A 51,736-nucleotide genomic window follows, 5' to 3' on the forward strand; every position below is an offset into this window, starting at 1 on the left:
GCGATGGGCTTCGACCCGGCAGACCTGGAGGCCGGCCCGGCGCCGTCGGCCGACCCGTCCGGCGCGGCCGAGCCGAAGACCAGGCGCGGCGAGCGGGCCGAGGAGTGGCGCAACCGGCACCGGGCCCGGGTGCTGTTGCGGCGCGGCACGCTGCACGGCGAGGCCGTGGTGCGCACGAAGGACGGCGGTACGAAGACCGTCGTGGTGCAGCGTGGTGAGGTCACCGCGATCGACGGCGACTCGATGACCGTGAAGTCGACCGACGGCTTCACCCTGACCTGGGCCTTCGGCGAGAAGCTGCGGGTGGTCGAGCGGCGGGCCACGGTGCGGGCGAGCGACGTCAAGGCGGGTACGACGGTGGGCATCGCCGGCGCGAAGGACGGCGACCGCTCCGTCGCCCGGCTCATCCTGGTGAAGTGAAAGGAGGGGCCCCTTCTTAACGCATTCGGTAGAGGAGGGGCCCCTTCTTAACAACCCAGTTGACGCGACAACGTCAGTAGACGCGGGAGCCGATGAAGTCGTCCCGGCCGTAACCGACCGGGTTGGCGTACGACCGGGACTGGAACGACCACTGCTGCCGGGTGCTGGTGGAGCAGGTCGCCAGCCGCAGTCGCGGCGTGCCCAGCAACGGGTTGTCGAAGGCCACACAGAGGTTCGTCGCGCCGGCCGGCTTGAGCTGGTTGCCGGCGAAGACGAACTTCTGGTTGGCGCCGCCGTGGCAGTCGTAGATGTTCACCGCCGTGTTGGCGGTCAACGAGCCGCCCGCCACGTCCAGGCAGCGGTCGTGGGAGAGCTCGGAGTGCAGCGACTGGCGGTTCGGGTCGTACCAGAAGCCCTGGTTACGCCCGCCGTGACAGGTGTACGACTGCTGCACGGTGCCGTTGCGCGAGTCGTACCCCTTGCCGTCCACGCAGGTGCCGGTGGCGGCGTTGCGCAACTGCTTGAACTCCAGCAGGCCCGGGTAGAGCACGCCATTGCCGGTGCTGGCCGGGTCGACGCAGGTCGCCCGGTCGAGGCCGGCGGTCCAGAACTGGGTGATGCACTGGGCGAACATGCCGTGGCCCCGGTAGTTGGGGTGGAACGACTGCCGGGCGGCGTTCTCGTCCCAGATCCCGACCTCGATGAACAGACCGCGCACCGACGTGTTGTCGGTGCACACCTCGTGGCCGTGGAAGAGCCGGCTGGCGTCCAGGTAACGGGTGCCGGTGTTGGTGGCGGCGGCCCGCAGCGCCGACTCGAACAGCGGCACCGCCTTGTTCCGGGCGAACGCGGCGTCGGCCAGGTAGAGCAGGCAGCCGCCGGAGTACCAGCCGGGGAAGTTCGGGTTGTCCTCCACGTCCGGGCTGCCCGGGCTGGGGTACGACATCAGCACCAGCTCGTAGTCGGAGCGCAGGTACCCGGCGCCGGTCATCGTCTGCCGGATCGAGTTGAGCGCCTGCTCGACCGCCTGCCGGCTGCCGTCGGTGCGGATGGTCCACTGGTCGGTGTACGTCGGCCAGCAGGCCCCCTGGAAGAACACCCGACGGACCGCGCAGTCGGTGGCGACCGGGCCGAACTGGATGGTGCCGTCGCCGTTCGCGCCGACCACCACCCAGATCAGCTTGACGTGCGTGTTCCGGGCCTTGATCGCCAGTTGGCCGCCCTGGTTGAGTTCGTTGTGCTGGGTGGGACCGCCCGCGATCAGGTTCCACGGGGTGGCGCCGGAGCAGGCCAGGTTGTACCTGGTGTCCGCCGGGATGCCGGTGCGGAAGACCGCCTGGTCGTACGAGCGGTCGCACCAGTTGCCGGGCTGGTGGGTGCCGGGGACGTAGTTGCCGACCCCTTCCCCGGAGATCTCGCTGTCGCCCATCGTGAGGATCGAGCTGCGGCGCTGCTCGATCGGGCGGATGTCGGGTGAGCCGTAGAGGGCGGTGGCCTCCGCGGCGCGGACGGCCTCCAGGCTGGCGGAGAGCGGTTGGACGGGGGGCCGGTCGGCTGCGGTGGCGGAGGTGGCGGGACCGGCGATCAGCTGCAGGACGAGAGCGGTGGCGAACCCGAGGGCGAGGGCCCGGCGGGTCACCCGTTCGCGCCTGGCAGGGGTACCAGACATCGACGCACTCCTTTCGCCTCGATCGCGGGACGTCGATCGAGTTACCAGACGGTAACGCCGATGTCGAGGTATGTGAATACCTCTCAGGAACCTTCTGATGGGATGCGGAAAGTCGCCCAGGGTGTTAGGCGGGGCCCCTTCCAATCGCTAGGCGATTGGAAGGGGCCCCGCCTAACGGCCGGGCGGCAGGGCGTAACCCGTGTAGCCGCGCCACCGCAGCGACCAGCCCGCCGGGACGACCTTCGCGCACTCGGGCCGGCTGCCGGAGCAGACGATCGCGTCCACCGAGGACGGATCGGCGGGCGGCCGGTCCGGCAGCACCGACTGCAACGCCACCAGCTCCGGTGGCCGCCCGTCGGCGTCGCGCAGCAGCAACCACCAGGGGTACTCCCAGTTGTCGTACTGCTGGGACAGGCCGATCCGGCGGGCGCCGCTGTCCCGTACGCCGGCCGCCGCCCAGCGGAAGTCGGCCGCCCACTGCGGCCGCCGCACGAACCGGGTCTCCCAGTCCGACGAGGTCAGCAGCGACTCCGCCCCCAGCAGCCGGCGTGGATAGCCGTACGCCAGGGTCAGCGCCCCGGCCAGCGCGGAGCCGGCCAGCACGGCCACCGCCACCCCGGCCGCCACCGACCGCCGGCCCGCCGCCGCCCGGCGTTGGAACAGCGCGTCCAGCCAGAGCCCGGCCAGCGGTACGGCCACCACCAGGGCGTAGAGCAGCAGCCGGTTCCCCCAGGTCTGCCACTTGATCATGCTGGCGTGTAGCAGCACGACGGTCACCACCACCACCGCGTACGCGCGCAGCGCGCCGGCCCGCTCCGGGCTGATCCGGCGCGGCCGGGCCAGCGCCAGTACGGCCCCGAGCAGGGCCAGCGAACCGGCCACCGGGAAGGCCGCCCGGTCCTCGTCCGGATACCAGGCCGGCACGGGGAACCGCTCGTTGCCGAAGGTGATCGCCCGGTCCTGCGGGTCCACCCCGACCGCCCGGGCGCCGTCGGCGATCACCGTCGCGCCCGCCCGGCTCAGCGGGAAGAGCGGCGTGTCCAGGGCGGTGTGCCCGATCCGGGCCAGGTTGACCAGGACGGCCGCCGGATCGTGGCGTTCCATCGGGATCGAGTCGCGCAGCCGCGGCGGCCCGAGCGGATGGCCGAACTCGGCCGTCTCCCGGGCCAGGAACGGTCCGACCACGACGGCGGCGACCAGCATGACCAGCAGGGAGCCGCCCAGAGTGGCCACCACCGGACCGGCACGGAACCGGCCACCCCGACCCCACCGGCCGCCGTCTCCCGCCGCACCGCCGCGTCCGGCGCCTGCCGGGCCGACCGCGTCCGCCGGCCCCACCGCGCCGGCCGGGACTGCCGGGTCCAGCCCGCCCACCGGGACCGCCGAAGCCACCGCCTCCGCCGCGCCGGCCGGCGCCAGGGCGCGCGCCTCCGATCGCGGTGCCCGGCGCTGGCGGGGCACCGTCCGGACCGGCGGCCCGGGTGGGGCGGCGCGGCGGGCCAGTCGCAGTTGGGCGACCCCCCAGAGCAGCAGCAGCGGGCCGACCGCGATCAGCCCGCTGGTCTTGGTCAGCGCGGTCAGGCCGGTGGCGGCGCCGAGGGCCAGCAGCGAGCCGAGGCCGGCCCGCCGGCGCAGCCCGTCGAGGGCGAGGGTCGCCGCGCCGGCCGCCCAGGCCGCGACCACCAGGTCGGTCTGGGTGCTGGTCGCCTGGAGCACCACCATCGGGGTGGTGGCCAGCACGAACGCGGTGAGCAACTGGGCCCGCCGGCCGCCGCCGAGCTGGGCGGTGACCCGGGTGACCGCCAGCAGGCAGCCGAGCGCCGCAGCCCACTGCACCAGGTTGTGCAGCCCGTCCCCGCCGGTGAGCAGGCGCAGGTGCAGCAGCAGGTACTCCGCGCCCGGCGGGATGGTCACCTGCCGGTGGATCGCGGTCGGCCAGAATTCCAAGCTCCGCTGGGCCACCCAGTGCTCCACCTTGGGCAGGTGGTAGGTCTGCGAGTCGAAGTTGTTCGGTGCGGCGAGCAGCGCCACGACCAGCTCGACCAGGACCACCGCCAGCACCGCGCCGGCCAGCAGCCGTTCGGCCCGGCCCCCCGTACGCCGGAAGTCCCGGACCGCCGCGGCCCGCTCGCGGGCCAGTCGGGCGGCGCCCCGGCCGGCCCGGCGCCACCACGCCAGGGCCACCGCCGCGCCGAGGAAGAGCAGCCACGCCGCCGCGAACGCCGGCCGGGTGAGCGCGCGCGCCGCGCCGAGCAGCTCCACCACGAGTACGGCGAACGTGGCGACCACCAGCGCCGCGCGCAGCGCGGCCAGCCGTAGCGGGGCCACGGTGTCCGTGCCGTGCGGGCGCAGCGCCGCCGTGAGGGCGCAGAGCGCCAGTACCGGCAGGACGACGAGCAGTGATCCAGCCCACGACATGGGCGAAAGTAAACAGCATTCACCTGTGGACCCGGCGGCCCCGGCAGCGGCGGTGCTGACGGCATCCAGACGGCGTGCCAGGCTACGCTAGGCCCGACTTCCCATCGCCACCGTGGAGATCCCCGTGAAGCTCTCGATCCTCATGCCGGTCTACAACGAGGAAGAACGCATCGCGGATGCCCTCAAGCAGGCCCTCGCGGTGGACTACCCGTGCGAGATCGAGCTGGTCGTGGTCGACGACGGAAGCCGGGACGGCACCGGTGAGATCCTCGGCCGGGTCGACGACACCCGGTTGCGGGTGATCACCCACCAGCGCAACGCGGGCAAGGGTGCGGCGATCAAGACCGCGGTGGACTCCGCCGAGGGTGAGTACATGGTCATCCTCGACGCCGACCTGGAGTACGACCCGCAGGACATCCCGCGGCTGCTCGCCCCGGTCCTCGACGGCCACGCCACGGTGGTATACGGCAATCGGACCTTCGGCAGCCACAGCGCCTACAGCTTCTGGTACGTGATGGGCAACAAGGGCGTCACGATGGCCGCCAACGTGCTCTTCAACTCCTACATCGGTGACCTGGAGACCTGCTTCAAGCTGATGCCGGTCGAGCTGTACCGCTCGCTGAACATCCGCTCGAAGGGCTTCGGCATGGAGGCCGAGGTGACCGGCAAGCTGCTCCGCCAGCGGATCCGCCCGTACGAGGTGCCGATCAGCTACCGCGCCCGGGGCCGCGAGGAGGGCAAGAAGATCACCTGGAAGGACGGCGTCGAGGCGCTCTGGATCCTCGGCCGGGAGCGGGCCCGCCGCCGTCCCACCGCGCGCTGACCGGCGGCGGGCCGCCCCGTCAGGCCAGGAAGGCGTCGAGCGAGCGGCGCAGCCCGGCGGCGTCCAGCCCGTGCCAGCGTTCGTGGTCTTCCGGGTCGCCGTAGCGGCGCAGCTCGGTGTCGCCCACGCCGAGGGCCAGCAGCCGGTGCGGCCGGTCGGCCAGCGCGCGGCCGATGACCGCCGCCGACGTGCCCGCCAGGTACGGCTCGACGAGCACCACCTCCGTCCCGGCCAGCGCCCGCAGCCCGGCCGTGTCGAACGGCCGTGGTGTGTGGGTGTACGCCACCGTCACGTCCCGCCCCCGCGTCGCCGCCAGTGTCGCGTCCAGCGTCGGGCCGACCGCCACCACCAGGGGCGCCTGCTCGCCGCCCCGGCGCAGCACCCGCAGCCGGTCGGCGTCCGGGTAGCCGGCGCCGTTGCGCCGCTCGGTGAGCCGCAGGTAGACCCGGTCGTCGTCGCGGGCCGCGGCGCGCAGCAACGGCGGCACCTCGTCGGGGTGGCCCGGCGCGTGCACCCGCCAACCCTCGCCGAGCGAGTCGAAGAGCGCCACGTCGCCCGGGGACATGTGGGTCCGTCCCTCCCGGGAGCCGTCGTACGACCCGCCGATGCTGACCAGCACCGCGCCGACGCCCTGGTGGCCGAGGTCGAGCTTGATCTGCTCGTACGCCCGGTCCACCAGGAAGGTGGCGTACGAGTGCACGATCGGGCGCAGCCCGGTCAGCGCCAGCCCGCCGGCCACCCCGATCATCAACTGTTCCCGGATGCCGACGTTGAGCACCCGGTCCGGGTGCCGCCGGGCGGCCGGGGCGAACGCGCTGGCCGAGATGTCCGCCAGCACCAGCGCGGTACGCGGGTCGTCGTCCAGCAGGGCGGCGGTGGTGTCCACGAACGTCGTCCGCATCGCCGTCACCCCTTGCTCTCGACGCGGGCCACCACGACGTGCGGCCGGCCCGGGTGGTGGTTGGTCAGCGCGGCGTACAGGGCGGCGTGGTCGCGGCCGTCGACGGTGTCGGCGGTCCAGCCGTTGACGGTGAACCGGGCGGCGATGCCGCCGGGCCAGCCGTGGCTGGCGGAGTCGTTGTCCACCACGACGGCGGTGAGCGTGTCCAGGCCGGTGGCGCCGGCGTACGCGATCGCCTCGTGATTCGAGCCCTCGTCGAGTTCGGCGTCGCCGGTGAGGACGTACACCCGGGGGTCGGTGAGGCCCTGGGCCCGCAGCCCGAGCGCGGTGCCCACGCCGAGGCCCAGGCCGTGGCCGAGCGAGCCGGTGCCGATCTCGACGCCCGGGACCAGCATCCGGTCCGGGTGGTGGCCGAGCCGGCTGCCCGGTCCGGCCAGGTCGTCCAGCCAGCCCTCGGGGATGAAGCCCTTCGCCGCCAGCACGGCGTAGTAGGCGGCCGGGCCGTGTCCCTTGGAGAGCAGGAAGCGGTCCCGGTCCGGGGCGTCCACGGTCTGCGGGGTGACCCGCAGCACCCGGTCGTAGAGCACCCAGAGCACGTCGATGGTGGAGTGGGCGCTGGGCCCGTGCTTCTCGTCGCCGGTGATCCGGCGCAGCAGCGGCGCGAGCACCTGGGCGCCGCCGGTGGAGGTGATGGTGGCCATGCGGATAGCGTGTGAGTTGAAGTGCGCTTCAACTCAAGGACCGGGTGATGCACGACTCACTGACCATCGGCGAACTCTCCGCGCGTTCCGGGGTGGCGCCGTCCGCGCTGCGCTACTACGAGCGGCTCGGGCTGGTCCGCGCCGACCGCACCGGCGGCAACCAGCGCCGGTACGCCCGCTCCGAGCTGCGCCGGGTGGCGTTCATCCGGATCGCCCAGCAGGTCGGGGTGTCGCTGGACGAGATCCGGGCGGCGCTGGAGTCGCTGCCCGCCTCCCGCACCCCGACCGCCGCCGACTGGGCCCGCCTCTCCGCCTCCTGGCGTGGCCGGCTGGACGAGCGGATCCGGCTGCTCACCAAGCTGCGCGACGACCTGACCGGCTGCATCGGGTGCGGCTGCCTGTCGTTGCAGCGCTGCACCCTCTACAACCCGAAGGACAGCCTGGCCGCCGAGGGCGCCGGGGCCCGGCTGATGCAGCCCCGGCCGGCGGAGGACGGCGTCACCCCGTCGTGAGCAGCACCTTGCCGATATGGTCGCTGCTCTCCACCAGCCGGTGCGCCGCCGCCGCGTCGGCCATCGGCAGTCGCCGGTCCACCACCGGCCGGATCGTGCCGGCCGCCACCAGCGGCCAGACCTGCTCGCGTACGCCGTCGACGATCGCCGCCTTGTCGTCGAGCGGCCGGGACCGCAGCGCGGTGGCCGCCACCGAGGCCCGCTTGGCGAGCAGCGCGCCCAGATCCAGCTCGGCCTTGCGGCCACCCTGCATGCCGATCACCACCAGCCGGCCGCCGTCGGCCAGCGCGGCCACGTTCCGGCCCAGGTAGGACGCGCCCATGATGTCGAGGATCACGTCCGCGCCGTGCCCGTCGGTGACCCGGCGGACCTCCTCGACGAAGTCCTGCTCCCGGTAGTCGATGGTGTGCGCCGCGCCCAGCGCGCGCAGCCGCTCGTGCTTGGCCGAGCGGGCGGTGACCAGCACCGTCGCGCCGAGCGCGGTGCCGAGCTGGATCGCGAACGTGCCGATCCCGCTGCCCCCGCCGTGCACCAGCAGCGTCTCACCCCTGCCGAGCCCCGCCAGCCGCACCACGTTCGACCAGACCGTGCAGGCCGCCTCGGGCAGCGCGGCCGCGTCGACCAGGTCGACGCCGGCCGGCACCGGCAGCAGCTGCCCGGCCGGCACCGCGACCCGCTCGGCGTAGCCGCCGCCGGCCAGCAGCGCGCAGACCTGCTGGCCGACCGCCCACCCGGTGACGTCGCGGCCGGTCGCGCTGACCACCCCCGAGCACTCCAACCCGGGGTACGCGGGCGCGCCCGGCGGCGGCGGGTAGTGCCCCTGCCGTTGCAGCAGGTCGGCCCGGTTGACCGCGCTGGCCCGCACGTCGACGATCACCTCGCCGGGGCCGGGCTCGGGATCGGGCACCTCGGCCCAGACGAGTGCCTCGGGTCCACCTGGCTTCGGGATGGTGATGGCGCGCATGGCTCGTTCTTACCCGCCACCTCCGGCGGCGGGTAAGGAGGGTGCCCTTGTTAACGCTTTCGGTAGAGGAAGGGGCCCCGCTTAACACCCCGGCCGGCTCGCGCGGGACGGTCAGCCGTGCGGGCGGGGGCCATGGCAGACTAGGCACCGCCGCCGCGCTCTGCGCAGCGCGGTGCCAGGAGGGTTCGCCTAGTGGCCGATGGCGCTGGTCTTGAAAACCGGTAAGGCAGCGATGTCTTCGTGGGTTCGAATCCCACACCCTCCGCCGTGATCAGTGGCTGCCGGCCAGCCAGGGCCACGCCAGGCAGGCCACGCCGGCCAGGGTCGCCGCCAGCGAAGCTGCCGGGCTTTGGTCGGCCGGCGGGGCTCGATCAGCGACCCTCCCTCGCCCGGCCCGGCTGTCGAGTGGTCCTGCCGTGGCGGCCCGGGCGTGCGATCGCCAGGGCGGTGCGGGGTGCGGTCCGTGCCCTACCAACTTGATGTCGTGAACGAATCATTCGGTGGCTCGGTCACACCAGTTTGCGGCAAGGGCCGCGGTCGGTGATTCGTTTGTGAGGTCAAGTTGGTAGCGCACGGAGGGGACCTGCCCGGCTCTTGGCCGGCGCGTTCGTGGTGAGGTCACGTTGGTGGCGCACGGAGGGGACCTGCCCGGCTCTTGGCCGACGTGTTCGTGGTGAGGTCACGTTGGTGGCGCACGGAGGGGACCTGCCCGGCTCTTGGCCGGCGCGTTCGTGGTGAGGTCACGTTGGTGGGGCACGGCGGGGAGCCGGCCGGCTCTTGGCCGACGCGTCCGTCGACGGTGTCGGCCGGTCGGGCCGACCCGGGCCTGGTCCGCGAAGGCGCCGGGCCGACACGAGGATGATCCCGGCGGTTGCGTTCGGTGGGCGGCGTGGGCGGGGTATGAAGGTGCGCAGGATTCCCGTGCAACCGGAAGGACCCGTCCCGATGACCCTGGAACGACCGATCGCCCCGGACCCGTACGAACTCCTGCCGACCGTCCCGGCGTTCACCCTGACCAGCGACGACGTGGTCAACGGCGAGCCGATGGACGCCCGGCACGCGCACGGCAGCGCCGGCGGTGAGAACGTCTCCCCGCACCTGGCCTGGTCGGACTTCCCGGCCGAGACGCAGGGGTTCGTGGTGACGTGTTTCGACCCGGACGCCCCGACCGGCAGCGGGTTCTGGCACTGGGTGCTGGTGAACCTGCCGGCCTCGGTGACCGAGCTGCCCCGCGCCGTGCGGGAGGGCGACCTGGGGGGCGCGTTCACCGTCCGCAACGACTACGGCGAGCAGGGCTTCGGGGGTGCCGCGCCGCCGCCCGGTGACCGCCCGCACCGGTACGTCTTCGCGGTGCACGCCCTGGACGTGGAGCGGCTGGACGTCGGCCCGCAGGCCAGCCCGGCCTTCGTCGGCTTCAACCTGGCCTTCCACACCCTGGCCCGGGCGGTGATCCGCCCGACGTACCAGGTCAAGGAGTGACCGGACCCCTGCGGTCCCGGGCCACCCGGGGCCGCGGGGCCGGTCGGTCAGCCCGGGACCCGGGCGACCGCGAAGACGGACTGGCCGAACGGCGGGCGGACCTTCTGCTCGGCGGCCTTGGTGACCGGCAGCACCACGGTGTCGTAGACCTTGACCATCGGGCCCTCCTTCGGCATGAGCCGGAAGACCTTGGTCGCCATGAAGTAGCCGATCAGGCCGAGCGCGTTGGCGTAGCGCAGCTCCTCGACCTGGAGGCCCGCCTCGGTGAGCGCGGCGCCCAGCGTCTTCTTGGTGTAGCGGCGCACGTGCCCGGTGGCGACGTCGGCCGGGCTCATCGCGAACTGGAACGCCGGCACGATGAGCACCACCTTGCCGCCGGGCCGGACCAGGTCGCGCATGCTGCGCAGCGCGCCCACGTGGTCCTCGATGTGCTCCAGGACGTTGTACGACACGGCGGCGCTGTAGTCGCCGCCCTCCGGGTGCGGCAGCAGCATCTGCCGGACCTCGATGTTGGGCCGGTCGGCCAGCCGCTCCTTCAGCGCCACCAGCCGGTCGGGGTCGGCCTCGGTGGCGGTGAACCTGGGCAGCAGCTCCGACCACTCCAGGGCGTAGTCGCCGAGGCCGCTGCCGATCTCGATCGGGTCGTCACCGAGGTGGGGCACGGCGAGCTCCACGAACCAGCGGCGGTGGTTGACCGCCATCGCGAGGCCCTCGAGCACCTCGGACTGGACGCGCTGATCCCCAGTGATATCTGCCATGCGTCGATTCCTCACGATATGACTCGACCCGCGCCTGGACCGAATGAGTCAATCAGCTACCGGCACGGCAGCAAAATCGGGGGCGGTGGAGGACCGGATTGCGGTCCGGAGGGTGGCGCGGAATCGGCGGTCGGCGAACCCGGCACATAATACCCAGAACCCTGAAATCTGTCACGACCAGGTATTCGTCAACTACTCTACGAATTGTTGTGACTACTCCGGAAACCGGTCGGTCGGGCGGTGGTTCGCGCTCGATCCCCGCCTGCGCCGCGCGGAGTGCTAAGCAGCGGAGAACTGATCGCGCAGCGTGTCGGGATTATCACGCAAATGGCTTGAGGGCATCGCCGCAGGTCGGGAGCAATGCGCCGGACGGGGCCAATTCGAGGGCGAATAGCCCGGGAGTGTCCATTTCGCGGACAATGACGTCGATCACCCTTTCGTGTGCCCGCGCTTAACGGTGCCCCGAATCGGGGGACGTCACGCCGGGCGGAGGCAGCAGCCCTGGCAGATCTTCGGCTTGGGCAGGGTGAAGGCCAGGCAGCAGGTGCGACGCTGCACGGTCGGCGTGCCGTCCGGCCCCGGCACCAGGTCGACCAGGTCGGCCAGGTCCAGCGCGGTGAGCAGGGTGCCGATGCTCTCGGTGGACGGGCCGGGCAGCGCGTCGGCGGCCCGCAGCACGCCGTGCGCGATGCCGGAGGCCACCGAGCCGAGCAGCGTACGGGCGCCGACCCGGACCTCGGCCTGGATCGCCGTGATCAGCGGGACGAGGTGCGCGTCGAGCAGCGAGGCGCGCAGCGCGGCCAGCAGCTCGGCCTCGTCGGCGACGACCCGCACCTCGGGCGGGCCGGCCAGGGCCAGCGGGTCGGTGGGGAGCACCGCGACGGTGGTCGAGCGGCGCAGGCCCATGGTGAGCAGCGGCCGGTGATCCGCGAAGTGGATCAGCACGTCGGTGGGATCGAGCAGCGGCACCCGGCGCGCGGAGGCCCAGCCGAGCACCGCCGGCAGCGCCGCCCAGTAGCTGTACGCCTTCCAGGCGAGCGCGGCGCAGGCGTGCGGGGTGCCGCCCCAGCGTCGGGTCGCCGCGGACAGGAACTCCGGCAGTCGGGTGCCGTCGACCAGGGTGGTCGCCGGCGACCAGCCGAACTCGTCGTCGACCAGCAGGCCGGGGGCGAGTCCGGGCACGTCGTCGGTGCCGAACATGGCGCGCAGGGTGTCGGTCACCGGGGCGAGCGGAGCGGCGGTCGCGCGTCCAGGCATCACCGCTGTCACCAGAACCGTCCCCTTGTCCGAAGTGCGTCCACCGAGCTAAGGCTAGCCTAACCACACTCGTCGGACCGGGGGAAGCCGTGGTCGGGGTGGAACCGAGAGGTCCCCGTCACTCCGGGGTGGGCTGCGAGCTCGTACTACCCGTCGTCGCGGGGCGAAAACCGACGGTGGCGAGGTGGGCAACCAGGAAGAAGTGAGGGAAGCATCGACAGATCTACCTGAATTGTCAAGACTCCTGTCGACATGCCGCCAGTCCGGTACCCGTCCGGCCACGGAACGTGAAACTAATACTTCCCGGCCACGAGGAAGCTGATGACGACCTCCCCCATCGAGCGAGCGGCCGACTCGTTCGCGGCGGAACTCGCCCGGCACCGCACCGGTCGCGGCCTGACCAAGAAGCAACTGGCCACCCTGATGGGCTTCGACCCGTCCTACGTCAGCCACGTCGAGGGGCGCCGGCACCGCCCCACCGAGGACTTCGCCCGGCGGGCCGAGGCCGTCCTGGAGGCCAGCGGCGCGATCTGGCAGCGCTTCCGGGAGTACGACGAACTCCGGCACGCCCGGTCCGCCCTGCCGCACCGGGAGCCCCCGGCACCCGGGCAGTGGATGCCCCCCGGGACCGGCCTCATCGTCGAGCGGGAACAGGCGTCGCTGCGCTACGCCGACGAGGCATACCACTGCGTCATCCGGCGGGAGCTCTACAACGCCGGCACCGAGCCGGTCACCCGCTACCTGGTCCGGGTCGCCGTCGACCGCTACCCCAACGACCCGGGCCGCTCCAACCGGCACCACCGGGAGCACCCGCTCACCTTCGCCGAGCTGCAATTGCGCGCATACCGGGAGGACGGCGGCGAGCGGGAGCCGATGCACTGGCGGGCCAAGCACGACCGGGACGCGTTCAAGGAGATCTGGCTCCTGTTCGAGAACGCCGACGAGCGCTTCCCGCTCTATCCCGGCGACCGCGCCACCATCGAATACGCGTACCAGGTCGGCCGGGAGAAGTGGGGACCCTGGTTCCAGCGCGCCGTACGGGTGCCGACCCGGCGGCTGGAGGTCTGGCTGGACCTGCCCGTGGAGGCGGACCCGCAGGTGTGGGGGGTGGAGACCTCGCTGTCGGCGGAGGAGGGACCACTGCGTACCCCGCTGGTGCGGCGGGTGGAGGGCGACCGCGCGGTCTTCGAATGGGCCACCGACGACCCGCCGCTGAACGCCCGCTACCGGATGCAGTGGCGGTTCCGGGGCCGGCGGGTCGACGCCGACCCGGCCCGGCGGCCCGCCGTCGCCCGGCCCAGCGACCGGATGCGCGCCCTCGGCGTCGTCCAGCGCGGCGCCGACCTGCTGCGCCAGCCGGCCCGGCAGTTCGACCTGCCCCGCGACGAGCGGACCGCCCGGGAGGTGGTCGATCGGCTGGCCGCCACGCTGGACCGGCTGGACGAACTGCACCCGTTCAGCAAGGGCGTCGGCATCGCCGCGCCACAGCTCGGCCTGGGCTGGTCCGCCGCGGTGGTCCGGCCGCCGGACCGCACGGTCGAGCCGGTGGTGCTGCTCAACCCGCGGGTGGTCGACGCCGCCGGGGACACCGACGAGCAGTACGAGGGCTGCCTCTCCTTCTTCGACCACCGTGGCCTGGTGCCCCGGCCGCTGCGGATCGACGTGGAGCACGCCCAGTGGGACGGCAGCCGGGTGATCACCGCCTTCGAGTACGCGATGGCGCGCCTGGTGGCCCACGAGATCGACCACCTGGAGGGGCGGCTGTACACCGAGCGGATGGCGCCCGGCGTGCCACTGGTCCCCGTCGAGGAATACCGGGAGACCGGCAACCCCTGGCGGTACTGACCGCCGAGGGGACCGGGCCGCGTGCCCCAGGGGGCGGGGGCACGCGGCCCGGCTGGGGGGAGGAAAGTCGTCAGACGACACCGAACGTGTCGTAGCGGATGTGCTGCGGGGGGACCTGGTCCTCGGCGAGCGCCCGCAGGGTGGCCCGGACCATCCGGGTGGAGCCCGACACGTAGCAGTCGTGCGCGGTCCACGGCCCGTACCGGGTGACCACCTCGGAGATGTCCCCCTGCTCACCCTCGAAGTCCGGGTCCTCGCTGCACGCCGGGGTGACCGACAGCCACGGGTGGGTCTCCACCAGCTCCTGGAGGCCGGGGAGCGCGTACAGGTCCGCCGGGCGGCGGGCGCCGTAGAAGATGTGCACCCAGCGGGTGCGGTTGACCTTGGTCAGCTCCTCGACGAGCGCCTTGATCGGGGCGAGCCCGACGCCGCCGGCCACGCAGAGGATGTCCCGGGTGGACGTGGTGTCCAGGGTCATCGACCCCATCGGCGCGGCCAGCCGCAGCAGGTCCCCCGGCCGGGTCCGGCGGACCAGCGCGCCGGACACCCAACCGGCCCCCTCCGGCGTACGGACGTGGAACTCCAGCACGTTGTCGTCGTTCGGGGCGTTCGCCACCGAGTAGGTGCGCCACACCCGGGGGTGGTACCGGGGCACCTCCAGGCTGACGTACTGGCCGGCCCGGAAGGGCAGCGGGTGCTGGAGGGCGCGGACGGTCAGCACGGCGGTGTCCGGGCCGCGCCGCTCGTGGGTGAGCACCTCGGCGTGCCAGAACGGCGGGTTGTCGTCGGCCTCCGCGCCGGCCAGCATCTTCGCCGTGATCGCCTGGTACGCCTCCCGCCACGCCTGGTCGTACTCCAGGTTCCAGCCGTCGCGGGCGGTGTCGCGCAGCGCGTCCAGCAGGGCCAGGCCCATGGTCTCGTAGTGCGCCGCGTCGACGTGGTACTTCCGGTGGTCGCGGCCGAGCGCGCGCAGGTACTCGTCGAAGCTCTCCGGGTCGTCCACCGTCTGGGTGGCGGTGACGATCGCCTCCAGGATGCGATCCCCCTGGCCGGCCATCTGCACCGGGAAGAGCTGCCGCAGGCTCGGGTCGAGGAGGAACATCCGGGCGTAGAAGTGCTCGCTCAGCCGGTCCCGGTGCTCCTCCACCAGGGCCCAGCTCTCCTTCAGCAGCCGTGCGAAGTTCTCCACCGGGGTTCGCTCCTTCGGGGACTGCGGATCGGACGCCCATAGAATGTCCACGGAGCGTGCGCACCGGTCGCACAGAGTGTGCGACCGCCTCACATCGCCGCTCCGGTCGTGCCGGCGGGCCGTCCGGTCGGGCAGAGTGGTGCCGTGACCGTTGAGCTCACCCGCCCGGTGTCCCGCCGGACCCTGGGCACCGAGACGCTGCTGGTGCTCGGGTTGTCGCTCGGGCAGTCCGCGGTCTACGCGACCGTGTCGATCATCGCCAAGCTGACCGCCGAGGGGCCGCTGTCCAAGCAGACCGCCTCGCTGAACACCTCCCAGTCGGCCCGGCCGTACCTGGACCTGACGTACCAGCTGCTCGGCATCTGCTTCGCGCTGCTGCCGGTGCTGCTCGCCGTACACCTGCTGGCCCGGGATCCCGGCGACCCGGCGCGGACGCTCGGCGTCGACAGGCGGCGGCCCGGGTCCGACCTGGCCCGCGGCGCCGGGCTGGCCGCGCTGATCGGCCTGCCCGGCCTGGCGCTGTTCTGGGCGGCGGCGCAGCTCGGCGTCAACGCCACCCTGGTCCCGGCCGCCCTGCCGGACCTCTGGTGGGCGGTGCCGGTGCTCCTGCTGGCCGCCGTGCAGAACGCCGTCCTGGAGGAGGTGATCGTGGTCGGCTACCTGGTCACCCGGCTGCGCCAGCTCCAGTGGCGGCTCGCCGCGGTCATCGCGGCCAGCGCCCTGCTACGCGGCTCCTACCACCTCTACCAGGGCTTCGGCGCGTTCGTCGGCAACGCCGTGATGGGCGTGATCTTCAGCCTCTTCTATCTGCGGACCCGCCGGGTGGCCCCGCTGATCGTCGCGCACACCCTGCTCGACGTGGTCGCCTTCGTCGGCTACTCGCTGCTGCCCAAGGAATGGTTCAGCTGGCTCTGACCGGACCCCGCGCCCGGTGCTGAGCAGCCCGGCGCCGGCCGGTAGGCCCAGATCGCCCGCGCCGCCAGCCGTTCGGCGGCCGCCGCGTCCCCGGCCGCCGCGGCGAGCACCGCGGCCCCCGGCAGCAGCCGGGACGCCAGCCGCAACGCCAGCCAACCGGCCGCCTGCGCGCTCAGCGGCAGGGCCAGCCGCCACGCCGCCTCCGTCGGCGTCCGCGGCCCGTCGGCGGCCCGGGCCGCCGCCAACGCCGCCCGGGCGCTCGGCGCGTCCGGATGCACCCGGGTCAGCACCAGCAACTCCACCGCCCGCTCCGGATCGGCCGGGTCCCGGCCGTACGCCGCCGCCAGCCGCAGCACCAAATTCGCCTGGGTCCAGAGCACCGTCGCCAGCTCGGCCACCGGCGCGAACAGCCCGGCCACCGCCGCGCCCGCCCCACCCATCCCGGCCAGCCGCACGTACCGCCGGCTGGCCAGCCGGGCCAGCGCGTCCGGGGCCGCCGCCGGGTACGCCGCCCGCCGCCGCTCGGCCCAGTCGCGGGCGCGCGGCCCGAGCGCCTCGACCGCCGCCAGCGCGAGCAGCTCCGGCGCGAGGCCGGGCTGCTCGCGCAGCCGCGCGGTCAGCGCCGCCAGATCCAGTTCCCGGGTACGCCCCGACGCGGGCTCCGGTTGGCGCGTCCCGGTTGCTGCTTCCGAACCGGCGAGGGCCGGCTCACCCGCCGGGCTGGCTGCCTTTCCCGGGGTGCTCGGTTCGGTCGGGGTGGCTGCTTCCGCCCGAGTGGCCGTCTGCGCCGGGGTGGTCAGTTCCTCCGGGGTGCCGGGCCCGGCCGGTGCGGTCCTCGTCGCGGAGGTGGCCTTCCGGACCGGTGCGGCCTTCTTCGGCGCGACCGCCTTGCGGGCCCGGGGCACCCGCTTGGCGGGGGTGGGCCGCTCCGTGGCTTGCGGGTCGGGGACGGCAGCGGCGTCAGCGGGAAGGGTGGCTGGTTCGGTGTCCGGCCGGGCCGGGACGACAGCGGCCGGCGGGACATCGGATCCGGGTCGGTCCGTCGCCGGCGGCGCTTCTTCCGTCGAACCGTGTCCAGGGTCACCGGCTCCGGTGCTCGACTCGCTCGCCGGTGCGGTAAGCCGTTCGGCGGCCGACTTCCGGGGCCGGGTAGCCCGCTCTGCCGGTGCCCGCCGGGTCGCCGCCTTCGGCGCCTGCTCCGTCGCGTCCGGCCGCGTCTGCTCCGCTGCCTGCGCTCGCGTCTGGGTGCTGTTATCGGCGGACTGCTCCGGCCGCTGGGCGTCCGGGGCCGGTGCCGGCTGCTGCCGCACGGCCTGGGGACCGGGGACGCCTGCGGCGGCCGGATCCGGCGGCTGGAAGAGGACGTTCGGCGCCGCATTGGCCCGTGGTGTCCGCTTCGTCGGGCTCGCCCCCTGGGCGGTCGACGCCCCGTCGACCGTCTCCGGTCCGGCGGGCGTCGGCGGGGTGAAGGTCGCCTTCGGCAGCCGGCCGCGCCGGGAACGCGGGGCGGGCTCGGGGCGCGGCGGGTTGCTGGGCGGCTGCTCCTGCATATCGACGAAGCCTAGTCTTGAACCCGCCGCGGCACAGCGTGGGAAACGCGGGGTCCCGACCTCGGCGGGGCATCCTCCGTGCCGGGTCGATAGTCGTTTTGCTCCCGACCGGGCCGTACCTGTATCCTCGGGCGCGGTGGCCTCACGGGTCGCCAGGGAGACTTCGCCTAGTCTGGTCTATGGCGCCGCACTGCTAATGCGGTTGGGGTTTTAAAGCCCCTCCCGGGTTCGAATCCCGGAGTCTCCGCGCGAAAGCCGGGTGTGTAGACTGGCCGAGCACGAGCGCCCGTAGCTCAATGGATAGAGCATCTGACTACGGATCAGAAGGTTAGGGGTTCGAGTCCCTTCGGGCGCACAGAGCACGAGAGAGCCCCCGACCAGCCGGAACGGCAGGGTCGGGGGTTCTTTCGTATTCGCTGTGATGTGTGCGTGGACGTCCGTGGGAGCCACGCTGGGAGCCACGTGCCCTCACTGCCCGAACAGCGCACGGGACATGGCCTCCGCAGCCGAACGCCGGTCGCCTTCCATCAGGTGCCCGTACACATCCTTGGTGATCGCAATTGAGGTGTGCCCCAGCACTTCCGAAACGACGTGCAGCGGGGTGCCCTGAGCCAGCATCAGCGAGGCCCCGGAATGACGGAGCTCCAGCCGGCGTACCTGGAGCCCAGCGAGCACGACACGGTGGCGAAGTTCTTGGCCGGCGAGCCGGAGCCCCCGACGGAGGTTCCCGGTCTTGCCGCCTGGTTCGAGCAGATCACGGCGTTGAAGCAGCAGGGCAAGCGGATCGAACGCGTGCGGGTACACGACGACCCGCCGACCGATTACCAGCGGTGGGAGCGCTGGATCGGCCGGTGGAACGTGGAAGCCGGCGAGGAGATCCACTACCTGACGCGGGCGAGAGCGCATGAGATCGGCTTGCTGCCCGCAGCCGGCGACGTCGACTGGTGGTTGCTGGATTCCAGCCGACTGATCATGATGCGGTTCGACCAGGTCGGCCACCGGATCAGCAACGAACTGGTGACGGACCCGGCGACCGTGGTGCAGGCGTGTGCGTGGCGGGACCTGGCAGTCCACTACGCCGCTCCGACCAACGCGCGGAGCGCAGCCGCCTAGCACGAGGAAGTCAAGCGATGAACCCGATCGAAGAGTGGCTGACCCAGCCCGAAGGACTGGCCGATCGCCTGCGTGCCCTGCGCACGCAGACCGGCCTGTCCGGCAAGCAGCTCGCCGACGCGAACGGCTGGGCACCGTCGAAGGTCTCCCGACTGGAGAACGGCCGGCAGATGCCGGCGCCCGCCGACCTGTACGCGTGGGCACGCGCCTGCGGTGCCGACGACACCGCCGCTCAAGACCTGTTGCGGATGCTCGGCGAGGTCCAGGCCGCGCACCGCAGCTTCCGCCGCCGGATGCGTCAAGGCCAAGCCGCCGTTCAGGACAGCTACAACCAGCTTGTCGCCGAATCGCGCCTGATCCGGCACTTCGAAACCGTGTACGTACCCGGGCTACTTCAGACCGCCGACTACGCCCGCCGCGTCCTCACCGAGATGGTCGAGCTACACAACCTCGACATCGTCGACGTGGACGCCGCGGTAGCCACCCGGATGCAGCGCCAGCACCTGCTGTACGACACCAGCAAGCGTTTCGAGTTCCTACTAGCCGAGCCCGTACTGCGGTGGCTGCTGTGCTCGCCCGAGGTCATGCGCGGCCAACTCGACCGGCTGCAAACTGTGGTTGGCGTACCGAACATCCGCTTCGGCATCCTGCCGCTCGGCGTCCCGCTCGCCACCACCCCGCAAAACTCCTTCTAGATGTACGACGACGTCGCCATCGTGGAGACCTTCGTCGGCGAGACCACCCACCGCGACGACGAAGCTGCCGCGTACGCCAAGGCCATCGAACGACTCTGGAACGAAGCCATCACCGGAGAAGACGCCCGCAGACTCATCGTCCGCGCGGCCCATGACCTCCAGGACTAGGAGGACATCGTGAATTCTGCCGTCACTTCCGGACCTTCCCACGTGACGTCAGTTCTCGCCAGGGTAGTTCTCGCTGAGGCTTTTTTACCGTGCCCGACCACAGCGAATTCGATGTTCAAGGCCAGTTCATCGAACTGCTCAAACTCAGGCGGACAATTCAGTTCTCTGCTGTCGAAGTCGAGATGCAGTCGACCAGGGCCGGTGCAATAGATGCCATCATGGCGGAACTCGATTCCACGCGATCCTTTTAGCTCGCGCGATTTGTAGGGAAGGTTCACTTCCGTGATTGCGTGAACTTGGCGGTTCTCGCCGAGCACCGCAATTGACGCCTGATGTATAGGCAGAAATGCCAAGTCAGGACCAAGGTGCTCAAAGAACAGGTCTACGTTCCCTGTCAGACTTGCTCGTCCCGAGCGGAAGTAAGAAAGGTTGGCGTCGAGAATCGTGATCGTCGGGAGGCCAACTGTGGGCAGGAGAAGGCGCAACAGTTCGTGGCGTTTCGCACTCCTAGTCCTAGTGCCTTCCCGCCATGGAACTTCCAACTCTGAATTACCACCGGTTGTCTTGACCAAATACGGTGACCGGTCGGTCTCGAAATGCAACCCGAGCACTCTGCCGTAACCCGTCTCGACGTAGGTGCTCGTCATTTCCGGGACAACTGCGTCATTGAATCGGCTAACCATCTGCGCCCACCAATCGGCGAGGTCCAGAGAAGTGTCGAGAGGCTGAATCGCTCTAGAGTCCTCGTTCAGGCCAATAATCCAGATTATCTCCTCTCCCATGGCGCTATTCGCTGCCCCGGCTAGTTGGCGCGCCTTGTCAGGACCGGGCAGCTTGCCTTTGCACTCAATCCGCTCGTCCTCGACCGAACGCCCACTCATAACGTCAGCAACGGCACTGACCACGATTGCCTCAATTAGTGCGCGCTTCGCCACCTCTACCCCCCCGCCGTCCAGAAGGTCCCCGTCTAGCTCTGCTCAGCTTAGGTTGCCGAATTCTTCTCTACTAGATCAAGGCGGCCCGCAAGCGGGCCGCGCCGGCCGCGCTCGGCCTGCTGGCGGCGCAAGCGCCGGCATCGGCCGGCGCGCCGGCCAGTTAGGGGCATGCCTCCGGCGGGGGCCAGACGACTCCGAGATGGAGTTGCCGAACGGTTCCGGGTTCGTGGGTGGTGGGATGCATCCCGCCAGCCACCGACCCAGGCAGAGCCGAGCAGGCCATGGCCAGGGCGACAAGGTCGTTCGTCCGGTAGGGCGCTCCACCTTGTCGCTTTGGCCCTGGCCCGCTCCACGGTGTGTGGGTCGGCGGCAGACGGGATGGCGGCAGAGGCAGTTAGCGCGTCTAACGGCGTCGGAGGATCTACAGCCAGCGAGGCTTAGCCGCTTCAGCAATCATGGGCGTCGAAGGGCGCGCAGTTACTGGCACGGGTTCCTCATGCTCTAGCCGCGACCAGCGGAGGCCGACAGAGTCTGTGTACTGGATCTCAAGCAACGTGTTCACTGCAAGCGGATCATGGGCTTCGGTGTGCACGAACGCCTCCCGCGACTCAGCGGCCGGGATGTACCGGAGATCGGTGTGCCTTGTCCTGAAGCCTTGCTGTCCGTCATCCACGATCCGCGATGCTGGCCGAAGTTCTAGCCGGCGAGGAGCCTTACCGTCATTGGCGTGAGCAACGAAGTTGACGTCGCGAATCGGACCAGGGCTGTCGTTACGAACCGTGAGCGTCACCGTCTCACCTCGGACGCGTTCGACATCGAAGCTCACAAGCCTTGCTTGCGCCGCTTCACGGTTCCGTTGATCCGCCGCTGATTGCTTATCGTCTAGACGCCTTCGGTGCACCTCCCACCACAGCCCTGCTCCAACGGCTACGACGCTGAGGAACGCGCAGCAACTGGCAAGTAGTGACCCCACCGCGCCCAGGATCGACCCGACTGCGGCGACCCAGTCAGCGACCGACCCAGGATCCACCCCAGGTTTATCCACGTCCACTATTGTCTGACTCGACGCAAGTGAGGGCCTAACGAGTGCCGGGCAAGGTCCACTGCCAGCCAGTACCGACCCTTGGACGCAGTCGTAGAGGCTGTGGCTGTACAGCCAGCCATACAGCCAAGAGCACCCGCTGAGGCCGACGCCACCCGACAACGGAAGACGCGCTGACCAAGGCGCGGCTACCTGACCAGCCGCCCGTGATCTTCTTCTAGTCCCAGGCCGCTACGGGCCACCGGCGCCAAGCTTGACAGCCGCCATTGAGACTTGTCCGGTAGGGCATTATTTCCGTCTGGGGGATCTTGGACGGTTGGAGACTGCCCGAGGAGGAGACCTGCGCGCGACGTCTAATGCAGGAACGTCTCGTCTACCGGGTGGCAGCGTTTCGGTGCCCTCACGATAAGTGGGCGGCCTACACCGCTTTGAATCTGGCCTTCAACCAGAACGGGCCGAGCGTCTCTGTGCCAGGAGACGGCCTCAGCGTAGTGTTCGGAAGGCAAGCGGACAGCAATCTCGCTGTACCTGTTGTTTCGGATGGTCGAAACTTTAATCCAACCCCACGCGTCGCCGGTGCTATGCCTAAGCTCGACGATCTTTCCCGAGAATATTTGTTGTGGTTCCACCTTGTTTACGCGAAGCTTTTCTGCAGTCTTTTCAACCAGATCGTGTGCGTCGGAATCGATCGAGACGGACTGCGGCAGGGCCTGCGAATGCTTCACGGCTTCCGCCCAGCTAAATTGCGTCTCAAACTCGCCTACTGCATCCTCAGAAAGAACGCGGCTTAAGGCAGAACAGAATTCACGACTCACTCCCCGCTCTACGATGGCTATGAGTGTGTCGATGTCTGGTTCACGTGCAGGTTCAACAATCAGCCTTTGTATGGCCTCGATCGACTGGGCGAACGTGCGCATCACTCGACGTTCGAAGGGCTCTGGGGCGCTGCGTTCGATGGTGACCATCGGCTCTTGCTGGCCCTCAGGTTCCTCTACCTCGGGTAGCTCAACCAGTACGGGGATGATGAAGGAGCCGTTTTCGGTGTGCCCCATCCGCGCATTCTCAACTACCTTGTCGCCTCGACGAGAGTAGTTATTTCCAATCTCTCCACGTTCCCGAAGTGAAGTGGTGCCAGATGAGCGGAGCATTACCCTAGCCGAGGAGGTGATGGTTGCCGCGGCCTCTAGGGGAATAGAGTCCGTGATCTTAAAATCGTTGGCGGCGCGCAGCCTAGTAATGTCGAAGCGAAAGTAGCGGATACGATCCAGCATCTTTCGTGTGGCCAACTCTTCTGACATTGCCAGCCGCTCGACCACGCCCAGCACGATTTCTGGCTGATCACTTCGGTTTGGCACACCGATTTGGAAGTCGTCTTTAGCCCACAGGCTTCCCGCTACGCCAGGCGGGTACTCGTGCCACCCCTTGTGCCGCATGTATAGCTGCACGTCCCGAAGGTCGGGAACGGGTGCCTTGATAGCCATGTCACCGCACCCCCTCGACTGGCGCGAAACACCCGAAGACATCCTTGGCCCACAAATCCAAAGTCTCGGACGTAAGCCGCTGAGTCTTCGGGACATTGATGTTCCCCGGCCCTGCTTGCTGATCAACTCTAGTCCAGAAGCCGGCCGCGCGGTGCATCGTTCCAGTCTCGTCGTGATATAGCCAATCGGCACGATCGTCCACATCAAGGACAACTAGGACGAAGTAGACGGGCAGCAACGACTCCTGCCACTTCTCGCGCCACTCGACCTCGGCCGGCCAGGTCGCAGAGCGGCCAGCGATCTTGAACTGTGAGGAGCACTTGATCTGGACTGATACCGGCGCGACCGGCAGCGACACGAGCCCGTCAACGGCGAGGTAGTCCTCGTCCGGCGATGTCTCCGAGAAGCCGACCCCGGCCTGGCTGCAGACGGTCCGGACGTATGCCACGCCATATCGTGCCTTACAGGCGTTTAGTGGAAGGCGCCCGACACTCCGGGCGGGGACGACCGCTTCACCTGGGGCGCCTTCGGCGACGGACATCGATCCATCATGCGATACATCGATCGCTGACGGTAGACCCTTGGCTACTGTGCGGATGCCCCGGTCGTGCATGCGCTCGATCCTAGTTGGAGTGTGCCAACCGTGCCGCCCGTAAAGTCGCAGCTCAGACATGGCAGACGGCGAGAGCGTACGGGCCGCCCACGGGCCACAAGCCGGTGTAACTCCAGGCCGGGTGTGGCAAACCGAGACTGGCTTGGCCTGGTGATGCCAGCCCGATGAACTGATCTTGTGAGATTCCCAAGCTGACAGTCTGGGAGCCACGCGTGGGAGCCACCGGGGCGGACTGGACCGGACGGGACGGGACCTATCAAGTTGCCGAGCACTTAAGGACCAGGACCAGGCGGACAGCACCGCACGGCCTGGACATGGTCTTGGGAATCTACGGATCAGAAGGTTAGGGGTTCGAGTCCCTTCGGGCGCACAGGACGATCAAGGCCGCGACCGGCGTTTTCGCTGGTCGCGGCCTTGGTTTTTCCCAGAATGTACCGCGATCTTCCACCATGAGGTTGGTGCTCCGTTGCCACAGTGCTGTCCGGATGGATTCGTGTCGGCCGGTGCCGGCCAGTGCCGTTCCGAGCCGCCCGGTCTGGATCATGGCCGGCTGCCGGTCGGTGGCCGCTCACAACAGCGGCCGGCCCGACCGGGGTGATGCTTCCGACCGGGCCGGCATGAGTTCCGTGCTCAGGCGATGAGGAACTGCATGTTCGTCTGGTGGCGGTACTTGCAGTCATAGAGCCTTACCGTCACGCCTGACTTCTTGCTCTGCCCCGGGATGTTGAGACACTTGCCGTTCAGGGCGGACCGGGTCTGGATCCAGCACCGGTCTGCCGGCGCGCCGCACTGGATGATGAAAATCTGGTCGTAGTCGTAGTCGCACTTTCGCTGGACGATCTTGACGTTGTTCTTCTCGCCGCCGTTGGTCTGCCAGCACCAGCCGGCCTGCCACTTCGGCCGGATCGCGTACGTCAGTGGGTGGCCCTCGTCCTGCAGCGGCACGATCTCGAACTTCTGGGTCTTCTTGGCCGGGTCGCAGGCCCGTTGCTGAATGCCGGCCCCGTTGGCGCCCTTCTTGCTGGTGTTCGCCACCGTGAGGCAGAGCCCGCTGTTGCCCGCGCGGATCTGACGGGTGCCGGTCTTCGGGCCGGCCGCAGCGGTGGCGGCCGAGCGCTTCGCCGCGTCGGCGCGCGAGTCCGGGCCGATGCTGGCGACCGTGAGATAGCCGACCAGCAGCAGGGCCGCCAGGCCCAGGAGTTGAACCGATCGGCGTACCCGCGAAGTTCCGCGGGGCATTGCGAATGGCCGGTTCATGCTGCCACCTCCGTATTGCAGAATCGGGTTTCGTCCTTGCCCTGATAGAGGCAGAGCAGGACGCGGATGTCTCGGGCGTTCTTGTAGAACTGGGTCAGGGCCACGTTGCGCATCTCCGAGGTAGTCTTGATCTTGGTTTTCTTGACCTTTTTGGTCTTGCAGTCCACGTAGCTCACCACGAGAACGGCGCCGTGCCGATCACTGTCGTTGCGGTCGCTGAGGCCCGCGTGAACCTTGCCCCTGTAGCACTTGCCGCTCTTCTTGTAGGTCACGGTGCCAGCGGCCCAGCCGCCCTTGCCGGAGTCGGTCGTGACCAAGTCAAATTTCCACTTCTTGGTCGGCGCGGCGGCGCTCGCCACGACCGCGGTGCCCAGCAGGCCCGCGATGATGAGTACGACCGCACCCATCAGCGCCATCAGGCCTCTGGTGCGTGGAGGATTTTCCATCGTTCTCCCGTTCGTTATCCCGTGATTTGGAATCGCGCCGGCGGATTATCGAGATCCGGGCGTCAGGAATAGGCAAGCAGGAGTGACTTGGCATTTTCAACATGACAGATGTATGGGACAGTCCCAGACCGTTCCAATTCGGATATCCGCCCGCTCGGAACACCCATCGCCGATGGTCGGCCCGATCGTGGCGCCGTTGCCGAGCAGTGGGTCGTTGTATGCCGAACGTCTGTCGAAGAGGTGCGCCAGGCTGGTCCGGACAAGGACGCGGGAACGTGACCGTCCGCCTTGGTCCGGACAGCTGGCGGGACGCCTGTCCCAAACAGTCCCGGGCCGCGTTGACCGCTTCTGTCCGTCGCTGAGGATCCACAGCGTGGCGGGGACACAGGCCTGCGGCCCGAACAGGTGCGGTTAGCCCACCACTCACCTTCGCCTTGGGCGCTTCCTTCCGGATGGCGCTACACGCCGCGCTTCACCACCTTGTGACCATGCGCCCTGCCGAGTTCCCGGACGCACACTTAGTGCGGTGCTCGCGGTAGGTCAGGCAGCACGGCTGGGCGACGTTACGTACATCGCTACCGTGACAGTTGCGCCGGTGATGCTCGGCGACGGTAGACGGGTCAGGAAGCGTCGACCGCCAGCATCACGGACCATGAACACCCAACGGTCGTCGCTCGTTTGCTGGGCCTCGTATCGGACCAGTTCAAAATTTGGCACTTCGGCGCCGCTGGCAATGCAATGATCATGGATGGCGATGCAGGCCAGGGTGAATGCCTCTTGTTCATTGCGCAGCGTCCGTTGTTCCTCGCGTACAGCTCGGACGCTATCGTCGACGCCCGCGACTGAATCCACCGGAGGGCGGTGTTCAAGCCGGCGACGCTCCCAGACCCTTTTTAGCGCTGCGGAAAGGCCGGCATGGGCAACGTTACCTAGCACACCACTACTGACTGCCAGCACAACCCATTCGACAGCGTCGATGTAGCTGCCAATGGCATGCCCCTGAATTCCTCTGGGCCGCCTTACGAGGGCGTGTAGGTCGTTGACGCGACGTTGTTTGAACAGCCTGTTTATCCTACGTCGGCCAGCCCGATCGGCATGCCGGTCTCCGAGCGTCTTAAGCACTACGAGCGGTTGCCGCCCATGCCTCGTTGATCTCTGGACGGATTGAGCGACCCCGGCTGGCCCCGAGCCCACGGTCGCCTGCCGTAATGGTGCGTGCGCCGGCGGGCACTGGTCAGAGCGCTCGGCCAGTTCGATGAACGCGGCGGCCACAGCGGCGCGGGCGGGACGTCGGCGTCTCCGTGGCCGGCTCGCTGGTCGCCGCGGGTGTCAACTGCCCACACCCGACGCGCTGCAGGGCCGCGTCAACACCGCCGAACGCGTGCCGGCCTGGGGTGGTCGCGGCCGACCAGCCGGTCTTTTCCGGAAAGTTTCCGGAAAATCATTGACGTGTTCGAAATGCCGCTGCAATACTCCGAACACCTCTGACATCCACCTCTGTCGATTGAAGTCATGCGTCGTCAGGTGTCAACCGTCCCAAGGAGGACCTGCGCATGTACGCCAGCATCGGCGGCTCCCGCCGCCCGTCCGCCCCCCGAACATCGCGTCTCACCGTCCGGTTGGCCGTGCTCGCCTCCACCATGGCGCTGAGTGCAGCCGGCCTCGCGGTCGCCGCCACTCCGTCCAGCGCCGCCGCCTGCAACGGGTACGTCGGCCTCACCTTCGATGACGGGCCGACCGGCAGCACCAGCGCGCTGCTGTCCGTGCTGCGCGCGAACAGCGCACGGGCGACCATGTTCAACGTCGGGCAGAACGTGCAGAGCAACCAGTCCGCCGCGCGGGCCCAGGTCGACGCCGGCATGTGGGTGGCCAACCACAGTTGGAACCACGCGCACATGACCTCGATGAGCCAGAGCCAGATGCAGTCGGACCTCTCCCAGACCAACTCAACGATCCAGTCGGTGACCGGCGTCCGGCCGCAGTTGTTCCGCCCGCCCTACGGGGAGACCAACTCGACCCTCCAGTCGGTCGCCACGTCGCTTGGCCTGCGCCAGGTGATCTGGGACGTCGACTCCCAGGACTGGAACGGCGCCAGCGTCAGCCAGATCGTCGCCAACGCCAGCCGCCTCCAGGCCGGCCAGGTGATCCTGATGCACGACGGCATTCAGAACACCCGCGACGCGATTCCGCAGATCATGGCCAACCTGAGCAGCCGCAACCTCTGTCCGGGCATGATTTCACCGAGCACCGGCCGAGCGGTGGCCCCGGACGGCACTCAGCCGCCGACCACTCCGCCGCCGACCGGCACGCCGACCACTCCACCGCCCACCGGCGGGTGCACAGCGACGGCGACGACCCCCAACGTCTGGAGTGACCGGTACAACACCTCGGTGACGGTTCAGGGGGCCAACAACTGGACCGTGGTCGTGGCGGTGACCGCGCCGCAGCGGATCGTCACTACCTGGAACGGCTCCCCCAGTTGGGATAGCACCGGTTACGTGATGACGATGCGGTCCAACGGCAGCGGCAACACCTTCGGCTTCACCACGATGATGAACGGCAACAGCAGCGCCAGAGCCCAGATCCGTTCCTGCACCGCGGGCTGATCCCGGTGACCCGCCCAGGCCACCGAAAAAGATCAGAAGGTTAGGGGTTCGAGTCCCTTCGGGCGCACCACGCAATCAAGGCCGTGACCAGCGAGAACGCCGGTCACGGCCTTGATTCGTTCCCGGCATGCGCCGTGGTCTTCCGCCATGCGGGGTTACCGGTCGGTGAGCTGGCTGAGCGGGTCGGCGTGGCTGGACTGGCTGATGAGCCGGCAGACGACCGCAGGATCCAGCCAAACCGGATGGGAAAACACATGGTGGGTTCGAATGCCACGCCCTCCGTCTTCGGCGGGAAGCGAAACCGCCGCTGACCTCAATGGACGAAGGTCAGCGGCGGTCACCGCAGCGGCCGATCCCGCCGGCCGCGACCGGTTCACGACCGGTTCACGACCGCGGATGGTCAGCGTTCGCGCTGATCACCGGCCATGTTCAACGGGCTGGCTTACGGGTTGCTACGAGCCGGAGCCGCCGAGCCCAACCCTGACGTACTGGCGCGCATGAGCGATCGAGGCAATAACAATCACCCAGCCTTGAACCACGGTCAGGTTGTAAGTAGAGCTTCCCCCGAGGCTTCTTCCGAGCATCCACGAGGAGAGTGCGGACCATGCATTGGTCAGTGCGACGTTCTGCAGGCCCAGTCTCGGAAAGTTGCTGCCACTTCGCATCCCGGATCGATACAGGCCCTCGATGTCGTTGAACCGGGCGGCTTCCGGGACGGCCGTGATCAGCTGATGCAGCGAGTTGGCGACCGTCTGCTGATTGCCGCCGTTCCAGGTAGTCGGATTGGTGTTTCGGGAGAGGCTCAGAGTGGCGCCCCGGAAATCGGCCCATTGGGTCGTGGTGCCCTCCGGCGCGCTCACCCCGGCCGCCGGCCTGAGGCTGGTGTAGTTCCCCGAGAAGTAGAGCTGGTTCACGTGCGTGTTGATGCCGTCGAGATCACGGCGGTTGATCGTGCGGTTGAGCTGATTCTGCAGGTCAGTCACGTGATTGCTGAAGGCCCACGTCGTTCCGGCTCCGTTGGAGAATCCCCAGACGTACAGGTCTCGGGCGTTGATCCAAAGGTCGGCCCGCTCTCCCCAGTCGATCTGCAGCGTGACCCGGATCAGCGCCGCCTCTCGCTGCGTCCGCAACCCCCCGGTGCCGTCATGCCAGTTCGACGTGGCGTACCGTAGGTTGTTGATGAAGCTCGAATACTCATTCATTGTCTGGTCGCTCGGCTGGCCGCGCAGATTGAAGTGAATGTGCGCGACCCAGTCCGTCGGCATGGATGCTGCGGCTGGCTGAGCGCCTGCGTTTACGCCGGCGACAAGCGCAAGCAATGACAAGGCGGATGCCAGTGCCGCGCGTACGGCGCTTCGTACTCTCTTCATTCTTCCTGCTCCGTCTCGGCGGGTCCCGGCCTTTGTGATTCCGGGGGTGCGAATCCGCACCCGCTGAGCGTAGGCGCAGTCCACTTTCTTTCTTGTTGAAGTCTTGTGGAACAGGTTCGCGAGGATGACACCGCCGCCCGCCCGGTCGTGAGAGTCATCACCCCCGGACGAGCGGGTGACGCGCGCGGCTGACAAGGGTCGGACCAGAATCAGGGCCGACGGTTCGCGTCCGGTCGGCTGCATCACGAGGGAAGGCCCCCAGGTCCGGGGCTCTTTCCCCCGAGATCGGCACCCCTTCGGGGCTCATTTTCCCGGTCGCGTACAACCGTTTCCGGCGCGCTGCCGTCTGGAACGGTGAACCCAGGGAGGTGGCCGGATGCCGGACGCATCGGACCAGGAATACATCGAGTACGTGACGGCGCGCCTGCCGGCGCTGCGGCGGCTCGCGTACGGGCTCTGCGGTGACCGCCACCTGGCCGACGACCTGGTGCAGGAGACCGTCACCCGGCTCTATCTGCGCTGGGCGCGGATCGCCGAGGTCGAGCAGCTCGACGCGTACGTCCGTACGGTGCTGGTCCGGCATTTCGTGGACACCCGGCGGCGCGGCTGGTGGCGGGTGCACCTGTTCGGCGGGCCACCCGACGTGCGATCCACCGAGGACCGGGGCGTCGAGGAGCAGGCTGTGCTGCGCGACGCCCTGGCCAAGGTGCCGCCCCGCCAGCGGGCGGTGCTGGTGCTGCGTTTCCTGCACGACCTGCCGGTGGAGGAGGTGGCCCGGACGCTGGGCTGCTCGCCCGGCACGGTGAAGAGCCAGACCTCGCACGGCCTGGCGGCGATGCGACGGCTGCTCGGGGACCGCGAGCTGGCCGGCTGGACGGGAGGGGAGCGGTGAGCATGAGGACCGATGACGAACACGTCGCCGACCGGCTGCGGTGGCTGGACGACGAGCCGGCCGGCCCGTCCCGGGTCGACCTGTCGGGGGCGATCCGGGAGGCCCGCCGGCGGCGGCGCAACCGGCGGGTGGCGGCGGCCGGGGCGGCGGCGCTGGGGGTGCTGGCGATGGCGGCGCTGCCGGCGGTGCTGGGCGGCGACGGCCGGGCGGCGCCCGCGCCGGCCGCGAACCCCAGCCCGTCGAGGCCGGTGCCGACCGGTCCGTGGCAGGGGGTGTGCACGGTCACCCTGCTGCCCTTGCCGGACGACCCGCGGGGCGCGGTCACCGGCGGCGACCCGGACGGCCGGTGGCTGGTCGGCCGCCGGGCCCCGCAGGAGCCGAACCGGACGGAGTACGGCCTGCTGATCTGGGCAGGGGACCAGGTCCGGGAGGTCGAGCTGCCGGGCTCGATGCAGAAGTTGGCCGACGTGAACCGGGCGGGCCTGGCGGTGGGCTCGTCGGTGGCGGGCGGCGGAAAGGTGCGGGCGTGGGCGGTGCGTGACGGTGAGGTCATCGGCCTGCCCGGGGAGACGTCCGTGGCGGCGTTGGGCGTCAACGACGCCGGCCGGATCGTCGGCTATCGCGCGCTGGGGGCCGTCTGGGAGCCGGGGGCCCGGCAACTGCCGGTGGTCTGGGACTCGTACCGGAGCCAGCCGGTCGACCTGCCACTGCCCGGCCCGCGGTGGGAGGGCACGGCCGTCGGCATCGACGAGGACGGCACCATCCTGGGCGCGATGTCCGAGGGGCCGGGGGATCAGCCCCTCCGGGCGGTGGTGTGGCGTCCCGGCGCCACCCGACCCGAGGTGCTGCCGTTGCCGCAGGTGCCCGGCGGGACGGCGTCCCGGTTCCTGTCCCTGTCGTTGGCCGGTGGCTGGGTGACCGGCATCGCCGAACGCGACACCGAGGTGGTCCCCCGCGACGGCCTGCACCGGTATCCGGTGCGGATCGACCTGCGGACCGGGCGGGCGGACGTACTGAAGGGTGACTTCTGGTCCGGGACCGGCAACGGTTGGGGCTGGCTGGCCGGTTGGATCGCCGAGGACGTCCCCGGCGTGATCACCGACACGGGGTCGGTGAAGCTGCCCGTGCCGGACGGCTGGCGCGGCGAGCGGCAGGGCGGGGTGACCAGTTTCAGCGACGACGGCCGGGTGATCGGCGGGTATCTCGAATCCGACGACCAGGTCCGGCCGGTGCGCTGGACCTGCCGGTGACCGGTGCGGGGGCGGTCCAGGACCGCCCCCGCACCGGAGGCCGTTCGGCGTGACCGGCGGAGGTCACCTCCGGCCCCGGACCGCCGCCGGTCACGGCTGACCGGGGATCAGCTGGCGGGCTTGCCGAACCAGCGGGCGAGCTGGCCGTCCAGGTCCTGCTGATCGTCGCCGATCCAGGCGACGTGGCCGTCGGGGCGGAGCAGGACGCCCGGAACATCCAGTACCGCGGTGGGATCCGCGAGGTGGTCGACCCGGTCCGACCAGCCGCCCACCGTCAGCCGTTCGGTGCGGTCCAGCAGCAGGCCACGGCCGCGATGCAGCAGACCGTAGAGGCGGCCCTGGTGCACGTCGAGGTCGGGCAGGCGGCGGCCGAGCAGGTCGGGGCCCGCGCCGAAGTCGTAGCGGACGCCGATCGCGGTGATCTTCTCGAACAGGTGGCGGTTCACCTCGTCGAAGTCCATCAGCTCGGTGAGCAGCCTGCGCACGGCCTGCGGGCCCGCGCCGGTGGAGAGCAGTTCCGTCTGGGCGCGGGTGTTCTCCAGCACGTCCTGGGCCACCGGGTGACGTTCGGCCTGGTAGGTGTCCAGCAGCGGGTCCGGTGCCCAGCCACGGATCTGGGCGGCCAGCTTCCAGCCGAGGTTGACCGCGTCCTGAACGCCGAGGTTGAGGCCCTGCCCGCCGATGGGTGGATGGATGTGCGCGGCGTCGCCGGCCAGCAGCACCCGCCCGACCCGGTACCGTTCGGCCAGCCGGGTGGCATCGCCGAAGCGGGACAGCCAGCGCGGGGAGTGCACGCCGAAATCGGTGCCGGCGATGGCCCGTAACTGCTGCCGGAAATCCTCCAGCGTGGGCGGCTCCGCGCGGTCACTCACTCCGGCGGCGGGGACCACCACGCTGTAGGCCCCGTCCGCGAAGGGCCGGAGCCAGAATCGCTGCTGGGTCTGCCGGATCTCGGCCACCCTGGCGGCGAGTTCCTCCGGTGGCACCCCCACTTTCATCTCGCCCATCAGCGTCTCGGTCCGCGCCGGCTCGCCGGGGAAGCCGACGCCGAGCAGCTTGCGCACCGTACTGCGCGCGCCGTCGCAGCCGACGAGATAGCGCGCCCGCAGCCGTTCCCCGTCGGCCAGCTCGACGGTCACCCCGTCGTCGTCCTGCGCGAGACCGGCCACCGAACTACCGCGCCGGACCCGCGCACCCAACGCGATCGCATGCTCTTCGAGCAGCCGGACGACGACCGGCTGCGGGATGCCGAGCAGATAGCCGTACGCGGGATCCAGGCCCTCGGGCGCGGGTTTGGCGATGGCGGCGAAGAGGCCGGCGGCCGGACGCCGCCGTCCGCGTTCGAGCAGGCGGTCCAGCAGCCCGCGCATGGCCATCAGCTCGATGCTGCGCACGTGCAGACTGACAATGCGAATGTACGACTCGGGCTCGGTCTCCTTCTCCAGGACGAGTACCCGTACATCGTGCAGCCGCAACTCGGCGGCGAGCATCGCGCCGGTCGGCCCGCACCCGGCAATGATCACATCAAACGAAGAGTCCATCGGTGTTGCCCTTCGGGAGTGCCTTGATGGCGAGACGCTCCCGGCGACACCTACGTCGATCGCCCTACCGTGACGGGAAGGGGGAGCACCCACATCGATATCAGTTTCATGGGTCTCACCTCCTCGGGCCGGGTCACGGGCAGCAGCCGGAAGCTACTGGTCCGCGCCTCATCGCGTCCAGCGATTTATCCGCCACCTGCGCCCAGCGCCGCGACGGGGACGCGCCTGCCGTCCCGGCTGCGCGGCCCGTCGCGGGGCCCGGACTAGCGGTAGCTGATGTCCGACGACGCGTACCGGCAGTACGTGCCGTCGGCGCCGCTGCCGGTCTTGGTGGGTTCCTTGCCGGTGTTGTTGCCCGTGTACCGGTCGCAGATGGAGATCTTCCTGCTGCTGTCGCCGTAGATGGTGATGCCCGAGAACGTCGCGGTGTCGCCGTAGTTGGTGTTGATGCCGGCCAGCGCCGAACCGGGTGCGGTAACGGTGACGTTCTGGATGGCGACGGTCCGCTTGTACTGGGTCTTGCAGTTGCCGCACGACCGGTACAGCTTGCCGAAGTTGCTGACGTCGAAGTTCTTGATGGTCAGCTTGCCGCCGCCGTTGTGCTGGAACACCTTGTCGGAGGCGGCCCGGGCGCCGCCGCCGTCCACCGTGTAGGTGGCCGAGGAGCCGCCCTTGAAGGTGGCGGCGTCCTCGCCGACGTCTTCCCACCACACGTTGACAAGCGTGCAGCTGCCCTTGCAGTGGATGCCGTCGGCGGCCGGCGAGCCGATGATCAGGTTCCTGACCGTCGCGCCGTCGGCCAGCTCGAAGAGCGGCTTCTGGCTCTCGCTCTGGCCGCCGTCGCCCATGGCGCCACCGGCCTTGTATCGCGCCAGGCCGAAGTCCCGGGTGCCGCTGATCGACTGGGTGCTGGTCACGGTCGTGGTGCTCGTGGCGGTCGGCCAGCTGGCGGCCTGGGCGCCGGTCTGGGTGACGACCAGGCCGGTGGCGACGAGTCCCACGGTGGCGAGCGGCAGCAGGGCGCGCCGCCACCACCGCCGGCGGGGTGGCGGGGTGTCGTTCTCACGCTTGGTCACGGGTCCTCCAGGTGCGGTCGAGGGGACGGGCGCCGGCCGGGTGGCCGGGCGGTGGGATCAGGTGGTGCGGTGGCCGGTCCGGTGGGCGGCGGGCTCAGGCCGGCAGCCGGTCGGCGCCGGCGAGCAGCCGGACCACGGGCGGCACCAGCGGGGCCGGCAGGACCGGGCCGGCGCGCAGCACCGGCGTCCAGCCGGCGTCGGCGCCGAGATCCGGGTCGTGCTCCGCGTTGTACGCCCCGACCAGGTCGACCGGGCGGGCCGGCCGGGCGCCGGTACGCACCCAGTTGCCGGTGGTGGTGATCGCCGTACCGCCCCAGTCGTGGATCAGGTCGGCCGGGGATATCCCGGCGCCGAGGTCGAAGAAGTTGTGCTCGGCGTGGATTGCCGACTGCACGCCGACGCCGAGGGCGTACTCGAAGTCGGGCCCGGCGAGCCGGTAGTGGTTGTTGTAGACGTCGACCTGGCCGAACCGCACCCGGGGCAGCCGTTGCAGGACACCGTCGAAGACGTTGTGGTGCACGGTCACCCTGAGCCGGCCCACGTCCGGCCCGACGGTGTTGGACGAGCCGATGAGCATCAGCTTGTCCCGACCGACGAACCGGTTGAACGAGGCGGTCACCAGGCTGGCGGTGTGCGTGATGTCCAGCGACCCGTCGTGCACCTGGTACGGCCGGCCGAAGTAGAGCGGCTGGTCACGGTCCGGGTTGGCGCCGTCGGTGAACGTGTTGTGGTCCACCCAGACGTGCTCGCTGCGGCGGACCGAGATGTGGTCGTACTGGGAGTTCCAGTTGCCGGTGTCGCCGTCGGTGGGCGACCAGGCCGGGAAGCAGTCGTGCGCGTCGTCGAAGGTGAGATTGCGGATGATCACGTTGGGTGCGGTGTCGACCATCAGGGTCAGCCCGGTCAGCCGGGCGCCGGCGCGGCCGATGATCGTGGTGTTGGGGCCGACGTTGATCTGGGTCTGCCGGGTCTGGTTGGCCACCGACCGGACCCGGGCCTCCTCCAGCGGGCCGGTGGGGTTGCTCCGCCCCCAGACCGCCGGGTCGTCGGTGGCCAGGTAGGCGTCCAGCGAGTAGCCGGGGTCGGCCAGGTCGGCGCAGCCCAGCAGGGTGCCGTCGGCGGCGGAGAAGCCGTTCACCTCGCCGTCCACCACGATCAGTTTGGGGGTGGCGTTGCCGCGGTTGGTGGCGTTGTCACCGCCCAGCGCCCGGACCAGCCCGGCCCGGTCGGACACCACGTACACCTGGTCGGCGGTCGCGGCCGCGCCACCGGTGGTGCCGCCGGCCGCGGCGGCCCAGCCGTCGTTCGGCGGCAGCACCTGCCGGGCCAGGGACCAGGTGGTGGCCGGCGCTCGATCGGTGGCGGCGCTCGCGCCGCCCGCGCTCGCGGTCACCAGTGCGACCGCGAGCACCGCCGTGGCCGTTGTGCCACATCGCATTCTGCACACTCCGGAAGGCGTCGTCCGACATCGGTATCGCCACGGAAAAGAAATGTTTTCCGCTCTTCGAACGTAGGCAATCAATGTGACGACGGTCAATGCAATGAATGTGCAGGTATTTTGCAGTCGTTTTGGGCGAGGTGGAATTTCCGGACCGGCTCCAGGGGCTATTCAGCCCTTCGGTCCGAATTGGTCGCGCCGCTTCCGGCGGTCGTTTGCATCGTCGTGCGCAGCCGGCCGGGTCAGCGCGGGCACCTCCCTTCCGCCGGATGACTCATGCCGCCCTCGCCAGGGTCCCCAGCACGCCGTACCGGTCCAGTTCGGTGAGCCAGCCGGTGACCGCCGAGCGCACCCCGTCGTCACCGGACAGCTCGGGCGGAAACACCTCCGCCAGCCCGAAGAGCGCGTCCGCGACCCCGGTCGGGGTGTCGGGGGCCGCGCGCAGCCGGGCCCGGATCCGGCCGGCCAGCGGATCGTCCAGCGGCAACTGAGCGCCGTCGTCGGCCCGGCCCCGGGCGAACCGCATCCACGCCGCCACCACCAGCGCCGACCAGTGCGCCGGCCGGCCCCCGGCCCGCAGGTCGGCGACGGTGTGCAGGATCCGCTGCGGCAGCTTCTGCGACCCGTCCATCGCCACCTGGAGGGCCCGGTACCGGATGGCCGGGTTGGCGAACCGGGCCAGCGCCTCGGCGCCGTAGTCGACCACCGAGATGCCCGCCGGCGGCCGGAAGCTGGCCGCCACGTCCTGCGCCACCAGCCGGTGCAGCACGGTCGCCAGGTGCGGCACCGCCAGCGCGTCGGCGATGGTCTCCCGGCCGGCGAGCGCGCCCAGGTAGGCGATGGCCGAGTGCACGCCGTTGAGGGTGCGCAACTTCAGCCGTTCCCACGGGCCCGCGTCCGTGGTCAACACCGCGCCGGCCCGCTCCCACCGGGGGCGACCGGCCGGGAAGCGGTCCTCGATGACCCACTGCCGGTACGGCTCGGCGGTCACCGCCGCCAGATCGGCCACCCCCAGCGCCCGGCCGGCGACGGCGAGGGTGTCCGGCGTACTGGCCGGCACGATCCGGTCCACCATGGTGCCGGGGAACGTCACCCGGTCGGCGACCCACCCGGCCAGCCGGTCCGGCGTCCGTGCCGCCCTGATCACCGCATCGACCAGGCCGGCCAGCCGGCGCCCGTTCGCCGGCAGGTTGTCGCAGCTGACCAGCGCGATCGGGCCCGCGTCGGCGACGGCCCGGGCGAGCAGCCCGCGCAGCAGCAGCCCCGGCACGGTCACCGGAGGTCGGTCGGTGGCCAGGTCGGCGGCCAGCTCCCGGTCCGGGCGCAGCCGGCCGGTGACCGAATCGAGCTGGTACGCCTTCTCCGTCACGGTGAGCGTGACCACCCGGATCGCCGGATCGGCGAGCAGGGCCACCACCGCGGCCGGATCGCTCGCGGCGTGTCGTACCGCCCTGAGCGCGCCCACCACCTGGGTGTGGCTGCCGGCGGCGGACGTGGTGGTCACGCTGAACAGGCCGTCCTGGGCGGCCAGCGCGTCCAGCACGGCACGGCTGCGCGGCGCGACCCCGACGACGCCCCAGTCGCCGCCCGCGGCGGCCACCGCCGCCTCGGTGTAGACCGCCTGGTGGGCCCGGTGGAACGCGCTGAGCCCCAGGTGGACGATCCCGGCCGGCACGTCACCCGGGCGCAGCAGCGGCCGGCTCGACTCGGGCACCCGGGACAGGGTGGCCAGCCCCAACCGGGGTGCGCCGGGGCCCTCCGCCGGCCGGCCGGCGCCGACGGTCACCGCCATGCCGGACCGTCCGGGAAGGCGTAACGGGCGATGGCTTCCGGTGTCATCGTGCTGCTGTAGCCGGGGCGGTCCGGCAGCAGGTAACGGCCGTCGCGGGTGCGTACCGGATCGACGAAGTGCTCGTGCAGGTGATCGACGTACTCGATCATGCGGCCGGGCAGCGCGGTGCCCACCCGCAGGTAGTCGAAGACGGCCAGGTGCTGGACGTACTCGCACAGCCCGACCCCGCCGGCGTGCGGGCAGACCGGCACCCCGAACTTCGCCGCCAGCAGCAGCTCGGCCAGCACCTCGTTGACCCCGCCGACCCGGCAGGCGTCGATCTGCATCACCCCGATCGCCCGGGCCTGCAGGAGCTGCTTGAAGATGACCCGGTTCGCGGCCACCTCGCCGGTGGCCACCCGGATCGGCGCCACCGCCTCGGCGATCCGGGCGTGTCCCAGGATGTCGTCGGCGTGGGTGGGTTCCTCGATCCAGTACGGCCGCACCTCGGCCAGGACCGCCATCTTCTCGATCGCCTCGTCGACGTCCCACACCTGGTTGGCGTCCATCATCAGCAGCGCGTCGGGACCGATCTCCGCCCGGATGATCCGGGCCCGCCGCAGGTCGTCCGCCAGGGGGCCGCCGACCTTCATCTTCATCGCCCGCCACCCCTGTCGGTACGCGGTGCGGGTGAGCGAGCGGACCTTCGCGTCGGGGTAGCCCAACCAGCCCACCGAGGTGGTGTACGACGGGAAGCCGTCCCGGTCCAGTTCGGCCCGCCGGTCGGCCAGCCCGACCAGTCCCCGGTCGAGGATCGCGCCGGCCTCGTCCGGGGTGATCGCGTCGGTGATGTGGTGGAAGTCGACGCTGGCCACCAGGTCGGCGGTGGGCAGCTCGGCCAGCAACCGCCACAGCGGCACCCCGGCCAGCTTGGCCCGCAGGTCCCACACCGCGTTCACCAGCGCCCCGGTGGCCATGTGGATGACCCCCTTCTCCGGGCCCAGCCAGCGCAGTTGCGCGTCGGCGGTGAGCGAACGCCAGAACGCCACCGGCTCCGCGACGATCTCCGCCACCGTCCGGCCCGCCACGTGGTGCGCGAGGGCCCGGACGGCGGCGCAGGTGATCTCGTTGCCCCGCCCGTTGGTGAAGGTGAAACCGGCACCGGTCGGACCGGCGTCGGTGCGCAACTCGACGTAGCTGGCGGAGTAGTCGCCGCGGTTGATCGCGTCCGAACCGTCGCCGTGCCGGGCCGTGGGGAACCGTACGTCGTGCACCTCGACCCCGGTGATGGTGACGCTCATCGGCCCGTCCCCCCGTCCAGCCGGAAGACCCGGCGGGGCAGGTGGTACGCGAGGTCGACGATGGTCTCGGCGGCCTCGTCCAGCGGCAGCCGTTCCTCGGCGACCAGCCGGGCCAGGAAGCCCGCGTCGACCCGTCGGGCCACCTCGTGGCGGACCGGGATCGAGCAGAACGCCCGGGTGTCGTCCACGAACCCGGCGGTGTTGTAGAAGCCGGCGCTCTCGGTGACCGACTCCCGGAACCGGCGCAGCACCTCGGGGGAGTCCAGGAACCACCACGGCGCGCCCAGGTAGAGCGCCGGATAGCCGCCGGCCAGCGGGCCGAGTTCCCGGGTGAAGGTGGACTCGTCGAGGGTGTAGACGACCACCCGCAGCCGGGGGTCGTTGCCGTACGCCGACAGCAGCGGGGCCAGCGCGTGCACGTACTCGGTGGCCTCCGGTACGTCGCCGCCGGTGTCCCGGCCGTGCCGGGCGTGCAGCCAGCGGTTGTGGTTGCGCACCGCGCCCGGGTGCAGTTGCAGCACCAGGCCGTCGTCCAGCGACATCCGGGCGAACTCCATCAGCATGTGCGCCCGGAACGTCTCGGCGTCGGCGGCGTCGACCGCGCCCCGCAGCCCCCGGTCGTACAGGTGGGCCGCCTCGCGTGCGGTGAGCGCGAGCGTACGGGCGGTCGGGTGACCGTGGTCCGAGCTGGTGGCGCCCGCGGCGATGAACGCCGCCCGCCGCTGCCGCAGCGCGTCCAGGAAACCGTGGTACGTCCCGGTGTCCGCGCCGGTCAGCTCGCCGAGCCGGGCGATGTTGGCCGGCCAGTCGTCGAACTCCATGTCCACCACGTTGTCCGGCCGGAACGTGGTGATCACCCGGCCACCGGGGCCGCCCCACCCGTCGGCGGCCAGCTTGGCGTGCCGGCCGAGGTCGTCCAGCGGGGACTCGGTGGTGGCCAGCACCTCGATGCGGAACCGGTCGAACAGCGCCCGGGGCCGGAACTCCGGCTCGGCCAGCCGGGCGGCGATCTCGTCGTACACCTGGTCGGCGGTCTCCGGTGACAGCCGGGTCGTCACCCCGAACACGGTGTCGAAGGTCCGTTCCAGCCACAGCCGGGACGGGGTGCCGCGGAACAGGTGCCAGTGTTCGGCGAACCGTCGCCAGATCCGCCGGCCGTCGGTCTGCACCGGGCTGCCGTCGCGGCTCGGCACGCCCAGTTCGGCCGGGGGTACGCCCTGGCTGAGCAGCATCCGGGTCAGGTAGTGGTCGGGCACGACGAGCAGCCGGGCCGGGTCGGGGAAGGGCGCGTCGTCCGCCAGCACGGCCGGGTCCACGTGGCCGTGCGGCGAGATGAGCGGACGGTCCGCCACCAGCGCGTGGAGATCCCGGGCGATCGCCCGCTGGCGGGGCTCGGCGGGAAGGAGCAGGTCGGGGGCGGCGGGCACAGGCGGGTCTCCTCGCGGGTCAGTCGACGGTGAGCAGGTCGGCAACCCGGACCGCGTGACCGGTCTCGATGGACCGGTTCGCGGCCAGGCCGGTGAGCAGGGCCAGGGCGCCGTCGCGGGCGGTGGCGGAGCGGTCGAGCGGGTCCGGCTCGGCGCCGAAGAGCACCCGGGTCATCCGGGCGTCGGCTCCGCCGTGCCCGGCCCGGGTGTGCCCGGCGACCGGTATCTCGCGGGGCGGGGCCCAGAACGGGCGCAGCGTCAGCGTCGCCCGGCCCTCCTCGGTGGCCGCCTCCGCGCCGTGCAGCGCGGCGCCCTTGAGCGCGCCGGCCGCCGCCGGGCTGACGAAGGAGCTCTCCACCACCTCCAGCTCCAGCCGGCCCCGGCTGCCGTTGACCATCACCCGGTAGCCCTCCCACGGGGCGTACGCGGTGAGGTGGTAGCTCATGGTGGCGCCGCCGGCGTACCGGACGACCAGCGCCATGTCGTCCTCGATGGTCACCCCGGGGGCGAAGACGTTCTGGTCGCGGTGGTAGCCGTCCTCGCCCTCGGCCGCCAGGTAGAGCTCCCGCAGCCGGGGATGGTCGGCGAGCCGGAGCGCGAACGGATCCCCGTCGGCGGCGGCGGAGCCGTGTGCCCGCCGGTAGTCCCGGGCGTACCCGTGCCGGCGGCCCGTGGGGCCGTAGAAGAAGAGCCGGCCGGCGGCGTACACCTCCACCGGGGTGCTGCCCAGCCACCAGTTCACCAGGTCGAAGTGGTGGCTCGCCTTGTGCACCAGCAGGCCGCCCGAGTTCGCCCGGTCCCGGTGCCAGCGACGGAAGTAGTCGGCCCCGTGCCGGACGTCCAGCAGCCACTCGAAGTGCACCGAACCGATCTCGCCGATCTCGCCGCCGGCCAGCACGGTCCGCACGGCCTCGTGCAGCGGGTGGTAGCGGTAGTTGAAGGCGACCGACACCTGCCGGCCGGTCTCGGCCACCGCGTCGAGGATCCGGCGGCAGCGCGCGGCGTCCACCGTCATCGGTTTCTCGGTGACGACGTCCCGGCCGGCCCGCAGGGCGGCCACGATGTAGTCGTCGTGGGTGCGGTCCACCGTGGTCACCAGCACGGCGTCGACCCGCTGCTCGGTCAGCATGGTGCTGAAGTCGTCGGCCCGGTACGTCGGCACGGCCGGCCGGCCCAGCTCGGTGAGCCAGCGGTTGTGCGCGTCCATCCGGGCCTGGTTGACGTCGGCGAAGGCGACCAGCTCGGCGGTGTCGGGATGGTCGAGCACCAGCGCCCGGACGAACATCTCGGCGCGGGCGCCGGTGCCGACCACGGCGTAGCGCCGCTGCCCGGTGCTGGCTGGCATGCGCGACCTCCCGGCTACAAACGTTTGCAATCGAAGTAATCACGATCGATGGCTTGTCGTCAACGGCGCCCCCGCGTCTCGCCCCATACATCCGGATAGATCCGATCCTGAACGCTTCCCGAGCGGTTGCCCGCAACGAACAAGCAATCGATGACCGTTGACATGAGAGCAATCGTTTGCATTAATTGCTGCACCTTGCCGGAACGACCCCTCCCGCCGTCGAAGGGATCAGGTGTGCCAGCCACGATTCGGGACGTCGCGCGGGCCTCCGGGGTGCACATCTCCACGGTCTCCCGGACGTTCTCCGCGCCGCACCTGGTCAATCCCGAGACCCGCAGCCGGGTGCTGGCGTGCGCCGAGAGCCTGGGCTACCGGCCGAACCGAGCGGCCCGGGCGCTGATCACCGGCCGCACCCACAACATCGGCCTGATCGTCGCCGACATCGCCAACCCGTTCTTCCCGCCGCTGATCAAGGCGGCCGAAAGCCAGGCCCGGGGGCGCGATTACCACATCTTCGTGGCCGACACCAATGAGGACCCGGCCGTCGAGGAGGAACTGGTGCACGCCCTGGCCAAGCAGGTCGACGGCGTACTGCTCTGCAGCCCCCGGATGAGCAACAGCCTGATCGAGCAACTCAGCCGCGAGGTGCCACTGGTGGTGATCAACCGTCAGGTCGCCGGCCTGCCCTCGGTGGTCACCGACAACGGCCAGGGCGCGCGGCTGGCCGTGGAGCACCTGCTGGCCCTGGGCCACCGACAGCTCGCCCTGCTGGGCGGGCCGCGTGGCTCGTGGACCAACCGGGAGATCCGCCGCGCCGTGGGCGCGGTCGCCCGGTCCGGCGGGGCCACCCTGACGGTGCTCGGCCCCAACGCGCCCACCGAGACCGGCGGCAGCGCGCTGGCCGAACAGGTCCGCCGCTGCGGCGCCACCGCCGTGCTGGCCTACAACGACCTGATGGCGATCGGCCTGATCGAGGGCCTGCACGCCATCGGGATGGAGGTGCCGCGGGACGTCAGCGTGGTCGGCATCGACGACATCGCGCTGAGCCGCCTCACCCGACCCAAGTTGACGACCGTGGCCACCCCGGCCGCGGCCGCCGGCCGGACGGCCGTCGACATGCTCCTGCAACACGACGCGCCCGCCGGCACCCGCGGCGGCGCTCGGGGCACGTTCGGCGACGACCGGCGTACCACCGCACAGGTAACGCTCCAGACGGAGCTGGTCATCCGCGAGTCGACCGGGCCCGGCCCGGCCGCCGAAGTCGACCGCGCCGGCACTCCCGAAGCCGAAGGCCCGGGTCCGCATCCCACTGCGGACCCGGGCGAGGTGGCGGTGACCCCCGGCGAGGTCGTTCCCTCCTAATGCCCGAGGAGTGAGCGCACATGTACGCCGCAACGCCCGTACCGGCGGGTCCACCCGCCGCCGATCACCACCGTACCGCCCGGCCGGGACGCCGCCTGGCGAACCTTCTCGCCGCGACGCTCGTGGCCGTGCCGCTGCTGTTCGGCGCCGCCGCCTGCGGTGGCGAGGACGCCTCCGACGACCCGAACGCCCCCGTGAAGATCTCGATCTTCTGGTGGGGCGGTGACGCCCGGGCGAAGCTGACCGAGGACGCCCTCGCGCTCTACACGAAGAAGCATCCCAACGTCACCTTCGAGAAGACCTGGCAGGCCAACCAGGGCTACTTCGACAAGCTGGCCACCCTGACCGCCGGTGGCAACCCGCCGGACATCTTCCAGATCGACGACAACTTCCTCGCCGAGTACGCGGCCCGCAACGCCACCCTCGACCTGACCAGCTACCAGCAGAGCGGGAAGGTCGACACCAGCAGGTTCCCGGAGAGCCTCTGGAAGTACGGCGTGGTCGACGGCAAGCTGGCCGGGCTGGCCGCCGGGGAGAACACCCAGGGCCTGGTCTACAACAAGACCCTGCTGACGAAGCACGGCCTGCCCGAACCGACCACCGGGATGAGCTGGGAGCAGCACATCGCCTGGGCCGCGCAGGTCAGCGCCAAGGCCGGCATGCCCGGCACCCAGGACCCGAGCGCCGACTACAAGGCGTTCTGGGTCTGGCTGCGCCAGCAGGGCAAGGACCTCTACCGGGACAAGGCGCTCGGGTTCGCCGCCGAGGACGTCACGGCCTGGTTCGAGCTGTGGAAGGGGGCCCGGGACAGGAAGGCCACCCCCACCCCCGACGTGATCCACGAGGGCAACGTCACCGACGTCACCAAGCAACTCGTGGTCACCGGAAAGGCCGCCACCTCCTGGGTCTGGGCCAACCAGCTCCCCGAGCTGAAGAAGAACACCAAGGACGAACTCGGTGTGGTCGCGTACCCCGGCGACCCGAGCGCGCAGTGGGCCCGGGCGTCCATGTACTACTCGGTGTTCAAGGGCAGCAAGCACCGGGACGCCGCGGTCGACGTGATCAACTTCCTGGTCAACGATCCCGAGGCGGCGCAGGTGCTGGGCACCGACCGCGGTCTGCCGTCCAACCTCGACCTGCGCAAGCAGGTCGCCGAATCGGCCACCGACCCCGCCATGAAGCTGTCCATGCAGGTCGAGGAGGACCTCGCCAGCACGTTCGGTGCCGCGCCGCAGGTGCCCCTCAAGGGACACAGCACGCTCAAGTCCGAGCTGACCAAGGCCGCCGAGGCCGTCCAGTTCGGCCGGGCCACCCCGGCCGAGGCGGCGCGGCAACTCGTGGCCGCCTGCACGGCCGCCATCGCCTGAGCGGCGTCATGTCACCGCGGAGAGGAGCACGCTCGTGGCGTTGACCACGACGCCCGAGCAGACTCGACGCCCGCCGCGTCCGGTCCGGGCCACCCGCCGGGGGTCCGGACCGGGTGCCGGCCGCGAGGGTCTCGCCGGGTACGTCTTCCTGTCGCCCTGGCTCGTCGGGCTGCTGGGCATCACGGCCATCCCGATGCTGCTGTCGCTCTATCTGAGCTTCACCAACTACGACGTGCTGACCCCCTGGCCGGAGGTCGAGTGGGTCGGGCTGGCCAACTACCGCCGCATGTTCACCGCCGACCCGGCGTACTGGCACGCGGTGCGGGTGACCGTGACGTTCGCCCTGGTGGCCGTGCCGCTCAAGCTGGCCACCGCGCTCGGGGTGGCGCTGCTGCTCAACCGGACGTGGCGCGGGGTGGGGCTGTTCCGGGGCCTGTTCTACCTGCCGTCGCTGCTCGGCGGCAGCGTGGCGCTGGCCATCGTGTGGCGCAGCATGTTCAACGCCGACGGCGCGGTGAACTCGTTCCTCGCGTTCTTCGGCATCCAGGGCCAGCCCTGGGTGAACGACCCGGACTGGGCGCTGGAGACGCTGATGGTGCTGGCCATCTGGCAGTTCGGCGCCCCCATGGTGATCTTCCTGGCCGGCCTGAAGCAGGTGCCGACCGAGCTGTACGAGGCCGCCGCCGTGGACGGCGCCGGGCCGTTCCGGCAGTTCCTCAGCGTGACGCTGCCGATGCTGTCCCCGGTCATCTTCTTCAACCTGGTGCTGGAGACGATCCACGGCTTCCAGGGCTTCACGGCCGCCTTCGTGCTGAGCAACGGCACCGGCGGGCCGGTGGACTCCACCCTCATGTACACCCTCAAGCTCTACATCTCCGGCTTCACCGACCTGGAGATGGGCTACGCCTCGGCGATGGCCTGGGTCTTCCTGGTGGCGATCGGTCTGATCACCGCCGTCTTCTTCAGCACCGGACGGTTCTGGGTGCACTACTCCGACGGGTCGGACTCGTGACCGCGGTGCGGGCCGCCGGCCCGCGGCCCCGTACCGGCCCGGCCCGGCGGCAGGTGGTCCGGCTGGTCCTGCTGCTCGCCATCCTGGCCGTGGTGCTCTACCCGCTGCTGTGGATGCTCGGCGCCTCGGTCAAGTCGCAGGAAGAGATCGTGAACAACATCGGCCTGCTGCCGGAGCGGTTCACCCCGGCCAACTACTCGGACGGGTGGGCCAACTTCGACGTCGGCTTCGGCCGGTTCTTCCTCAACAGCGCGTTGATCAGTCTGCTCGCCGTGCTGGGCAACGCGGTCTCCTGCCTGCTGGCCGCGTACGCCTTCGCCCGGCTGCGGTTCCGACTGCGCCGGGTGTGGTTCGCCATCATGATCGGCACCCTGCTGCTGCCCGGGCACGTGCTGATCGTGCCGCAGTACATCCTGTTCCGCAGCCTCGGCCTGGTCGGCGCGCAGTGGCCGTACCTGCCGCTGCTGATCCCGCACCTGCTGGCCACCGACGCGTTCTTCGTGTTCCTCATCGTGCAGTTCATGCGGGGCATCCCGAACGAGCTGGACGAGGCGGCGAAGATCGACGGCGCCAGCGAGTACGGCATCTTCCGGCATGTCATCCTGCCGCTGAGCCGGCCGGCGCTGGTCACCACCGCGATCTTCACGTTCATCTGGACCTGGAACGACTTCTTCCGGCAACTGGTCTACCTGTCCCAGTTGCCGGACTACACCGTTCCGGTGGCGTTGACCCTGTTCATCGACTCGACCAGCCAGAGCGAGGTGGGACCGATGTTCGCCATGTCGGTGCTGTCGCTGCTGCCGGTGTTCCTGTTCTTCGTCGCCTTCCAGCGGATGCTCGTCGAGGGCATCAACACCAGCGGGCTCAAGGGCTGAGCCGGTGATCACGGACGTCACCACCGCCCGCCGGGACTGGCGGGACGTCGCCCGGGACGCCACCGATCTCGCGCTGCTGGGCATCCTGCTCACCGTGGCCGCGCTCCCGCTGCTGACCGCGGCCGCCGCCGTCGGGGTGGCCAGCGCCGCCGTACGGGACTGGCTGGACAGCGGCAGCTGGCCGCCGGCCGGCGAGACGGTGCACCGGTTCCGCCGGGCGCTGCTGCCGGGCGCCGTCGCCGGCCTGGTCACGCTGGCCGGCGCGGCACTGCTGGCGGTGGACATCGCCGGGGTGGCGACCGGCGCCGTGCCCGGCGGCCGGCTGGTGCTCGTGCTGACCTGCGTGGTGGCGGCGTCGCTGGCCGGCTTCGGCGGGCTCGCGGTGGTCGAGGTGGGCCGGACCGGCGGCCGGGGCTGGCGGGCGGCGGCCCGCGCCGCCGCCCGCGGCTGCGCCGACCGGCCGGCCCGCTGGGCGGCCACCACCGGGGTGAGCTGCCTGGTGCTGGTGCTCGGCCTGCTGGTCGCGCCGGTCACCGTCCCCATCCTGCTGGGGTACGCGCTGGCGGCGCTGCACGCGGTGAGCCGGCGGCTGACCGGGCGGGCGGCGGCCGAATGAGCCGTACCCGGGTGGCGCTGATCGGTGCGAACGGGCACGGCCTGTCGCACCGGCGCAACCTGGACCGGCTGGCGGCGGCCGGCGTGCTGGAGCCGGTGGCGCTCTGCGACCGGGCACCCGTGCCGGAACCCGGCGCGGTGCCGGTTTTCACCGACCACCGGACCATGCTGGCGAGCGCCGAGCCGGACGTGGTGGTGATCTGCACCCCGCCACCCACCCACCTGCGGATCGCGCTGGACGCCGTCGCGGCCGGGGCCGACCTGCTGCTGGAGAAGCCGCCGGTCTCCTCGCTGGCCGAACACGCCGAGCTGCTGGCCCGGCTGCGCCGGACCGGGCGGGCCTGTCAGGTCGGCTTCCAGGCGCTCGGCTCGGCGGCGCTGCCCGACCTGATCGCCGCGGCGCGACCGCCGGCGGCGCAGACGTCGACCGCGCGGCCCGCCGGGGTGTTAAGCGGGGCCCCCTCCGCTACCGAATGCGTTAACAAGGGGCCCTTCCTTGCCTCGGCGGTGGGGGCGTGGTGGCGGCCGGATGCCTACTGGAGCCGTTCACCGTGGGCGGGCCGGCGACGCCTGCACGGCCGGTTCGTCGCCGACGGGGCGCTGGCCAACCCGTTCGCGCACGCGGTGATGCAGTCGCTCGCGGTCGCCGCCGAGGCCACCGGCTGGCCGCGCGGGCCGGTCACCGGCGAGCTGGAGTGGTACCGGACCCGGGACATCGAGGTCGAGGACACCGCGTGCCTGCGCCTGACCGACGGCGCCGGGGCTGCCGTCGAGGTGGCCGTGACGCTCGCCTCCGACACCTTCGTGGCCGGCGAGGTGCACGCCGGGGGTGCCGCGCTGGAGTACCCCACGGACCGGCTGCGGCTGCCCGGCGACGCCGGCTGGCGCCCGCCGGCCGGCCGGGTCGACCTGCTGGAGAACCTGCTGGCGCACCGCACCGGTGGCGTGCCGCTGGTGGCGCCGCTGGAGCGCACCTGGGGGTTCACCGTGGTCCTGGCGATGATCGCGGCTGCGCCGCCGCCGACACCGGTGCCCGACCGGTACCTCCGACCGCACCCCGACGGTGCCGGCCGGGTCATCGACGGGGTGGCGGACCTGCTGCGGGCCGCCGCCGACGCCGGGGCGTTGCCGTCGGAGTTGGACGTGCCGTGGGCGGTGCCGCCGCACCGGACGGCCCTGGATTTCCGACCGAAGGAGGCATCCGATGCGCAAAGTGACCCTCGCTGACGTGGTGGGCACCGCGATACCCGCCGGCCGGCTCATCGACCGTGGCGGGTTCCGCCGGTACGACGAGCCCGGCTTCCGCACCCACGACGAACCCGGCACGCACACCCACTCCGTGCCCGAACTCTTCTGCGTCTTCCAGGGCAGCGGCACCATAGAGATCAACGGCGCACCGGCGGACCGGTTCACCGCCGGCGACGTCCTGGTCATCGAGCCGGGCGAGGATCACCATCTGATCAGCGAGGGTGCCGTGCCGCTGGTCTTCGCCTGGATGCACCTGCTGCCCTGATCGCGGACGTGCCGGCGCTGACGGCCCGGGACGTGGTCGACCTGCGCAGTCGCGGACTGCCGTGATCGGCCGGCGGCCTCGTACCATGGCGCCAGACATCGGGGACGGCGCCGGGGAGGGGCCATGGGTAAGGGAATCTTCGTGCAGGAACTGCCGGGGATCGGCAAGCGGTACGACGTGGACCTGGGTGGCCACACCCAGCGGATCTCGATCGTGGCGCGCCGGGACGGCACCCGGGATCTGTACGTCTTCGCCGCCGGGGCGGACGATCCGGTCGCGGTGATCGAGATGTCGGAGGAGCAGGCCCGGAAAGTGGGCGCCCTGCTGGCCGGCATCTACTTCTCCGACTAGCCGCCCCGCCCAGCTCCCGCCCAGCCCATCCCAGGAGTCCTCACCGTGCACGCTGACCTCGTGGGCTTCGGAGCCCTCGTCCTCATCGCCGGCCTGCTGGCCCGCGCCGGCCGCCGGATCAACCTGCCCACGGTGCCGTTCTTCATGCTCGCCGGCATCCTGCTCGGGCCGGGCACCCCCGGTCCGGTGCTGGTCGCCCACCCCGAAGACCTGAGCCTGCTCGCCTCGCTCGGCCTGGTGCTGCTGCTGTTCCACCTGGGGGTGGAGTTCCCGGTCGAGCAGGTGCTGGGCAGCGGCCGGCGGCTGTTCATCGCGGCCGGCTGCTACATCCTGCTCAACGTCGGGGCCGGGATGCTGTTCGGGTTCGCGCTCGGCTGGGGCGCCTACGAGGCGTTCGTGATCGCCGGCGCGCTGGGCATCTCCTCGTCGGCGATCGTGACCAAGCTGCTCATCGAGTTCCGCCGGCTGGCCAACGCGGAGACCCCGGTCATCCTCGGCATCATCGTGATCGAGGACCTGTTCCTCGCGCTGTACCTGGCCCTGCTGTCACCGATCCTGTCCGGCGCCGGCTCCGCCGGGGAGCTGGCGCTGCGCATCGGCATGAGCTTCGGCTACCTGGTCGTCCTGTTCGCCGTCGCCCGCTACGGCGCCCGGCTGGTCAGCAAGGTGATCGACAGCAACGAGGACGAGCTGCTGGCCGTACTCATGATCGGGTTGGTGGTCCTGGTCGCCGGCGTCTCGGCCGAGATCGGCGTCTCCGACGCCATCGGCGCCCTGATGATCGGCCTGGTGGTCGCCCGCACCGCCATCCGGGAGCGGGTGGAACGGCTGGTGCTGCCGCTGCGGGACGTGTTCGCGGCGGTCTTCTTCGTGGTGTTCGGGCTGAGCATCAACGTCAGCGCGATCGGCTCGGTGGCGCTGCCGGTGCTGCTGGCGGTCGCGGTCACCATCGTGACCAACGTGTTGGCCGGGCTGATCGCCGGCCGGTTGTTCGGGCTCAACCAGCGCGGTGCGGCCAACGTCGGGCTGACGGTCCTGGGCCGCGGCGAGTTCTCCCTGATCCTCGCCACGCTCGCCCTCACCGCCGGCCTGGACGCCCGCCTCGGCCCGTTCATCGCCCTGTACGTGCTGGTGCTCGCCGTGGTCAGCCCGCTGCTCGCGGCGAACTCGCGCTACCTCGCCCGGATCATCCCGGACCGCCTGCTGCACTCGAGCTGGCGGTACGTGCGGGAGGAGACGATCAGCACGGCCTGCACCCACCTGGACCGGATCCAGATCACCGAGTCCGACGCCGAGGCGTGCCCGCAGTGTCTGGAGAGCGGCGACGACTGGGTGCAGCTGCGGTTGTGCCTGACCTGCGGTGCGGTCGGTTGCTGCAGCGACTCGGTGAACAACCACGCCGAGGAGCACTACCGGCTGTCCGGCCACCCGTTGATCCGGTCGCTGGAGCCGGGCGAGGACTGGCGGTACTGCTACGTCGACGGCGCCCTGGTCCGCGAGCCGTTGGGCGCGAGCCGCCAGTAGACCGTCCGCCGGGCTGTCCGCCGGGTCGGACAGCGGGCCGGACACCGGGCGGCGTGCGGCCGACCGTTTTATGCGCAAACGTCGATGTTAGCGCCATCATTGTGCCGTCCCGTGGGCACCCGCCCGGTCCGCCGGGCCGGGCGGGGTGCTGCCCAGCGGGAAGATGGCGAGGGTTGCTGCCGCCCGGGCGGGCCGCGATACATGAACTTGCATGTTACGACTTGACGAACGACATGTTATCGCCCACATTCGATGGTCAAGGCCGACGGCACCCGTGGCTCACCGGGCGAGCCCGCTTCGTCGGATCTCGAGTCAAGCGTGCGCCAAGGGCACGCGGGCATCGTTGTTAGCGCTAACAGCCGCCCGTGCTCCCTCGGCCACGCGGAGCGGTGTGCCCGTCCCGGGTGGACCGTTCGCCCTGGTCATCGGAGGAGGATCATGTCTGCCCTTGGTACGTCTCCATCGCTCGCCCCGCCGTCGCGGCGCGGGCGCCTGCTGCGGGTCGTCGCCACCGCCGCGGCGGCGCTGCTGGCCGGTGGCGCCGCCGTGGCGGTGGTGTCGACGCCCGCCGCCGCCGCGACCGTCGACACGAACGCCTGGTACGTGCTGGTCAACCGGAACAGCGGCAAGGCCCTGGACGTCTACAACCTGGCCACGAACGACGGCGCCCGGATCACGCAGTGGACGCGCAACAACGGCAACCAGCAGCAGTGGCAGTTCGTGGACTCCGGCGGCGGCTACTACCGGCTGAAGTCGCGGCTGTCCAGCAAGGTGCTGGACGTCTACAACTTCTCGACCGCCAACGGCGCCAGCATCGTGCAGTGGTCGGACCACAACGGGACCAACCAGCAGTTCCGGCTGGCCGACTCCGACAGCGGCTACGTCCGGTTGATCAACCGGAACAGCAACAAGGTGATGGAGGTGCAGGGCGCCTCCACCGCCGACGGCGGGAACATCGTCCAGTACGACGACTGGAACGGCGCCAACCAGCAGTGGCAGCTCGTCCGCGTGGACGGCGGGAGCAACCCCACCACGCCGCCGCCGACGACGCCGCCGCCGGGTGGCACGTGCGACCTGCCGTCGACGTACCGCTGGTCGTCGACCGGTGCGCTGGCCACCCCGAGGTCGGGGTGGGTGTCGCTGAAGGACTTCACGCACGCGCCGTACAACGGCCGGCAGCTGGTCTACGCGACGACGCACGACACGGGTACGTCGTGGGGCTCGATGAACTTCGGCCTCTTCACGAACTGGTCGGACATGGCCTCGGCCAGCCAGAACGCGATGCCGTTCTCGGCGGTCGCCCCGTCGCTGTTCTACTTCGCGCCGAAGAACATCTGGGTGCTCGCCTACCAGTGGGGTGGGCCGGCGTTCTCCTACCGGACGTCGACCGACCCCACCAACGTGAACAGCTGGTCGGCGCACCAGACCCTGTTCACCGGGAGCATCTCCAACTCCGGCACCGGCCCGATCGACCACGCGCTCATCGGTGACGACCAGAACATGTACCTGTTCTTCGCCGGGGACAACGGCCGGATCTACCGGGCCAGCATGCCGATCGGGAACTTCCCCGGCAGCTTCGGCTCGAACTACACCACCATCATGACCGACACCACGAACAACCTGTTCGAGGCACCGCAGGTCTACAAGCTCCAGGGCCAGAACAAGTACCTCATGATCGTCGAGGCGATCGGTTCGCAGGGCCGCTACTTCCGCTCGTTCACCGCCACCAGCCTCGGCGGCACCTGGACCCCGCAGGCCGCCACCGAGAGCAACCCGTTCGCGGGCAAGGCCAACAGCGGCGCCACCTGGACCAACGACATCAGCCACGGCGAGCTGATCCGCACCAACGCCGACCAGACCATGACGGTCAACCCCTGCAACCTGCAACTGCTCTACCAGGGGCGGTCCCCCAACTCGGGCGGCGACTACGGCCTGCTGCCCTACCGGCC

At 70.6% G+C, this 51,736-nt stretch carries 47 protein-coding genes and 3 tRNA genes (1 of these 50 cut by a window edge); 26 read left to right on the forward strand and 24 right to left on the reverse strand.

The window, feature by feature from the left end; translation table 11 throughout:
- Nucleotides 1–420, forward strand: the 3' portion of a protein-coding gene (locus K7640_RS17910; protein WP_222955989.1) for a hypothetical protein. It extends 141 nt beyond the left edge of the window; 420 of the gene's 561 nt are visible here — the last part of the coding sequence; its start codon lies off the left edge, out of view; it ends in the stop codon at nucleotides 418–420.
- Between the two features lie 73 nt (nucleotides 421–493).
- On the opposite strand, the gene K7640_RS17915 is transcribed toward K7640_RS17910, so the two are convergent.
- Both K7640_RS17915 and K7640_RS17920 read right to left on the reverse strand, forming a co-directional pair.
- Nucleotides 494–2,089: a ricin-type beta-trefoil lectin domain protein gene (locus K7640_RS17915; RefSeq protein ID WP_222955990.1), complete on the reverse strand. Its 1,596-nt coding sequence runs from the start codon at nucleotides 2,087–2,089 to the stop codon at nucleotides 494–496.
- Nucleotides 2,090–2,260: 171 nt separating this feature from the next.
- Nucleotides 2,261–4,507: a hypothetical protein gene (locus tag K7640_RS17920; protein WP_222955991.1), complete on the reverse strand. Its 2,247-nt coding sequence runs from the start codon at nucleotides 4,505–4,507 to the stop codon at nucleotides 2,261–2,263.
- Between the two features lie 124 nt (nucleotides 4,508–4,631).
- Between K7640_RS17920 and K7640_RS17925 the strand changes: the two genes are divergently transcribed.
- Nucleotides 4,632–5,330 carry a glycosyltransferase family 2 protein gene (locus K7640_RS17925; RefSeq protein ID WP_222956054.1) on the forward strand — a complete coding sequence of 233 codons (699 nt, stop codon included), beginning with the start codon at nucleotides 4,632–4,634 and terminating at the stop codon, nucleotides 5,328–5,330.
- A gap of 19 nt (nucleotides 5,331–5,349) precedes the next feature.
- On the opposite strand, the gene K7640_RS17930 is transcribed toward K7640_RS17925, so the two are convergent.
- Together K7640_RS17930 and K7640_RS17935 are read right to left on the reverse strand one after the other, a co-directional pair.
- Nucleotides 5,350–6,231 (reverse strand): transketolase family protein, encoded by an 882-nt coding sequence (locus K7640_RS17930; RefSeq protein WP_222955992.1) that lies wholly within the window; start codon nucleotides 6,229–6,231, stop codon nucleotides 5,350–5,352.
- 5 nt (nucleotides 6,232–6,236) lie between these two features.
- Entirely contained in the window at nucleotides 6,237–6,932 is a 696-nt protein-coding gene (locus K7640_RS17935; protein WP_222955993.1) for a transketolase, read from the reverse strand.
- Nucleotides 6,933–6,979: 47 nt separating this feature from the next.
- On the opposite strand from K7640_RS17935, the gene soxR reads away from it, so the two are divergent.
- Nucleotides 6,980–7,444 (forward strand): redox-sensitive transcriptional activator SoxR, encoded by a 465-nt coding sequence (gene soxR / locus K7640_RS17940; RefSeq protein ID WP_222955994.1) that lies wholly within the window; start codon nucleotides 6,980–6,982, stop codon nucleotides 7,442–7,444.
- On the opposite strand, the gene K7640_RS17945 is transcribed toward soxR, so the two are convergent.
- Nucleotides 7,431–8,408 carry an NAD(P)H-quinone oxidoreductase gene (locus tag K7640_RS17945; protein WP_222955995.1) on the reverse strand — a complete coding sequence of 326 codons (978 nt, stop codon included), beginning with the start codon at nucleotides 8,406–8,408 and terminating at the stop codon, nucleotides 7,431–7,433. The genes soxR and K7640_RS17945 overlap by 14 nt on opposite strands.
- Before the next feature lie 178 nt (nucleotides 8,409–8,586).
- On the opposite strand from K7640_RS17945, the gene K7640_RS17950 reads away from it, so the two are divergent.
- Both K7640_RS17950 and K7640_RS17955 read left to right on the forward strand, forming a co-directional pair.
- Nucleotides 8,587–8,673, forward strand: a tRNA-Ser gene (locus K7640_RS17950).
- A gap of 680 nt (nucleotides 8,674–9,353) precedes the next feature.
- Nucleotides 9,354–9,887, forward strand: coding sequence for a YbhB/YbcL family Raf kinase inhibitor-like protein (locus K7640_RS17955; RefSeq protein ID WP_222955996.1), 534 nt, complete (start codon nucleotides 9,354–9,356; stop codon nucleotides 9,885–9,887).
- A gap of 47 nt (nucleotides 9,888–9,934) precedes the next feature.
- On the opposite strand, the gene K7640_RS17960 is transcribed toward K7640_RS17955, so the two are convergent.
- Together K7640_RS17960 and K7640_RS17965 are read right to left on the reverse strand one after the other, a co-directional pair.
- Nucleotides 9,935–10,645, reverse strand: a complete 711-nt coding sequence (locus K7640_RS17960) for a class I SAM-dependent methyltransferase (protein WP_222955997.1) — start codon at nucleotides 10,643–10,645, stop codon at nucleotides 9,935–9,937.
- 477 nt (nucleotides 10,646–11,122) lie between these two features.
- Nucleotides 11,123–11,902 carry an IucA/IucC family C-terminal-domain containing protein gene (locus K7640_RS17965; protein WP_222956055.1) on the reverse strand — a complete coding sequence of 260 codons (780 nt, stop codon included), beginning with the start codon at nucleotides 11,900–11,902 and terminating at the stop codon, nucleotides 11,123–11,125.
- A gap of 321 nt (nucleotides 11,903–12,223) precedes the next feature.
- On the opposite strand from K7640_RS17965, the gene K7640_RS17970 reads away from it, so the two are divergent.
- Nucleotides 12,224–13,747 (forward strand): peptide deformylase, encoded by a 1,524-nt coding sequence (locus K7640_RS17970; RefSeq protein WP_222955998.1) that lies wholly within the window; start codon nucleotides 12,224–12,226, stop codon nucleotides 13,745–13,747.
- 70 nt (nucleotides 13,748–13,817) lie between these two features.
- Here K7640_RS17970 and K7640_RS17975 read toward each other — a convergent pair whose 3' ends face one another.
- Nucleotides 13,818–14,936 carry a globin domain-containing protein gene (locus tag K7640_RS17975; protein WP_222955999.1) on the reverse strand — a complete coding sequence of 373 codons (1,119 nt, stop codon included), beginning with the start codon at nucleotides 14,934–14,936 and terminating at the stop codon, nucleotides 13,818–13,820.
- Between the two features lie 144 nt (nucleotides 14,937–15,080).
- On the opposite strand from K7640_RS17975, the gene K7640_RS17980 reads away from it, so the two are divergent.
- Nucleotides 15,081–15,851: a CPBP family intramembrane glutamic endopeptidase gene (locus K7640_RS17980; protein ID WP_222956000.1), complete on the forward strand. Its 771-nt coding sequence runs from the start codon at nucleotides 15,081–15,083 to the stop codon at nucleotides 15,849–15,851.
- On the opposite strand, the gene K7640_RS17985 is transcribed toward K7640_RS17980, so the two are convergent.
- Nucleotides 15,812–16,756: a hypothetical protein gene (locus K7640_RS17985; RefSeq protein ID WP_255609309.1), complete on the reverse strand. Its 945-nt coding sequence runs from the start codon at nucleotides 16,754–16,756 to the stop codon at nucleotides 15,812–15,814. The two genes, K7640_RS17980 and K7640_RS17985, sit on opposite strands and share 40 nt — an antisense overlap.
- Nucleotides 16,757–17,557: 801 nt before the next feature.
- On the opposite strand from K7640_RS17985, the gene K7640_RS17990 reads away from it, so the two are divergent.
- Together K7640_RS17990 and K7640_RS17995 are read left to right on the forward strand one after the other, a co-directional pair.
- Nucleotides 17,558–17,648: transfer RNA gene (locus K7640_RS17990), tRNA-Ser, on the forward strand.
- Between the two features lie 35 nt (nucleotides 17,649–17,683).
- A tRNA-Arg gene (locus K7640_RS17995) sits at nucleotides 17,684–17,756 on the forward strand.
- A 113-nt stretch (nucleotides 17,757–17,869) separates the two neighbouring features.
- Here K7640_RS17995 and K7640_RS30845 read toward each other — a convergent pair.
- On the reverse strand, nucleotides 17,870–18,076 hold the full coding sequence (locus K7640_RS30845) for a tyrosine-type recombinase/integrase (RefSeq protein WP_222956001.1): 207 nt from the start codon (nucleotides 18,074–18,076) through the stop codon (nucleotides 17,870–17,872).
- A 6-nt stretch (nucleotides 18,077–18,082) separates the two neighbouring features.
- Here K7640_RS30845 and K7640_RS30850 point away from each other — a divergent pair, with 6 nt between their 5' ends.
- From K7640_RS30850 to K7640_RS18015, 3 genes are read left to right on the forward strand one after another with little or no spacing between them, the layout of a single operon-like run.
- Nucleotides 18,083–18,514 (forward strand): DUF6879 family protein, encoded by a 432-nt coding sequence (locus K7640_RS30850; protein ID WP_222956002.1) that lies wholly within the window; start codon nucleotides 18,083–18,085, stop codon nucleotides 18,512–18,514.
- A gap of 17 nt (nucleotides 18,515–18,531) precedes the next feature.
- Nucleotides 18,532–19,209 (forward strand): helix-turn-helix transcriptional regulator, encoded by a 678-nt coding sequence (locus K7640_RS18010; protein ID WP_222956003.1) that lies wholly within the window; start codon nucleotides 18,532–18,534, stop codon nucleotides 19,207–19,209.
- The gene (locus tag K7640_RS18015; protein ID WP_222956004.1) at nucleotides 19,210–19,377 is read left to right on the forward strand and encodes a hypothetical protein; all 168 of its coding nucleotides are present in this window, start codon (nucleotides 19,210–19,212) and stop codon (nucleotides 19,375–19,377) included.
- Here K7640_RS18015 and K7640_RS18020 read toward each other — a convergent pair.
- The 6 genes from K7640_RS18020 to K7640_RS18045 all read right to left on the reverse strand — a co-directional run bounded on the left by K7640_RS18020 (nucleotide 19,374) and on the right by K7640_RS18045 (nucleotide 26,003).
- The gene (locus tag K7640_RS18020; RefSeq protein WP_222956005.1) at nucleotides 19,374–20,312 is read right to left on the reverse strand and encodes a hypothetical protein; all 939 of its coding nucleotides are present in this window, start codon (nucleotides 20,310–20,312) and stop codon (nucleotides 19,374–19,376) included. The genes K7640_RS18015 and K7640_RS18020 overlap by 4 nt on opposite strands.
- A gap of 1,395 nt (nucleotides 20,313–21,707) precedes the next feature.
- A complete protein-coding gene (locus K7640_RS18025; RefSeq protein WP_222956006.1) occupies nucleotides 21,708–22,835 on the reverse strand; it encodes a hypothetical protein in 1,128 nt (375 codons plus the stop codon).
- A 1-nt stretch (nucleotide 22,836) separates the two neighbouring features.
- Nucleotides 22,837–23,376: a DUF4365 domain-containing protein gene (locus K7640_RS18030; protein WP_222956007.1), complete on the reverse strand. Its 540-nt coding sequence runs from the start codon at nucleotides 23,374–23,376 to the stop codon at nucleotides 22,837–22,839.
- A 702-nt stretch (nucleotides 23,377–24,078) separates the two neighbouring features.
- Nucleotides 24,079–24,705 carry an RICIN domain-containing protein gene (locus K7640_RS18035; protein ID WP_222956008.1) on the reverse strand — a complete coding sequence of 209 codons (627 nt, stop codon included), beginning with the start codon at nucleotides 24,703–24,705 and terminating at the stop codon, nucleotides 24,079–24,081.
- On the reverse strand, nucleotides 24,702–25,121 hold the full coding sequence (locus tag K7640_RS18040; RefSeq protein WP_222956009.1) for a hypothetical protein: 420 nt from the start codon (nucleotides 25,119–25,121) through the stop codon (nucleotides 24,702–24,704). The genes K7640_RS18035 and K7640_RS18040 overlap by 4 nt, the downstream gene beginning before the upstream one ends.
- A 570-nt stretch (nucleotides 25,122–25,691) precedes the next feature.
- A complete protein-coding gene (locus K7640_RS18045; protein ID WP_222956010.1) occupies nucleotides 25,692–26,003 on the reverse strand; it encodes a hypothetical protein in 312 nt (103 codons plus the stop codon).
- Between the two features lie 701 nt (nucleotides 26,004–26,704).
- Between K7640_RS18045 and K7640_RS18050 the strand changes: the two genes are divergently transcribed.
- Both K7640_RS18050 and K7640_RS18055 read left to right on the forward strand, forming a co-directional pair.
- Nucleotides 26,705–27,757, forward strand: a complete 1,053-nt coding sequence (locus K7640_RS18050) for a polysaccharide deacetylase family protein (RefSeq protein WP_222956011.1) — start codon at nucleotides 26,705–26,707, stop codon at nucleotides 27,755–27,757.
- Between the two features lie 83 nt (nucleotides 27,758–27,840).
- Nucleotides 27,841–28,068 carry a hypothetical protein gene (locus K7640_RS18055; RefSeq protein WP_222956012.1) on the forward strand — a complete coding sequence of 76 codons (228 nt, stop codon included), beginning with the start codon at nucleotides 27,841–27,843 and terminating at the stop codon, nucleotides 28,066–28,068.
- A gap of 141 nt (nucleotides 28,069–28,209) precedes the next feature.
- Here the strand turns inward: K7640_RS18055 and K7640_RS18060 are convergent, their stop codons facing one another.
- Nucleotides 28,210–29,370: a ribosome-inactivating family protein gene (locus K7640_RS18060; protein WP_255609385.1), complete on the reverse strand. Its 1,161-nt coding sequence runs from the start codon at nucleotides 29,368–29,370 to the stop codon at nucleotides 28,210–28,212.
- A 133-nt stretch (nucleotides 29,371–29,503) separates the two neighbouring features.
- Here K7640_RS18060 and K7640_RS18065 point away from each other — a divergent pair, with 133 nt between their 5' ends.
- Together K7640_RS18065 and K7640_RS18070 are read left to right on the forward strand one after the other, a co-directional pair.
- On the forward strand, nucleotides 29,504–30,019 hold the full coding sequence (locus tag K7640_RS18065; protein WP_222956014.1) for a SigE family RNA polymerase sigma factor: 516 nt from the start codon (nucleotides 29,504–29,506) through the stop codon (nucleotides 30,017–30,019).
- Nucleotides 30,020–30,021: 2 nt separating this feature from the next.
- Entirely contained in the window at nucleotides 30,022–31,269 is a 1,248-nt protein-coding gene (locus tag K7640_RS18070) for a hypothetical protein (RefSeq protein ID WP_222956015.1), read from the forward strand.
- A gap of 107 nt (nucleotides 31,270–31,376) precedes the next feature.
- Here K7640_RS18070 and rox read toward each other — a convergent pair whose 3' ends face one another.
- From rox to K7640_RS18105, 7 genes are all read right to left on the reverse strand, one after another.
- A complete protein-coding gene (gene rox, locus K7640_RS18075) occupies nucleotides 31,377–32,810 on the reverse strand; it encodes a rifampin monooxygenase (RefSeq protein WP_222956016.1) in 1,434 nt (477 codons plus the stop codon).
- 263 nt (nucleotides 32,811–33,073) lie between these two features.
- Nucleotides 33,074–33,886: a pectate lyase gene (locus K7640_RS18080; protein ID WP_222956017.1), complete on the reverse strand. Its 813-nt coding sequence runs from the start codon at nucleotides 33,884–33,886 to the stop codon at nucleotides 33,074–33,076.
- A gap of 94 nt (nucleotides 33,887–33,980) precedes the next feature.
- The gene (locus K7640_RS18085; protein ID WP_222956018.1) at nucleotides 33,981–35,324 is read right to left on the reverse strand and encodes a polysaccharide lyase family 1 protein; all 1,344 of its coding nucleotides are present in this window, start codon (nucleotides 35,322–35,324) and stop codon (nucleotides 33,981–33,983) included.
- 274 nt (nucleotides 35,325–35,598) lie between these two features.
- Nucleotides 35,599–37,116, reverse strand: a complete 1,518-nt coding sequence (locus K7640_RS18090) for a mannitol dehydrogenase family protein (protein WP_222956019.1) — start codon at nucleotides 37,114–37,116, stop codon at nucleotides 35,599–35,601.
- Nucleotides 37,107–38,396 (reverse strand): enolase C-terminal domain-like protein, encoded by a 1,290-nt coding sequence (locus tag K7640_RS18095; protein WP_222956020.1) that lies wholly within the window; start codon nucleotides 38,394–38,396, stop codon nucleotides 37,107–37,109. The genes K7640_RS18090 and K7640_RS18095 overlap by 10 nt, the downstream gene beginning before the upstream one ends.
- Nucleotides 38,393–39,823 carry a glucuronate isomerase gene (uxaC, locus tag K7640_RS18100; RefSeq protein ID WP_222956021.1) on the reverse strand — a complete coding sequence of 477 codons (1,431 nt, stop codon included), beginning with the start codon at nucleotides 39,821–39,823 and terminating at the stop codon, nucleotides 38,393–38,395. The genes K7640_RS18095 and uxaC overlap by 4 nt, the downstream gene beginning before the upstream one ends.
- A 19-nt stretch (nucleotides 39,824–39,842) precedes the next feature.
- A complete protein-coding gene (locus K7640_RS18105) occupies nucleotides 39,843–41,168 on the reverse strand; it encodes a Gfo/Idh/MocA family protein (protein ID WP_222956022.1) in 1,326 nt (441 codons plus the stop codon).
- A 234-nt stretch (nucleotides 41,169–41,402) separates the two neighbouring features.
- Here K7640_RS18105 and K7640_RS18110 point away from each other — a divergent pair, with 234 nt between their 5' ends.
- The 10 genes from K7640_RS18110 to K7640_RS18155 all read left to right on the forward strand — a co-directional run.
- A complete protein-coding gene (locus tag K7640_RS18110; RefSeq protein ID WP_222956023.1) occupies nucleotides 41,403–42,530 on the forward strand; it encodes a LacI family DNA-binding transcriptional regulator in 1,128 nt (375 codons plus the stop codon).
- Nucleotides 42,531–42,550: 20 nt separating this feature from the next.
- A complete protein-coding gene (locus K7640_RS18115; RefSeq protein ID WP_222956024.1) occupies nucleotides 42,551–43,897 on the forward strand; it encodes an extracellular solute-binding protein in 1,347 nt (448 codons plus the stop codon).
- Between the two features lie 34 nt (nucleotides 43,898–43,931).
- Complete coding sequence (locus K7640_RS18120) at nucleotides 43,932–44,909, forward strand: carbohydrate ABC transporter permease (RefSeq protein ID WP_222956025.1); 978 nt, start codon at nucleotides 43,932–43,934, stop codon at nucleotides 44,907–44,909.
- Between the two features lie 113 nt (nucleotides 44,910–45,022).
- Nucleotides 45,023–45,784 carry a carbohydrate ABC transporter permease gene (locus K7640_RS18125; protein WP_222956056.1) on the forward strand — a complete coding sequence of 254 codons (762 nt, stop codon included), beginning with the start codon at nucleotides 45,023–45,025 and terminating at the stop codon, nucleotides 45,782–45,784.
- 4 nt (nucleotides 45,785–45,788) lie between these two features.
- A complete protein-coding gene (locus K7640_RS18130) occupies nucleotides 45,789–46,400 on the forward strand; it encodes a DUF624 domain-containing protein (protein WP_222956026.1) in 612 nt (203 codons plus the stop codon).
- Complete coding sequence (locus K7640_RS18135; RefSeq protein ID WP_222956027.1) at nucleotides 46,397–47,626, forward strand: Gfo/Idh/MocA family protein; 1,230 nt, start codon at nucleotides 46,397–46,399, stop codon at nucleotides 47,624–47,626. Before K7640_RS18130 ends, K7640_RS18135 begins: the two co-directional genes overlap by 4 nt.
- Nucleotides 47,604–47,912: a cupin domain-containing protein gene (locus K7640_RS18140; RefSeq protein ID WP_255609315.1), complete on the forward strand. Its 309-nt coding sequence runs from the start codon at nucleotides 47,604–47,606 to the stop codon at nucleotides 47,910–47,912. Before K7640_RS18135 ends, K7640_RS18140 begins: the two co-directional genes overlap by 23 nt.
- A gap of 123 nt (nucleotides 47,913–48,035) precedes the next feature.
- Nucleotides 48,036–48,263, forward strand: coding sequence for a potassium transporter TrkA (locus K7640_RS18145; RefSeq protein WP_222956028.1), 228 nt, complete (start codon nucleotides 48,036–48,038; stop codon nucleotides 48,261–48,263).
- A 45-nt stretch (nucleotides 48,264–48,308) separates the two neighbouring features.
- A complete protein-coding gene (locus K7640_RS18150; RefSeq protein WP_222956029.1) occupies nucleotides 48,309–49,787 on the forward strand; it encodes a cation:proton antiporter in 1,479 nt (492 codons plus the stop codon).
- Between the two features lie 438 nt (nucleotides 49,788–50,225).
- Nucleotides 50,226–51,736: non-reducing end alpha-L-arabinofuranosidase family hydrolase (locus K7640_RS18155; protein WP_222956030.1), on the forward strand; the 1,511-nt coding region annotated here is incomplete at its 3' end.

Origin of the sequence: Micromonospora sp. PLK6-60, from assembly GCF_019890675.1 — a bacterium.
Taxonomy (GTDB): Bacteria; Actinomycetota; Actinomycetes; order Mycobacteriales; family Micromonosporaceae; genus Micromonospora.

Bases quoted from the DNA above. Each gene is read 5' to 3' on its own strand.
- K7640_RS18060 (WP_255609385.1), bottom strand. From the start codon at position 29,370: ATGCAGCCGACCGGACGCGAACCGTCGGCCCTGATTCTGGTCCGACCC.
- K7640_RS18095 (WP_222956020.1), bottom strand. From the start codon at position 38,396: ATGAGCGTCACCATCACCGGGGTCGAGGTGCACGACGTACGGTTCCCC.
- K7640_RS18065 (WP_222956014.1), top strand. From the start codon at position 29,504: ATGCCGGACGCATCGGACCAGGAATACATCGAGTACGTGACGGCGCGC.
- K7640_RS18140 (WP_255609315.1), top strand. From the start codon at position 47,604: ATGCGCAAAGTGACCCTCGCTGACGTGGTGGGCACCGCGATACCCGCC.
- K7640_RS18015 (WP_222956004.1), top strand. From the start codon at position 19,210: ATGTACGACGACGTCGCCATCGTGGAGACCTTCGTCGGCGAGACCACC.
- K7640_RS18145 (WP_222956028.1), top strand. From the start codon at position 48,036: ATGGGTAAGGGAATCTTCGTGCAGGAACTGCCGGGGATCGGCAAGCGG.
- K7640_RS18025 (WP_222956006.1), bottom strand. From the start codon at position 22,835: ATGGCTATCAAGGCACCCGTTCCCGACCTTCGGGACGTGCAGCTATAC.
- K7640_RS18070 (WP_222956015.1), top strand. From the start codon at position 30,022: ATGAGGACCGATGACGAACACGTCGCCGACCGGCTGCGGTGGCTGGAC.
- K7640_RS18105 (WP_222956022.1), bottom strand. From the start codon at position 41,168: ATGCCAGCCAGCACCGGGCAGCGGCGCTACGCCGTGGTCGGCACCGGC.
- K7640_RS17920 (WP_222955991.1), bottom strand. From the start codon at position 4,507: ATGTCGTGGGCTGGATCACTGCTCGTCGTCCTGCCGGTACTGGCGCTC.
- K7640_RS18040 (WP_222956009.1), bottom strand. From the start codon at position 25,121: ATGGCGCTGATGGGTGCGGTCGTACTCATCATCGCGGGCCTGCTGGGC.
- K7640_RS17915 (WP_222955990.1), bottom strand. From the start codon at position 2,089: ATGTCTGGTACCCCTGCCAGGCGCGAACGGGTGACCCGCCGGGCCCTC.
- K7640_RS17955 (WP_222955996.1), top strand. From the start codon at position 9,354: ATGACCCTGGAACGACCGATCGCCCCGGACCCGTACGAACTCCTGCCG.
- K7640_RS18085 (WP_222956018.1), bottom strand. From the start codon at position 35,324: ATGCGATGTGGCACAACGGCCACGGCGGTGCTCGCGGTCGCACTGGTG.
- K7640_RS18090 (WP_222956019.1), bottom strand. From the start codon at position 37,116: ATGGCGGTGACCGTCGGCGCCGGCCGGCCGGCGGAGGGCCCCGGCGCA.
- K7640_RS18035 (WP_222956008.1), bottom strand. From the start codon at position 24,705: ATGAACCGGCCATTCGCAATGCCCCGCGGAACTTCGCGGGTACGCCGA.
- K7640_RS18125 (WP_222956056.1), top strand. From the start codon at position 45,023: ATGCTCGGCGCCTCGGTCAAGTCGCAGGAAGAGATCGTGAACAACATC.
- K7640_RS17965 (WP_222956055.1), bottom strand. From the start codon at position 11,902: ATGCCTGGACGCGCGACCGCCGCTCCGCTCGCCCCGGTGACCGACACC.
- K7640_RS18050 (WP_222956011.1), top strand. From the start codon at position 26,705: ATGTACGCCAGCATCGGCGGCTCCCGCCGCCCGTCCGCCCCCCGAACA.
- soxR (WP_222955994.1), top strand. From the start codon at position 6,980: ATGCACGACTCACTGACCATCGGCGAACTCTCCGCGCGTTCCGGGGTG.
- K7640_RS18010 (WP_222956003.1), top strand. From the start codon at position 18,532: ATGAACCCGATCGAAGAGTGGCTGACCCAGCCCGAAGGACTGGCCGAT.
- K7640_RS17945 (WP_222955995.1), bottom strand. From the start codon at position 8,408: ATGCGCGCCATCACCATCCCGAAGCCAGGTGGACCCGAGGCACTCGTC.
- K7640_RS17970 (WP_222955998.1), top strand. From the start codon at position 12,224: ATGACGACCTCCCCCATCGAGCGAGCGGCCGACTCGTTCGCGGCGGAA.
- K7640_RS17960 (WP_222955997.1), bottom strand. From the start codon at position 10,645: ATGGCAGATATCACTGGGGATCAGCGCGTCCAGTCCGAGGTGCTCGAG.
- K7640_RS17935 (WP_222955993.1), bottom strand. From the start codon at position 6,932: ATGGCCACCATCACCTCCACCGGCGGCGCCCAGGTGCTCGCGCCGCTG.
- K7640_RS18030 (WP_222956007.1), bottom strand. From the start codon at position 23,376: ATGTCCGTCGCCGAAGGCGCCCCAGGTGAAGCGGTCGTCCCCGCCCGG.
- K7640_RS18115 (WP_222956024.1), top strand. From the start codon at position 42,551: ATGTACGCCGCAACGCCCGTACCGGCGGGTCCACCCGCCGCCGATCAC.
- rox (WP_222956016.1), bottom strand. From the start codon at position 32,810: ATGGACTCTTCGTTTGATGTGATCATTGCCGGGTGCGGGCCGACCGGC.
- K7640_RS17930 (WP_222955992.1), bottom strand. From the start codon at position 6,231: ATGCGGACGACGTTCGTGGACACCACCGCCGCCCTGCTGGACGACGAC.
- K7640_RS18135 (WP_222956027.1), top strand. From the start codon at position 46,397: ATGAGCCGTACCCGGGTGGCGCTGATCGGTGCGAACGGGCACGGCCTG.